The organism is Micromonospora sp. NPDC005806, assembly GCF_042871425.1.
Lineage (GTDB): Bacteria > Actinomycetota > Actinomycetes > Mycobacteriales > Micromonosporaceae > Micromonospora.
The window spans coordinates 1-43,762 of sequence record NZ_JBIAIL010000048.1; the positions used below are offsets into that span (position 1 = coordinate 1).

General features: G+C 69.3%; 35 protein-coding genes and 3 pseudogenes. 19 read left to right on the top strand and 19 right to left on the bottom strand.

The window, feature by feature from the left end:
* The first annotated feature begins 175 nt into the window (after positions 1-175).
* The gene (locus ACFYOS_RS31665; protein WP_387149474.1) at positions 176-901 is read left to right on the top strand and encodes a hypothetical protein; all 726 of its coding nucleotides are present in this window, start codon (positions 176-178) and stop codon (positions 899-901) included.
* Positions 902-1,119: 218 nt separating this feature from the next.
* On the opposite strand, the gene ACFYOS_RS31670 is transcribed toward ACFYOS_RS31665, so the two are convergent.
* On the bottom strand, positions 1,120-1,599 hold the full coding sequence (locus ACFYOS_RS31670; RefSeq protein ID WP_387149477.1) for a hypothetical protein: 480 nt from the start codon (positions 1,597-1,599) through the stop codon (positions 1,120-1,122).
* A gap of 334 nt (positions 1,600-1,933) precedes the next feature.
* Between ACFYOS_RS31670 and ACFYOS_RS31675 the strand changes: the two genes are divergently transcribed.
* Both ACFYOS_RS31675 and ACFYOS_RS31680 read left to right on the top strand, forming a co-directional pair.
* Positions 1,934-5,641 carry a S8 family serine peptidase gene (locus ACFYOS_RS31675; protein ID WP_387149480.1) on the top strand — a complete coding sequence of 1,236 codons (3,708 nt, stop codon included), beginning with the start codon at positions 1,934-1,936 and terminating at the stop codon, positions 5,639-5,641.
* Between the two features lie 137 nt (positions 5,642-5,778).
* Entirely contained in the window at positions 5,779-6,765 is a 987-nt protein-coding gene (locus ACFYOS_RS31680) for a winged helix-turn-helix transcriptional regulator (RefSeq protein ID WP_387149483.1), read from the top strand.
* 557 nt (positions 6,766-7,322) lie between these two features.
* Here the strand turns inward: ACFYOS_RS31680 and ACFYOS_RS31685 are convergent.
* Positions 7,323-9,740, bottom strand: coding sequence for a beta-galactosidase (locus tag ACFYOS_RS31685; protein ID WP_387149486.1), 2,418 nt, complete (start codon positions 9,738-9,740; stop codon positions 7,323-7,325).
* A gap of 115 nt (positions 9,741-9,855) precedes the next feature.
* Here ACFYOS_RS31685 and ACFYOS_RS31690 point away from each other — a divergent pair, with 115 nt between their 5' ends.
* From ACFYOS_RS31690 to ACFYOS_RS31710, 5 genes are all read left to right on the top strand, one after another.
* Complete coding sequence (locus ACFYOS_RS31690) at positions 9,856-10,887, top strand: LacI family DNA-binding transcriptional regulator (protein WP_091345658.1); 1,032 nt, start codon at positions 9,856-9,858, stop codon at positions 10,885-10,887.
* A gap of 187 nt (positions 10,888-11,074) precedes the next feature.
* Positions 11,075-12,193, top strand: coding sequence for a sugar ABC transporter substrate-binding protein (locus ACFYOS_RS31695; RefSeq protein ID WP_387149489.1), 1,119 nt, complete (start codon positions 11,075-11,077; stop codon positions 12,191-12,193).
* Position 12,194: 1 nt separating this feature from the next.
* Positions 12,195-13,157 carry a carbohydrate ABC transporter permease gene (locus ACFYOS_RS31700; protein ID WP_387149493.1) on the top strand — a complete coding sequence of 321 codons (963 nt, stop codon included), beginning with the start codon at positions 12,195-12,197 and terminating at the stop codon, positions 13,155-13,157.
* 2 nt (positions 13,158-13,159) lie between these two features.
* Positions 13,160-14,008, top strand: coding sequence for a carbohydrate ABC transporter permease (locus tag ACFYOS_RS31705; RefSeq protein ID WP_387149496.1), 849 nt, complete (start codon positions 13,160-13,162; stop codon positions 14,006-14,008).
* A 29-nt stretch (positions 14,009-14,037) separates the two neighbouring features.
* On the top strand, positions 14,038-15,579 hold the full coding sequence (locus ACFYOS_RS31710; protein ID WP_387149499.1) for a glucoamylase family protein: 1,542 nt from the start codon (positions 14,038-14,040) through the stop codon (positions 15,577-15,579).
* A 102-nt stretch (positions 15,580-15,681) separates the two neighbouring features.
* On the opposite strand, the gene ACFYOS_RS31715 is transcribed toward ACFYOS_RS31710, so the two are convergent.
* Positions 15,682-17,535 (bottom strand): xylan 1,4-beta-xylosidase, encoded by a 1,854-nt coding sequence (locus ACFYOS_RS31715; protein ID WP_387149502.1) that lies wholly within the window; start codon positions 17,533-17,535, stop codon positions 15,682-15,684.
* A gap of 435 nt (positions 17,536-17,970) precedes the next feature.
* On the opposite strand from ACFYOS_RS31715, the gene ACFYOS_RS31720 reads away from it, so the two are divergent.
* A complete protein-coding gene (locus tag ACFYOS_RS31720) occupies positions 17,971-20,148 on the top strand; it encodes a discoidin domain-containing protein (protein WP_387149505.1) in 2,178 nt (725 codons plus the stop codon).
* A gap of 122 nt (positions 20,149-20,270) precedes the next feature.
* Here the strand turns inward: ACFYOS_RS31720 and ACFYOS_RS31725 are convergent, their stop codons facing one another.
* Together ACFYOS_RS31725 and ACFYOS_RS31730 are read right to left on the bottom strand one after the other, a co-directional pair.
* Entirely contained in the window at positions 20,271-20,849 is a 579-nt protein-coding gene (locus ACFYOS_RS31725) for an alpha/beta fold hydrolase (protein WP_387149508.1), read from the bottom strand.
* A 203-nt stretch (positions 20,850-21,052) separates the two neighbouring features.
* Positions 21,053-21,367: pseudogene (locus ACFYOS_RS31730) on the bottom strand (IS256 family transposase); the annotation flags it as partial.
* Positions 21,368-21,789: 422 nt separating this feature from the next.
* On the opposite strand from ACFYOS_RS31730, the gene ACFYOS_RS31735 reads away from it, so the two are divergent.
* From ACFYOS_RS31735 to ACFYOS_RS31745, 3 genes and pseudogenes are all read left to right on the top strand, one after another.
* Positions 21,790-22,632, top strand: a complete 843-nt coding sequence (locus tag ACFYOS_RS31735; RefSeq protein ID WP_387149510.1) for an SGNH/GDSL hydrolase family protein — start codon at positions 21,790-21,792, stop codon at positions 22,630-22,632.
* Between the two features lie 418 nt (positions 22,633-23,050).
* Positions 23,051-23,448: pseudogene (locus tag ACFYOS_RS31740) on the top strand (DUF4262 domain-containing protein); the annotation flags it as partial.
* 6 nt (positions 23,449-23,454) lie between these two features.
* Complete coding sequence (locus ACFYOS_RS31745) at positions 23,455-23,874, top strand: hypothetical protein (RefSeq protein WP_387149565.1); 420 nt, start codon at positions 23,455-23,457, stop codon at positions 23,872-23,874.
* Positions 23,875-24,192: 318 nt separating this feature from the next.
* On the opposite strand, the gene ACFYOS_RS31750 is transcribed toward ACFYOS_RS31745, so the two are convergent.
* Both ACFYOS_RS31750 and ACFYOS_RS31755 read right to left on the bottom strand, forming a co-directional pair.
* Positions 24,193-24,621 carry a nitroreductase family deazaflavin-dependent oxidoreductase gene (locus tag ACFYOS_RS31750; RefSeq protein WP_387149513.1) on the bottom strand — a complete coding sequence of 143 codons (429 nt, stop codon included), beginning with the start codon at positions 24,619-24,621 and terminating at the stop codon, positions 24,193-24,195.
* 741 nt (positions 24,622-25,362) lie between these two features.
* Positions 25,363-26,319 carry a zinc-binding alcohol dehydrogenase family protein gene (locus tag ACFYOS_RS31755; RefSeq protein WP_387149516.1) on the bottom strand — a complete coding sequence of 319 codons (957 nt, stop codon included), beginning with the start codon at positions 26,317-26,319 and terminating at the stop codon, positions 25,363-25,365.
* 578 nt (positions 26,320-26,897) lie between these two features.
* Here ACFYOS_RS31755 and ACFYOS_RS31760 point away from each other — a divergent pair.
* Positions 26,898-27,533, top strand: a complete 636-nt coding sequence (locus ACFYOS_RS31760; protein WP_387149518.1) for an NAD(P)-dependent oxidoreductase — start codon at positions 26,898-26,900, stop codon at positions 27,531-27,533.
* A gap of 145 nt (positions 27,534-27,678) precedes the next feature.
* Here ACFYOS_RS31760 and ACFYOS_RS31765 read toward each other — a convergent pair whose 3' ends face one another.
* The 5 genes from ACFYOS_RS31765 to ACFYOS_RS31785 form a co-directional block, all read right to left on the bottom strand.
* The gene (locus ACFYOS_RS31765; RefSeq protein WP_387149520.1) at positions 27,679-27,840 is read right to left on the bottom strand and encodes a hypothetical protein; all 162 of its coding nucleotides are present in this window, start codon (positions 27,838-27,840) and stop codon (positions 27,679-27,681) included.
* Between the two features lie 12 nt (positions 27,841-27,852).
* Positions 27,853-28,032 carry a winged helix-turn-helix transcriptional regulator gene (locus ACFYOS_RS31770; protein ID WP_387149523.1) on the bottom strand — a complete coding sequence of 60 codons (180 nt, stop codon included), beginning with the start codon at positions 28,030-28,032 and terminating at the stop codon, positions 27,853-27,855.
* 184 nt (positions 28,033-28,216) lie between these two features.
* Complete coding sequence (locus ACFYOS_RS31775) at positions 28,217-29,290, bottom strand: aldo/keto reductase (RefSeq protein WP_387149526.1); 1,074 nt, start codon at positions 29,288-29,290, stop codon at positions 28,217-28,219.
* Positions 29,291-29,378: 88 nt separating this feature from the next.
* Positions 29,379-30,314 carry a zinc-dependent alcohol dehydrogenase family protein gene (locus tag ACFYOS_RS31780; RefSeq protein ID WP_387149528.1) on the bottom strand — a complete coding sequence of 312 codons (936 nt, stop codon included), beginning with the start codon at positions 30,312-30,314 and terminating at the stop codon, positions 29,379-29,381.
* A gap of 317 nt (positions 30,315-30,631) precedes the next feature.
* Entirely contained in the window at positions 30,632-31,891 is a 1,260-nt protein-coding gene (locus ACFYOS_RS31785; RefSeq protein WP_387149530.1) for a multidrug effflux MFS transporter, read from the bottom strand.
* 233 nt (positions 31,892-32,124) lie between these two features.
* On the opposite strand from ACFYOS_RS31785, the gene ACFYOS_RS31790 reads away from it, so the two are divergent.
* A complete protein-coding gene (locus ACFYOS_RS31790) occupies positions 32,125-32,601 on the top strand; it encodes a MarR family winged helix-turn-helix transcriptional regulator (RefSeq protein ID WP_387149533.1) in 477 nt (158 codons plus the stop codon).
* 406 nt (positions 32,602-33,007) lie between these two features.
* Here ACFYOS_RS31790 and ACFYOS_RS31795 read toward each other — a convergent pair whose 3' ends face one another.
* From ACFYOS_RS31795 to ACFYOS_RS31805, 3 genes are all read right to left on the bottom strand, one after another.
* A complete protein-coding gene (locus tag ACFYOS_RS31795; RefSeq protein ID WP_387149535.1) occupies positions 33,008-33,364 on the bottom strand; it encodes a transcriptional regulator in 357 nt (118 codons plus the stop codon).
* A gap of 149 nt (positions 33,365-33,513) precedes the next feature.
* A complete protein-coding gene (locus ACFYOS_RS31800) occupies positions 33,514-33,732 on the bottom strand; it encodes a hypothetical protein (protein WP_387149537.1) in 219 nt (72 codons plus the stop codon).
* Positions 33,733-33,923: 191 nt separating this feature from the next.
* Positions 33,924-34,307, bottom strand: coding sequence for a hypothetical protein (locus ACFYOS_RS31805; protein ID WP_387149540.1), 384 nt, complete (start codon positions 34,305-34,307; stop codon positions 33,924-33,926).
* 368 nt (positions 34,308-34,675) lie between these two features.
* Between ACFYOS_RS31805 and solA the strand changes: the two genes are divergently transcribed.
* Positions 34,676-35,827 carry an N-methyl-L-tryptophan oxidase gene (gene solA, locus ACFYOS_RS31810; RefSeq protein WP_387149542.1) on the top strand — a complete coding sequence of 384 codons (1,152 nt, stop codon included), beginning with the start codon at positions 34,676-34,678 and terminating at the stop codon, positions 35,825-35,827.
* A gap of 427 nt (positions 35,828-36,254) precedes the next feature.
* Here the strand turns inward: solA and ACFYOS_RS31815 are convergent, their stop codons facing one another.
* From ACFYOS_RS31815 to ACFYOS_RS31825, 3 genes are all read right to left on the bottom strand, one after another.
* Positions 36,255-36,602, bottom strand: a complete 348-nt coding sequence (locus ACFYOS_RS31815; protein WP_387149545.1) for a hypothetical protein — start codon at positions 36,600-36,602, stop codon at positions 36,255-36,257.
* Positions 36,603-36,720: 118 nt separating this feature from the next.
* The gene (locus ACFYOS_RS31820; protein WP_387149548.1) at positions 36,721-37,506 is read right to left on the bottom strand and encodes a hypothetical protein; all 786 of its coding nucleotides are present in this window, start codon (positions 37,504-37,506) and stop codon (positions 36,721-36,723) included.
* Positions 37,507-37,599: 93 nt separating this feature from the next.
* Positions 37,600-38,016: a DUF4259 domain-containing protein gene (locus tag ACFYOS_RS31825; RefSeq protein WP_387149551.1), complete on the bottom strand. Its 417-nt coding sequence runs from the start codon at positions 38,014-38,016 to the stop codon at positions 37,600-37,602.
* A gap of 140 nt (positions 38,017-38,156) precedes the next feature.
* Here ACFYOS_RS31825 and ACFYOS_RS31830 point away from each other — a divergent pair.
* From ACFYOS_RS31830 to ACFYOS_RS31845, 4 genes and pseudogenes are all read left to right on the top strand, one after another.
* Positions 38,157-38,860, top strand: a pseudogene (locus ACFYOS_RS31830) (VOC family protein).
* Between the two features lie 406 nt (positions 38,861-39,266).
* On the top strand, positions 39,267-39,545 hold the full coding sequence (locus ACFYOS_RS31835) for a CbrC family protein (RefSeq protein WP_387149563.1): 279 nt from the start codon (positions 39,267-39,269) through the stop codon (positions 39,543-39,545).
* Complete coding sequence (locus ACFYOS_RS31840) at positions 39,493-40,086, top strand: hypothetical protein (RefSeq protein ID WP_387149554.1); 594 nt, start codon at positions 39,493-39,495, stop codon at positions 40,084-40,086. The genes ACFYOS_RS31835 and ACFYOS_RS31840 overlap by 53 nt, the downstream gene beginning before the upstream one ends.
* 315 nt (positions 40,087-40,401) lie before the next feature.
* Entirely contained in the window at positions 40,402-42,090 is a 1,689-nt protein-coding gene (locus ACFYOS_RS31845; RefSeq protein ID WP_387149557.1) for a HEAT repeat domain-containing protein, read from the top strand.
* Positions 42,091-42,176: 86 nt separating this feature from the next.
* On the opposite strand, the gene ACFYOS_RS31850 is transcribed toward ACFYOS_RS31845, so the two are convergent.
* Positions 42,177-43,208 (bottom strand): glycoside hydrolase family 3 N-terminal domain-containing protein, encoded by a 1,032-nt coding sequence (locus ACFYOS_RS31850; protein WP_387149560.1) that lies wholly within the window; start codon positions 43,206-43,208, stop codon positions 42,177-42,179.
* Between the last annotated feature and the right edge of the window lie 554 nt (positions 43,209-43,762).

Genomic DNA, 43,762 nt, shown 5'->3' on the forward strand with positions numbered 1-43,762 from the left:
CGGCGCCACCAAGCCCGAGCTCGACGAGCCCACTACACCCGACGGCTCAACCTCGAACTTCAACCATGATCCCGAACGGCGGCTGCCGTACTAGCCCGATTTTCACCCGCTCAGGGTCGCGCCACCAGGCGCACGAACTACTAACCCCGCCCACTTCGGCATTGCGATGGAACGGGTGCTCGCGCTCGACCTGTGCGAGAGGTCGCCGTACCTTCAACTGATCGCCAGCCTGCCCGAGGGTGGGCAACGGCGGCTGCTCGCCACCGCCGGAGACGCGCCCTCCACCGATGCCCAAGGCGGGCCGTGGCGCAAGACTGCAGATCAAATCCCCGGGGCTCGACTGTTCACGGTGGGCAGTTTGCTCACCGTGCTCGACGCCGCACTGCATGCGCTTCGTCCCGCGTCGCCCGAGGCCGCCCGAGCAGCGATCCTGGCCGCACTGCGCCACCAGGAGACCTTCGCCGCGGTCGCGACCTGGGTACGCGCTGCTCGCCCTGCCTTCGCCGCCTTCTGGGCCAGCTACACCAGCGGCTTCCAGGACGCGCTGCGCAGCTACGGACCCGTCACCGCTTCTCTGGAACTGCTCGGCGGACTGCGTGTCGCTGACTTCCTAGCCGGCACCACCATCATCGAACTCAAGACGGGCCACCTCGACGACACCAACCACCTCCACGCCCTCATCGACCAGACGCTGACCTACGCACTGCTCGCACCGGTATCCGGCCACCCGATCGCCGCGGTCGTCATGTACCTCGCCCGTCACCACGCGATGGCCCGCTATCCCCTCGACCTGTTTCTCACCGGCCTCGCCGGAAAACCCATCGACATCGCCGAAGCCAGCGGCCACCTGGACGCTCTCATTCGAGCAGAAGAACCAGCACGGCGACCACATGTCCACTGAGTCGGTACGGGATCGATGTCGTGGTCGTCCGCTATACCGAGTAGCGGAAGCACAAGAAGTGCTCCCGCTACTCGGTAGGCGACGAAACGGCAGTGAGTTGGCTCAGCGTCAGCAGCGGCGCCAGTTGCCCAGGAGTCCCGTATGCAGCCGCCGACCGAACTGAGGCCGCAGGTCATGCCGCATGGCACAGAGGGCCGTATTCGTCGGGATGTCGTCGGCTAAGGTGTTAGCGCCAGCTCATGCCGAATGACGACCATGGATGTCCGGTCGACGTCGCCCCTCGGACACGACTCATTTCCCAATGAAAGTCCGCGACAGGCTGTGCCTGGACGCGGACTTTCTGTTGTTGCGGGGTGGTAGGTCAGCCGTAGTCCGGGTTGCCGGTAGACCTCAGCGCGGTCGGCGGGGTTGGCCTCCCCTAAGGCGACGGCGATGTCGCCGAGTTGCTGGCCGAGTTGGGTGATCTGTTCATGGCTCATCCTGGTGACGGACCTTGGCTTGGGCTCGTTCAACAATGCGAGGGCGCGGCGGCGTTCGGCCTCGACCTCGGCGATCCATCCAGTGACGATCTTGGGGTCGGCGCCGGCTTCGAGCGCCGCCCGGTGACGGCCGAGCTTGGTATCGCAGTCGGCGAGTTGCGCCCGGGCCAGCACGCTGGCTCTGTCTTCTGGCTGGGACTCGTCTTGGCTGTCTGCCATCGCGGCAATGGTGTCGCGGATTCGGTGCGGGGCGAAGCCGGAGGCGAGAACCGCGTCCAGCGGTGGCACGAGATCGCGTACGTAGATGTTGCGTGGGTGGTCGATCTTGTTGGCTAGGGGACGTCTCGTGACCCCGCCGTCTGTCCGTTGAGGACGATCACCGACGATGGGTGGGTGCGGGTGATCTCCGCAGCCCGGGCCGAGTAGATCTTCCCGTTCACCGGGGTCGGCTGATCGCGGCGCGGTATCTCCTGGTGGCGGAGTTCCGCCCTTGCGCGACTCCGCCAGCGCCAGCTATTCACCCGGCGGTAACGGCGGCGATAGAACGTTTCGCATGTCATTACCCTTGCAGCCCTCTGCGCCTGGCCGGGCGCGGCGCCGGTTGATCGCCGCAGCGACAGCGGCGGGACTGGTCGCTGGCGGACTCGCCGCGATCCAGCCGCCCGCGATCGCGGCGAGCCCCGGTACGGCCCCCACGGCCGCGACCAGGTCCACGCACACCATCACCCTGATCACCGGCGACGTCGTCACGGTGACCATCGCCGCCGACGGCGCGGAAACGGTCGATGTCGACCGGCCCGACAACGCCACCGGCGGCGTCCACTTGCAGGAGAGCGGCGATGACCTGTTCGTCCTGCCCGACGAGGCATTGCCCCTGCTGAGCAGCAACAAGCTGGACCGGCGGCTGTTCAACGTCACCGACCTCATCGAGATGGGGTACGACGACGCGAAGACCGCGAGCGTGCCGGTGATCAGCAGCTACGCGCCGGCGCAGACCCGCGGGGTGAAGGCGGTCGCGCCGCGGGGCGCGAAGCTGGTTCGCGACCTGCGGCGGGTCGGCGCCGCGGCGCTGGCGGTGGACAAGAAGCAGAGCCGCTCCTTCTGGACCTCTGTCGCGCCGGTCGCCGCCGGGTCCGCCCCGGCACTCGGCGATGGGATCGCGAAGCTCTGGCTGGACGGCCGGGCCACCGCCAGCCTGAAGGAGAGCGTGCCGCAGATCGGCGCTCCCGAGGCGTGGGCCGCGGGGTACGACGGCCACGGGGTGAAGGTCGCGGTGCTGGACACCGGCGTCGACGCCACCCACCCCGACCTCGTCAACCAGATCGACAACAAGGTCAGCTTCGTACCGGGCGAGGACACCGCCGACGTCAACGGGCACGGCACCCACGTCGCCTCGACGATCGTGGGCACCGGCGCGGCCTCCGGCGGCGCGTACAAGGGTGTCGCGCCCGGCGCGGATCTCATCGTCGGCAAGGTGCTCAACAACGGCGGTTCTGGCCTGGACTCCTGGGTGCTCGCCGGCATGCAGTGGGCGGCCGAGTCCGGGGCGGATGTCGTCAGCATGAGCCTGAGCGACCCGACGCTCTCCGACGGGACCGACCCGATGGCGGTCGCGGTCGACACGCTGTCCGCGCAGTACGGCACGCTGTTCGTCATCGCTTCCGGCAACGCCGGGCCGCAGAGCATCGGCACGCCCAGCGCCGCCGCCAGCGCCCTGACGGTCGGAGCGGTTGACAAGCAGGACCGCTTGGCGTCCTTCTCCAGCACCGGTCCGCTGGTGCGCAGCGGCGCGCTCAAGCCGGACATCACCGCCCCCGGGGTCAACATCACCGCCGCCCGCTCGCAGCACATGACCACCGGTACCGGCCTGTACCGGACCATCAGCGGCACCTCGATGGCCACTCCGCACGTGTCGGGCGCCGCGGCGATCCTGGCCCAGCGCCACCCGGACTGGTCCGGCGCGCAGCTCAAGGAAGCGCTGATGAGCAGCGCGAAGGGCCTGGCCGCGGGGTATTCGGCGTACCAGGTCGGCACCGGCCGGGTCGATGTCGCCGCCGCGGTACGCGCGAGCGTCCGGGCGACCGGCTCGGTCTACTTCGGCAACTTCGACTGGCCGCACGAGCCGACCGACGCTCCGGTGACCAAGCAGGTGACGTTCACCAACTCGGGCAGCACCGGCGTGACACTGAACCTCGCCATCGCCGGTTCGGGCCCGTTCTCGCTGGGCGCCTCCTCGGTGACGGTGCCGGCCGGCGGCAGCGTGGCCGTCCCGGTCACCGGCGACCCGACCAAGCCCGGCACCGGCCAGTTCACCGGCTACCTCGTCGGCACCGACGCCGCCACGGGCACCGCGGTCACGCGTACCTCGCTCGGTCTGCTCAAGGAGGACGAGCGCTACAACCTGAAGATCAAGCTCGTCGGCCGGGACGGCAAGCCCGCCACCTCGACCGTGGTGATCAAGAAGGCCGGCGACTTTGGCGACCCGTGGTTCTTCACCGTCACCGGTGAGGAGACGCTGCGGATGCCGCCGGGCACCTACACGGTGGAGTCGTCGCTGCCCGTTCCGGGGGAGCGGGCCGACTCGCTCGGTCTCGCCCTGTTGGCGGACCCGGAGACCGTGCTCAACGGGTCCGGAGCCGAGGTGGTGCTGGACGCTAGCAAGGCGCGCCTGCTGGACACCGTCACGCCGCTGCGGAGCCAGGACCGGCAGCGCAAGCTCGACTACACCGTCAAGTACGCCAACGGCGACAGATTCCGCGACGGGTTCCTGGTGCCGATCAAGTACGACGACCTCTACGTCACGCCGACCGACCAGCTCACCCAGGGGTCGTTCACGATGGTCACCCGGTGGCGCAAGGGCGAGCCGCTGTTGAGCGTGGACGTCCCTGGCCTGCCGCCGGTGGACGTCACGGTCCAGCCGGGCAGCACGCTCACCGCCGGCCGAGAGACCCTGCCCGCGGTCTACGCGGGCAACGGTGCGGCCGCCGACTACGCCACGCTCGACGTGAAGGGCAAGGCCGTGGTGGTGACCCGCAGCGCCGCGGTCAGCGCCCCGGATCGTACGGCCGCCGCGGTGGCCGCCGGAGCGAAGCTGCTGCTGGTCGTCAACGACGGCGTCGGTGTGCTCAACGAGTCGGTCGGCCGGTCGCCGATCCCGGTCGCCACCGTGCACCGCGACGCCGGAGCGCGACTGATCGGTCTGGCCAAGCGCGGCACACTGCAGCTGATCACCAAGCAGGTGCCGTACGCGAGCTACGTCTACGACCTGACTCGCACCTACTCGGGACAGGTGCCGGACAAGGCGCTCACCTACCACCCGACCGAGGAGGACCTGGCCCGGATCGACGCGCGCTACTACAACATCACGGACGCGAGGGAGGGCTCCGGCTTCCGGTACGACCTGACCTTCACCCCGTCGCTCGGCTTCCCGGAGCGGGAGTGGCACCCCGGCACCCGTACCGAGTGGGTCACCCCGGACCAGGTCTGGGCCGAGTCGCACGGGCAGGGCACCTGGACGGACGTGGCCAACCGCCATGCGTACGCCAAGGGCAGCACCACCCGGCTGGACTGGTTCGCCCCGGCGATCCGTCCGGCGTTCAACCGGGCGTTCGCGGTGCAGAACAGCCGCTGGCGTGACTTCATGACCATCAACGTCCAGACCTGGAGCCCATCGGCCGACGTGCTGGAGCACGGCGGCTACCTGGACTGGGGTTCGGTGCCGGTCAACATGAAGCTCTACCAGGGCGACCGGCTGCTGTACGAGAACAAGCGCTCGTCCGACCTGCAGTGGAAGTCGGTGCCGGCCGGGACGCTGCCCTACCACCTGGTGCTGGACGCGTCACGCCCGGCCGACCAGTGGCGGCTGTCGACCCGCACGCACACCGAGTGGGACTTTGTCTCCAGCTCCAACGATGCGGTCTTCCTCGAGCCGTTCGCGCTGCTGCAGATGGAGTACCGCCTCGACACCGACCTGCACGGCGACGTGAAGGCCGGCACCACCGAGCAGATCCGCCTCAAGCCGATTCCCCAGGCGGGCGGCGGCCCCAGCACGGGCAACGTCACCTCCGTGACCCTGGAGGTGTCGTACGACGACGGCGCCACCTGGCAGCCGGTGACCCTGAGCGAGGACGCCGACTGGTGGAACGGTGAGCTCAAGCTGGCGAAGCAGCCGGGCGGGTTCGTGTCGCTGCGGGCCACCGGCACGACCGACGCCGGCTTCAGCATCAAGCAGGAGATCATCCGGGCGTACGGCCTTCGGTGAGACCGTTCGAAGGGCCCTGGGACGGCGACGTCCCGGGGCCCGTCCCGTCTTGTCTCCCGCCAGCTGGGGCTGGGCCAGATCCATCACCGTGGCGCATACTCTCCCCGCGTCAACGGGTGGAGGGGAGGCGGCCGCCGATGCTGGGCGCGTTGGGCTTGGGCCCCGAGCACGAAGCGGTCTACACCGTGCTCGCGGGACGCGTCCAAGCCGACTCGGCCGAGCTGGTCGACGCCCTGCACCTCTCCGCGCCCGCGGTTGAGGCGGCACTGTCGTACCTGATGGCATCCGGTCTGGTGAAGTCCACTCCCGACGGCGGATTCGCCGCAGCGCCGCCCGCGGTCGCGCTCGGGGCGCTGATCAGCGAACAGCGGGCTGCTCTGCGCAGCGCCGAACTGGCGCTCGTCACACTCGCCGAGGAGCATCGCAAGGTGATGGCCGGCCGCAGCATCAGCGAGCTGATCGAGGTGGTCACGGGCGTCGAGGCGGTCCGGCACCGGTTCGCGCAGGTGCAGCACGCCGCCCGCACCGAGGTCCGTGGCTTCGTCACCACACCTGCCGTCGCCGTACCGATCGGTGCCAATTCGGCAGAGCCGCAGGTGGTGGCCCAGGGCGTGCGCTACCGGGTCGTGGTTGACCGGGCGGTGCTCGCCGAACCTGGCGCGGTCGCCGCGACCATCGAGTCGCTGCGGACGGGCGTCGAGGTGCGGGTGGTCGAGTCGCTACCGATCAAGCTCGTGCTGGCGGACAACGAGCTCGGCCTCGTGCCGTTGACCGTTGAGCCCGATGGCGAGCCCGGCGTTGTGCTGCTGCACCGCACCGGGCTGCTGGCCGCCATGGATGCGATGTTCGAACTCGTGTGGCGTTACGCCCACCCGATTGGAGTCTCGGCACTGGGCGGGCTGACCGATGATGCCGCCACCGGAGCGGACGAGGATGCCCCGACGACGCTGGACCGGAAGATCCTGGCGTTGCTGCTCGCCGGGCTCACCGATCAGGTCGTCGCCAACCAGCTCGGCATCTCATTGCGGACCGTTCAGCGTCGGTTACGCCACCTGATGGACCTGGCCGGTGTCAAGACCCGGATGGAGCTGGGCTGGTACGCCGCACGCCACAACTGGGCGTGACGGCTGACGGCACGCCCGGCGTCGACCAGGTTCGCGGGCATGCCCGACCGGCCCTCCTGTTCACTGCGCACTCCAGGTCGGCGGGCCGGGCCAGAGCCGCATGTCCGGCGACGGCGTCGCGAGTCAAGAGGCCTTGCTGCATCGACGCATGACTCTGGGTGCCGCCATGCTGGCACCCGGGTGGATCCCGAGAATTGAGGCCCGAATCCCACGGGCAAACCTGTGACCAGAGCTTCCTGCTTGGTGACCTCTTCGGCGCATCCAATGTGGTCACATCAATGCAGTTGTTTGACGGGCGTGCTGCCCAGGTCCCGTTTCGCCGGTGCGAGGACAGCTTTGACGTGCCGATAGCCCTCACCACGGCGGTATTTCCCAGTTCGTCTGGGAGGGTGCGTGTTGATGTTCAGCGGTCAACATCGCGGGGCGATCTGGGGGACCGTTGGGCGAAGCGGAGTCCATCCAACTGGTCTTCGGAATCCCGGGCGTCGCCTTCCGCGCGCACCTCGGTGCGCCGGTCGCCTCCTGGTCTGTGATTGGGTGGTCATCCGGCGCGGCGGTCAGCCGACGCTGACCCGGACGGGTTCGCCATCTGGGGCCTGGACGGTCAGAGTGGTCCGACCGTCGGCCACGGTCACCTCACCCCGGTCGGCGCGTACCGGTCGGTCGGTGGTGAAGACCGCGACATCCTCGGTCTGGGTCGGCCGGAGCAGCACGTCCGAGCCGTTCCGGGCCACCAGTTCGCAACTGCTCTCCACCAGTGTGGCCGGCCCGACGCGGATTCCGGCGGGCAGCATCAGTCCGGTGCGGGCGCCGATGCGCAGCCGTCGGCCGGACAATACCGGCTTGTCCCGGTGCCACAGGCCGAACTCGATCGCCGACGGCGCGACGTTGACCAGGTGAAGCAGCCGTTGGCCGGACCGGTCCACGGTCGAGGTGAGCAGCAGCCCGGGGTCGCCTGCATCGTGCCGGAGCCGGGGCCGCACCCCGAGCCGGTCCAGCACCGCTCGCCAAAAGTCCAGGTGGCACGGGTAGTCGGTGGCGATCACCACGGCCTGGCCGGCGCCCACGGTCACCTCGGTGCCGCACGGACGGCCGGAGCCGACCTCGGTGAGCAGCCGTTCACCGGGCCCGGCGAGCAGTTGGGCGTAGCCGACCCGGACCTCGGCGGGGCCGGCCGCCCAGTCGTGGCCCACCACCGACGGAAAGTAGTGTGGCCCGCCCTCCAGCCAGCCGTCCGGCCGCAGCCCGAGCGCGTCGGCCAGCAGGGTGCACGGCGTGCCGTCGTGGTCCTGGGTGGGCAGCGGTCCGTGCAGCAGCAGCCGGCCGCCGGCCCGCAGATGGTCGATCAGCCGCTGCTGGACGCCCGAACCGAGGGTGGGGGCGGTGGCCAGCACCAGCACCGGCGGTGTACCGCCCGGCAGGTGTGCCGCGCCGCCCGGGGCCTGCAGGTCCGCTGCGGGGAACGAGTAGCCGGCGAGCAGCAGTGCCCGCGCCAGCACGTCCCGCGCGCCCATGCCGCGGAACCGTTCCAGTTCGGCGACCTGCGCCGCCCGCTTGGTGGACGCCGGGTGGTGGTACTCGGTCAGGTAATGGTCGCGGATGAATCCGAGGGCGAACCCGTCGTGTTCCTCGTCGCCGTCGGCGAGCAGGTCGCCTACCCCACGTACGGCGTGCAGTGTCCGCCTTGCCGCGGCGTACGTCGCGTTGAGCCGCCCTTCGGGGCCGACCGGGGCGGCGAAGCCGTGCCGCTCGCCGGTGAACGCGATCCGGTTGTTGCCGTCGCCGACCGGCTCGGCCATCGGCGGGTTGTGGCCGCCGGCGAACAGGTAGAGGTTGAGCAGCCGGTTGCCCTGCGCCACGCAGAGCCGGGTCTTCAGGTCGATCGCCTCTGGTGGGTAGAGCGTGGACAGATCCTCGCCGTAGTCGCCGCTGCCGGCCTCGAACTCCAGGCAGGTCAGCGGCTGGGCGCGGTCGTGCGTGGCGGCCAGGAAGGCGTTGGACACGTACAGGTCGGCGACGTTGCCGACGGTCAGGTCGCCGAGGTAGTAGTCCGAGCCGGAGGTGAGCTGCGGCTGCCCCCGGTACGCCTCGACCAGCTGGCTGATTCCGATCGGGAAGGTGCGGCCCCGCCGGTCGGCGGTGCCGTGGACGTTGACCAGGAACGGCACCCCGGTCACCCCGTGCCGCTCGGCGCTTTGCCGCAGCGCCGCCACGTACCGGCGGTAGCGGTCCCGCATGTAGCGGCCCAGGTCGTCGTGCAGCGCCAGCGACCGCTCCTCGGCCGGGGTACGCAGGGCGGTGGACCACGCCGCCGGATCGGCCGGATCGGCGCCGATCCGTGCCGCGGCGGTGTCCTTGCCGTACCGCTCGACCGCCCAGCGGGCCAGGTCGGCGCAGAGGCCGTCGGTGAGGTCGGGGGAGTTGGTGACCCAGGACAGCATCCCGATCTCGTTGTCGAGTTGGACCGCCACCACCGGTCCGCCGCGCGGCGCGAGCCGCTCCGCGATCAGTGGCATCACCTGGGCGTACCAGCCGTCGGCCGCGGCGAGGAACTCGGGCGCAAGGTAGTCGATGGTGCGGGTGCCGATCGGCGCGCCGTCCCAGGTGGTGGGCAGCAGGTGCGGGTGCTCGTCGTACACCCGGTAGGGGATGCCCTCGTTCTTCAGCTCGGCCATGACGAACGGGCCGGGGCGGACCACGGCCCGCAGCCCGCGCTGGTGCGCGAGGTCGAGGAAGCCGGCCAGGTCGCGCTGCTCGTGGGTACGCCCGGTCAGGTCGACCGAGCCGTCCGGCAGTTCGTGCCACAACCACGGCACGTAGGTGGCGACAGTGTCGCCGCCGCAGTCGCGGAGCCGGTCGAGCCGGTCCGCCCAGTCGGCTCGGGTGAGCCGGAAGTAGTGCACCTCACCAGCGAGTAGCAGCTCGGCCCGCCCGTCGACGAGGATCCGGCGATCCCGGAGTAGTACTTCTGTCATATAGGGCAGAGCTCCTCACACCGGAGAATGTGGACCCGAGGGTTGTGAACTTCCTCTCGGCTGCCTATGGTCGCCTGAAACCGGTTACTGCCGCACGTTACGGATCGAGGGAGCGATGGGCAACAGCCGCATGACGGTTCGCGAGATCGCCAAGCTCGCCGGCGTCTCCGTGGCCACCGTCTCCCGGGTCTCCAACGGCACCGGCCAGGTCTCCGAGGAGATGCGCCGCCGGGTGCTGGAGGCGATCGAGAAGCACGGATACCGCCCCGACCACCTCGGCCGTGCCCTGGCCGCCGGCCGGCACGGCGCCCTCGGCCTGGTCTTCCCCGGCCTGTCCGGCCCCTACTTCACCGAGCTGATCCAGGGCTTCGAGTCCGAGGCGGTGCCGTCCCGGGCCAGCGTGCACATCCTCTGCACGCACCTGCGATCCGACGCCGACGACCAGGTGTTGGAGATGGGCCGCCGGGTGGACGGCGTCGCCGTCATCGGCGGCACCGTCTCCGACGAGGCGCTGCTGCGGCTCGCCACGATGGTCCCCGTGGTGGTGATCGCCGGCGAGGGACCCGGCGACATCCCGTCGGTACGCGCCGACAACGCCGGCAGCATGCTGGCACTCACCCGACACCTGCTCGTCGACCATGACCTGCGCGATCTGGTCTTCGTCGGCAACCCGGCGGGCTCGCCCGACGTCAGCGAACGCTGGGCCGCCTTCCGGGGGGCGCACCACGACCTCGGCATCGATCCGCCGGCCGAGCCGGTCGCGGTCAGCATGCAGCAGGCCGACGGGGTGCTCGCCGCCGACCAGTTGCTGTGCGGCGACACCCCCAGGCCCGCCGGGGTGGTCTGCGCCAACGACGAGATCGCCCTCGGCGTGCTGGTCGGCGCGCTCGGCCGGGGCCTGCGCGTGCCGCAGGACCTGGTCATCACCGGCTTCGACGACATGCCGGCCGCCGCCCTCGTCACTCCCGCCCTGACCACCGTCCGGCAACCCGTACGCGAACTCACCGCCGAGGCGGCCCGGCTGATCCTGCGTGCCGCCGACCAGCCCGGCAACACTGCCGCGGGCAGTCTCGTGCTGCCCACCGAACTCGTCCTGCGCCGCAGCTGCGGCTGCCCGGCGCCCCCGACCGGAGGGACCGGCCGGTGACTAACTCACACCCATGGAAACCACCAACCCCCGGAGGTACGACATGAGAAGTAGGCGGTTAGCCGTCGCGGTCGTCTTGGCCGCGTCGGTCGCGCTGACCGGTTGTGGCCGTGACTCGGGCGGCGGCCAGGACGAGGCGAAGTCCGTCGGCGCAGGCAAAGCGAGCGGGGACATCACCGTCTGGGCGATGGGCACCGAAGGCGAGAAGCTCGCCGAGTTCGCGAAGGAGTTCTCCACCGAGAACCCCGACGCCAAGGTCTCCGTGACGGCGGTCCCCTGGGACGCGGCGCACCAGAAGATCGCGAGCGCCATCGCCGCGAAGCAGACGCCGGACGTGTCGATGATCGGTACCACCTGGCAGGGCGAGTTCGCCAAGTCCGGCGCGTTCGACCCGACCCCGCCGGACCTGATCAAGAAAGACGACTTCTTCCCCGGCGCCTGGGACACCACGATCGTCGACAACACCTCGTACGGCGTTCCGTGGTACGTCGAGACCCGGCTGATCTACTACCGCAAGGACATGGCCGTCAAGGCCGGGTTCCCGGACGGCCCGAAGACGTGGGACGACCTCAAGGCCATGGCCAAGGGCATGAAGGAAAAGGCGGGCGCCAAGTGGGGCCTCAACCTCCAGCCCGGCAAGACCGGCAGCTGGCAGTCGGTTCTGCCGTTCGCCTGGTCCAACGGCGCCGACGTGGCCAGCGCAACCAAGTTGAGCTTCGACACTCCGGAGATGACCGAGGCGCTCGGCTACTACCAGTCCTTCTTCAAGGAGGGCCTGTCCCCGACCGCGCTGCCGGATGGCTCGCTCGAGCCCGGCTTCGTCAAGGGTGAGATCGGCGCGTTCATCTCCGGCCCCTGGCACATGGGCATCGTCGAGGAGCAGGGCGGCGCCGGCTTCAAGGACAAGTACGCGGTCGCGCAGATGCCGATGAAGAAGTCGTCGACCTCGTTCATCGGCGGCAGCAATCTCGCGGTCTTCAAGGACGCCAAGAACCGTGACGGCGCCTGGAAGTTCGTGCAGTGGCTGAGCAAGCCCGAGGTGCAGGTCAAGTGGTACCAGGCGGTCAAGGACCTGCCCGCTGTCCAGTCGGCCTGGAACGACTCGACGCTCTCCGGCGACACATTCCTTGCCGCGTTCGGCCAGCAGCTCAAGAGCGCCAAGGCACCGCCGGCGATCACGACCTGGGAGCAGATCGCGGCCGCGTTCGACCTCGAGGTCGAGAAGCTGTGCAAGCAGAACGCGGCACCGGCCGCGACGGCGAAGGCGATCCAGGAGAAGGTGAGCGCCATCGGGACCGGGAGCTGACATGGCCGACGCCTCCGCGGCGACGGCACCGGCGCGACCGGCCGGGGCGACCAGCCCCGACCGGCCCGCCGGGTCGGTCCGGCGGCGTCAACGCCTGCGGCGGGCGCTGACCGGCTGGGCCTTCTCCGCGCCGTTCACCGTGTTGTTCCTCGTGTTCATGGCGCTGCCGGTGGTGGTCTCGCTGGTCATGAGCTTCACCGACCTGCGCTCCACCGACCTGCGCAACCCGCTGGCCGTCAACGTCGTCGGTATCGACAACTACACCCGCCTGTTCTCCGATCAGCTGTTTCTGCGGTCGTCGGTCAACACGCTCGTGTTCGTCGTCATCGGGGTGCCGCTGACGATGGTGCTGGCCCTGGCCGCCGCGACGGCGCTCAACTCCGGTCTCGTGCGCTTCCGCGCGCTGTTCCGGGTCGGTTTCTATCTGCCGGTCGTGACCAGCATCGTGGCGATCGCGGTGGTCTGGCGCTTCCTGCTCGACCCCGAGATCGGGCTGGTCAACAACCTGCTGCGACTGGTCGGGATCGACGGGCCGAACTGGCTGTTCGACACCAGTCTCGCGCTGCCGTCGCTGATCGTCATGGCGGCGTGGCGCAACTTCGGGTTCCTGATGGTGATTTTCCTGGCCGGACTCCAGGCGGTGCCGGCCGACCTCTACGAGGCGGCGACGCTCGACGGCGCGACGCGGTGGCAGCAGTTCCGTAACGTCACCCTGCCGATGCTCCGGCCGACGCTGCTCTTCGGCGGGGTGGTCACCGGCATCGGCTATCTCCAGTTCTTCGAGGAGCCGTTCGTCATGACCCAGGGTGGCCCGCTCTCCTCGACGCTGTCGGTGTCGTTCCACATCTACAACCAGTTCGGCTTCGGTAACTACGGCTACGCGGCCGCCGGCAGCTATGTGCTCTTCCTGGCCATCGTGGCGCTGTCGGTCGTGCAGTTCCGCCTGCTGGGGGAGAGGAACTGACGATGGCGACGAAGGACACCACCCTGCGTACCCGCGATCGGGTCGCCAAGACCGTCCTCTACGTCGTCCTGCTCCTCGGGCTGCTCGCGGTGGCCGGACCGTTCGTCTGGATGGCCCTCTCGTCGGTCAAGCCGGAGGGGGAGATCCGCGAGGCGCCGCCGACCTGGTGGCCCGAGACGTTCACGCTCGACAACTTCCGCGAGCTGTTCTCCCGGCTCGACTTCCCGCTCTACTTCTTCAACTCATTCCTGGTCGCGACCCTGGTTACGGTCGGCAACCTGCTGTTCTGCTCGCTCGTCGGGTACGCGCTGGCCAAGCTGCGGTACCCCGGCAAACGAGTGCTCTTCCTAGCCGTGCTCGGCATGCTCATGGTGCCCGGCATGGTGACCTTCGTCCCACAGTTCGTGCTGGTCAGCAACATGGGCCTGACCAACACGTACGCCGGCCTGATCCTGCCGTTCCTCGTCGGACCGTTCGGCGTGTTCCTCATGCGGCAGTTTCTCCAGTCGATCCCCGACGACCTCATCGAGGCGGCCCGGGTCGACGGTGCCGGCGAGTTCCGGATCTTCTGGCGGGTGGTGCTTCCGCTGTGCCGGCCGGCACTGGCCACCCTCGGGATCCTCACGTTCCTCGCGTCCTGGAACAACTTCCTGTGGCCCCTCGTGGTCGCCACCACGGAGGACAAGTACACGTTGCCGGTCGCCCTCGCGCTCTACAGCGTCGGCCAGAACCGCACCGACTACGGATTGCTCCTCTCGGGAGCGGTCGTCGTCGTGCTCCCGGTGCTCATCGTGTTCCTGCTCCTCCAGCGGCACTTCCTGCGCGGCATCGCGACCACTGGAATCAAATGATCCATCCCCGCAACCAGACAAGGAGACCCATGCGACGCCTTCTCGCACCGCTCCTCGCGCTGGCGCTCGTGCTGGCCGGCGGCTCGGCCGCCGTCGCGGCACCCGACGAGCGTGGCCCAGACCGGGCCCTGCTCCGCTACGCCACGGACACGTGGCGGTCGATGGCCGCCATGACCGACCCCGGCACCGGCCTGGTCGCCGACAACATCACCGGCGACCTCGCCGCCGGCGGCCGCGCCACCTACACGTCCCCCACCAACATCGGCGGCTCCATGTGGTCCGCGGTGGTCGCCCGCGAGCTCGGCATCATCTCGCCTGCGGAAGCCCACGAACGGATCGCCAAGACCCTCAACACGCTCGCACGGCTCAAGCACCACACCGCGTCGGGCATGTACTACAACTGGTACGACCCGCGGGACGGCTCGGTCGTCACCGTCTGGCCCGACAACGGCAACACTGTCTACCCGTTCCTGTCCAGTGTGGACAACGGCTGGCTCGCGGCCGCGCTCAACGTGGTCAAGGGCGCCGTGCCGGAGCTGCGCGGCAAGGCCGACGCGATCCTGCGGAGGATGAACTTCGGCTTCTACTACAACCCCGCGGCGTCGACCCCGTTCGGGGCCAGCGGCCTGATCGCCGGCGGCTTCTGGGACGCGCCACCCCCGGGGTGTTCACGGCAGCGCGACGGCGTCTGGTTCACCTGCAACCACTACGACATCACGGTCACCGAACCGCGCATCGCGACCTACCTCGGCATCGCGATGGGTCAGATCCCGCCGAAGGCCTACTACAACACGATGCGCACCCTGCCGGCCACCTGCGACTGGAGCTGGCACGAGATGCAGCCGGTCGGATTCGACGCCACCTACGAGGGCGTTTCGGTGTACGAGGGCGCGTACCGGTACCGCGGCATCCAGTTCGTACCCAGCTGGGGTGGCGACATGTTCGAGGCGCTGATGCCCGACCTGTTCGTGCCCGAGGCGCGATGGGCGCCCAACAGCTGGGGCCGCAACCATCCCGCGACGGTCGCCGGCCAGATCGAGCACGGGATGAATGACGCCGGGTACGGTTACTGGGGCTTCTCCCCGGCGAGCGACCCGGCCGGCGGATACATGGCCTGGGGCGTCGACGCGATGGGCATGGACACCGACGGCTACCCGTCCGACATGGAGCGCTCGAAGTACGACGCGGGGTTCGGCGACTGCCGCCCAGCAGGTCCGAACCCCGACTACGGCAACGGCGTGGTGACCCCGCACGCGGCGTTCCTCGCTCTCCCGTACGCCAAGGCGGCGGTCGTCGACAACCTCGCCCGACTCAAGGCCAACTTCGACTCGTACGGCCCCGGCGGCTTCTACGACGCGATTGCGGTCGGCAGCGGCACCGTGGCCAAACGCCACCTCTCGCTCGACCAGGCCATGATCATGGGTGCGCTCGGCAACGAGCTCGCCAACGACCTCGTCCGCCGCGCGTTCGTCTCGCCGCAGTTCGAACGCCGGATCCGTCCACTGATCGCACAGGAGACGTTCAACGTGCCGGCCAACCAGAACCTTCCACAGCTGCGTGGGGCCGCCTGACGGCGCCGGAAAAGGTAACGGTCGACCTGCCCAACCCGTCGATCGCACCGGTGCAGCGAAGTAGGGCCCTCGGCCACGCGCCGTAGGGCCCTACTTCCGCAATCAGGCCCCGGGGACCTCGACCAGCACCGCGCTGGGCTGCGGCAGGTCCAGCTCGATCACCGCGGCTCCGGCGTCGCTGGAGGGCTGCACCTTCTCCGCCGGGAGCTGGTCGGCGGCGCGCAGCGCGGCCCACTGCTCGTCGGTCGGCCACTCGGCGACCCCCAGCCGGTCGGCGAGGGTGGTGATGTCACCGTGCTCCCGGTCGAGCCGGGAAACCAGGGCCGGCCGGCCGGCCGCGCCGTCGACGACCAGCCGGATCCGCCGGGCCAGCGCCGGGTCTCCGTCCCGCTTGTCCTGGTCGAGAGTGGACACCCAGACCAGGATCGCCAGGCTGCCGTCACCGCGCCGGCTGGCCCAGGTCTGCACCAGGCCGTCGGCGCCGTCGCCGGAGGCCCGTACCGGCAGTTCGGTCTCGCCGAGCTGGGCGAGCATCCGCAGCGCGTGGTAGCGCGGCTTGGCGATGCCGCCGACGGTGAGCAGGCCGAACCCGCCGTGCAGGAGCCTCGGCGGCCGGCCGAGTTCCTCGAAGTGGTCGCTGGCCACCCAGTACGACAGCGCGTCAACCCTGCCGGCGGCCGACCGCATGCCGGTGAGCAGGAAGGTGGCGGCCGAGGTGCCGTCGTTGACCGGGTGGAAGTGGGTGGGGGTGACGCCCCACTCGGTCCACAGGATCCGCGCGTCGGGGAAGCCGAGGCGGGCCAGGGTGGGCCGCAGGTCCAGCGGCGGGCTGCCGTACGTGTGGGTGGAGACGAAGTCCACCGGTGCCCCGGACCGCACGGCATGCTCCAGCAGCGCGTCCACCCAGCCAGCGGCCGCCGACGAGGGCCCACCCACCGGAATTCGCGGGTCGACGTCCTTGACCGCGCGGGCGGTCACGTCGTACAGCCGCATCCATTCCTCGCGGCTGCCGCTCCAGAAGACCTCCAGGTTGGCCTCGTTCCACACCTCGAAGTCCCAACCGAGTACCTGCTCGCCGTACCGGTCCAGCAGGTGGGCTACCAGCGCCCGAACCAGCCCGGACCACCGGTCCCAGTCGCGCGGCGGGGAAATGATGCCGCGATAGGTGAAGACGGTGAGGTCCGGGTCGCTGGCCAGGTCGCGGGGCATGAACCCGATCTCCACCACCGGCGTCATTCCGATGCCGAGGAGCAGATCGTAGATCTGGTCCACGCGGCTGAAGTCGTACACCGGCTCGCCGTCGACCTCGCGGTAGACACCGAGGTCGTCGTGCAGGATCGAGTGCGCCCGCACGGTGGTCACGCCGATCTCCTCGCGTATCCGGCGGAGCGCGGCCAGCAGTTCGATGCCGATCTCCCGGCCGCCTGAGCGGTCCCGGCAGAGCAGTTGGGACAGCCGCTCGCTGCCGATCATCGGCTGCCAGGGACGGTGCAGGGTGGTGCCCGCGGCGTCCACGTCGAGGCGCAGCGTGACGGTGGTTGGTTCCCCGGCGCCCGGCAGGGCGGCCGCCGTGACCGGGTCGCTCAGCGCGCCGGTCACGGTCACCTCGGGTACGGCAGCTACCGCGTACGCGTACTGCTCGCCCGGGGTACCGGTGGTGTCGACGTACCAGGTGTCCGGAACGGAGAGCACGTCGCCGCCGAGGTGGTCCAGCGGGGTGAACGGCCCGGACACCCGATCGCCATCCAGCATTGCACGATGCACCAGGTAGCCGACCGCGCCGTCGACGGGCTGCCAGGAGAGGCGGACGTGTCCGCGGCCGGGGGTGGCGGTGAGGCGGGCCGGCGGTGGCAGGTCGGGTAGCGCGGCCGTGCGGCCTTCGTCGCTGCGGCGGGCGATGCGGGCTTCCCAATCGGTCCGGGCGTCGGACGGCTCGGGTCCGCTGGCGTTCGTCAACGGGTACCTCCTGGCGGTCTTGATGAACCGGTTCGACGAATGTAACCGGTTACCGCCGGTCGTGCGATCCGACTACCGACTGCGGGTGAGTCGCGCTGCGCACCCCGTAGCTGACAGTGGAGCGCCCTCGACGCGTCACTGTTGAAGCTGGGTCGTGAGACGGCAAACCTCCGCGGCCTCGGGATGTCTTCACGGGCGTGTGCGATGCGAGGAGGTTCTCGTCCCGGCATGTTCTGGCCCGACGCTCGGTCAAAGGCCCTTGACGGTGCCATAAGTTAAATGTGTAAATAATTCGACACTTGAATGAAGTCCTGAATCCTCGCGCTGCGCGCGGAACGTTCCGTTCGGGGCGCCGCGGAGGCCGTGCAACGAAGGGATCACGAAGTGTTACGAAGAGGGCTACGCGTCGGGCTGACCACTGCACTGTCCCTACTCGTGCTCTGGCCGGCCGAGGCGCCCGCCGCAGCAAGCGCGCCGGCAGGGGTTTCGGTGTTTCTCACCGACCTCGGCACCAAGACCTACCTGTCGCGCCAGTCCACCATGTCGTGGCACGGCGGGCAGGCCCCGCAGGGACCGACAATCACCATCGACAGCCAGCGGCGATATCAGGAGATGACCGGCTTCGGGGCGTCGTTCACCGACTCCTCCGCCTGGCTCGTCGGCACCCGCCTCGACAGCGCACAGCGCGACGCGGTGATGCGCGACCTGTTCAGCCGCCAGGGCATCGGCTTGAGCTTCCTGCGTCAGCCGATGGGCTCCAGTGACTTCGCGGTGAACGGAAACTACTCGTACGACGACATGCCAGCGGGCCAGACCGATCCGACGCTCGCCCACTTCTCCATCGACCACGACCGGGCATACATCATCCCGGTGCTCAAGCAAGCCCGTCAGCTCAACCCGGCGCTGACCGTGATGGCGTCGCCGTGGAGCCCGCCAGGCTGGATGAAAACCAGCGACTCGATGATCGGCGGGACGCTCAAGCCGGACGCCTACCAGCCGCTGGCCGACTACTTCACGAAGTTCCTCGAAGGCTACGCGGAAGCGGGCGTTCCGGTCCGCTACATCACCCCGCAGAACGAGCCGCTCTACGTGCCCTCCGGATACCCGGGCATGTCGCTCAGCGCCGAGCAGCAGAACAACCTGATCAAGAACTACCTCGGTCCGGCACTACGCGACCGCAAGCTGCATACCGGAATCCTTGGTTACGACCACAACTGGGATGTCGTCAGCTACCCGGAGACCATGTACGCCGACCCAGCCGCGACTGGGTTCGTGGCCGGCACGGCGTGGCACTGCTACGGCGGTGACGTGCGGGCCCAGGCCTTGTCGCACAACGACTACCCCAACAAGCCGGCGTGGCACACGGAGTGTTCAGGCGGCACGTGGGAAGGCGACGAGCAGGCCGGCTTCGCCGCGGCGCTGGGCCTGGTCATCAACAGCACCCGTGACTGGGCAAAGGGTGTCATCCGCTGGAACATGGCGCTGGATCAGAACAACGGACCGACCAACGGTGGCTGCCTGACCTGCCGCGGCGTGGTGACGGTCGCCCAGGACGCAGCCGGCCACTGGTCGTACACCAAGACCGTCGACTACTGGGCGCTCGGTCACGCCAGCAAGTTCGTACGCCCGGGCGCCCGCCGGGTGGCGTCCAACTCGCTTGGAGCCGGTGACGTACAAGACGTCGCCTTCGTCAACCCCGATGGCTCCACGGCGCTCATCGCGTTCAACTCCGCGAACAGCCCAAAGACGTTCCACGTGCAGTGGGGCAACAAGTGGTTCGCCTACCGCCTCGCCGCCGGGGCGGCAGCCACGTTCACCTGGACTGGCGCCCAGCATGGTCCGGTGGACCCAGCCGCAATCGGCTCGGTTGACGTTCCGCTCGAGAACCCGGACGGGACGCGAGCGCTGATCAGCTACGACGCTGGAATGCTGGCGCACCAGGCTCAGGTGCGGGTCGGCAACCAGTGGCTCGGCTACACGCTCCCCGCCGGCGCGTCGCTCACCCCTCCGACGACCGCAGTGCCGTTGCCGCGCGGCGCGTGGACGGTGTCGGCATCGGCGAGCAACGCCACCGAACCACCTAACAGTGCGATCGACGGCGACCCAGCCACGAGGTGGAGCACCGGCCGCGGCATGCAGCCCGGTGACTGGTTCCAGGTCGACCTCGGCTCGCAGCAGACGTTCAACCAGGTCGTCCTGGACACGACCGGAAGCAGCGGCGACTCCCCGCGGGGGTACGAGCTCTTTGTGTCCAACGACGGCACGAACTGGGGCCAGCCGATCGCGACCGGACCGGGCAGCCCGGTGGCCAAGATCCTCATTCCGCAGGTCACGGGCCGCTACATCCGGGTGGTGAACCAGGGCGATTCCGGCAACTGGTGGTCGATCCACGAGCTGAACGTGCTCGGGCCCGCCGGTCTGACGAGCCTGGCGGCAGGCTCGGACAGCGGCGTTCAGCGCAAGACGGCCGTGTTGCCCGACGGCACACAGCTTCTCATCGCGTACAACTCGGGCCGCTCGGTCGCCACGTTCGACGTGCCGTGGGGAGACACGACCTACGCCTACCGAATGCCGGCCGGCGCCGCCGCGATATTTACGACGCGCCAAGGCTGATCGGTGGCGCTGTGCCGGCCGGAGCATCCCTGGCCGGCACAGCGTCGCGGCCGTCTCCCGCCGGTGAAGGAACCCGAGCGCCGAAGCCGTGGCTGCCGATCAGAAGGGCTCTGGGCTCTTCGCTACCTCTGGGTGACGGGTCCGAGGTGGTCCGGACTAATCGTCATCGCCACCTCGCTCAGGTCATTGTCCAGCTGGTGATCGCGCCCGGGCAGCCGGTGCAGCTGTGCCTGCGGGATGGCGCGGGCGTACAGGTCAGCATGCGACGGTGGGGCGATCTCGTCCTCGAGTCCATGGAACACATGCACCGGCACGCCTAGCGGCAGCCTCGCGCCGAGGCCATGCGGCAGCTCGAACTCGCCGCCGGGCCAGCCGCCCGCACCGACGAACGGAGCGGCGATCAGCACGATCGCCCTGAGCTGCGGCTCCGGTGGCCGCTCGGCGAGCGCGTTGACGAGGATCGTCCCGCCCACCGAATGGCCGGCGACGACCGCGCCGTCGTCCAAGGCCTTGATCTCACGCCCGATGGCCGCGCTCCACCTGGCGTAGCTCGGGTCGTCCTCGTCGGGCATGCGCGGGTAGCGGACCTCGTACCCGTCTCCGAGTTCCCGCCTCAGACTGTCGAACAGCTTGTCGTCCCATTCGTCGTGCGCGCCCGCGCCGCCGCCCTGGATGAACAGGATCTGCTGAGTCTCTGCCATGACGATCCTCCTTCGCGGCCTCGTGACGATCCGGTTCGATACCCGCCTCCTACCCGTGCCCAGCCCGGGTGGCCTACCGGGCCTGTTTCAGCCGCGCCCGACCTATGCACACACGGTCACACTGCTGCAGCACTCAGGCGCCGTTGATGCCCTCATCTTTGCCTGACTCTTCCGACAGCTTGCAACTTCCCTCGAGGGCCTTTGCGCAGGGCGCGTAGGTGCATATGGCCGTTGACTCGACGGAACTGCCTGCCGACCTCGAGCAAGCCGGCGGCCGCCTACCGCGGAGCCATCCGACCGTCCTTCCAGTCGATCGGTTTCGTGGACCGCAACGTTCTGCACAGGGTGGGTGGGACGCCCAGTCGGAGCCCGGTGAGGATCTCTTCCATGCCCTCGCGCAGGCTGGCCGTCCTGGCGCACCTTCTGCTCGACGAAGGTGCGCAGCTTGTCCGGAAGCAGTTCCGCAGGTTGCGGATCTTGTGGACCAGGCAGCGGGCGATCACCGGGTGGTCGAACACGTATTGGTGAAGTGGACCCTATGGCACGCGGCCCCCGCTGAATTGGTCTCGTCTGCACAGGTGCCGGCCGCACCTGCATCGCGACCGGGTGCTGTCCGAGCCAGGTGGCGAAGTTGGCCGCTTCCCGGTCGGGCAGTACCTAGGCGGGCGTCGACGCCGAACCGGGCGGACGAAGGATGCCACGGCGAAACGGCGGACCGCAGCGAGATCTCCACCGGCTGGCCCGCCACGGCATCGCCGAGCTTACGTTCGTAACGGCTGGGCACCGACCGCTTGCCAATAGCGGCCTGCCTACTTGTTCGATTGAAGGAAACTTCCGTTCGACCTCTTGCGCGTGCCAATGCTCGCCGCCGACAGTCTGGACCACCACCAGCCTTCGACAACTGTCGATGCGCTTGTCCGTAGGCAGCTGAGGAGGAAGCATGGCACCCGTCGTCCCTCGCCGCAGAAGCCGTCTCGTCACACTCCTGATCGCCGTCCTTGCAGGCTTGGCGCCGGCCACGCTGTGGGCGCTACCCGCGCACGCAGCCGCAGCCCGCTACACCGCCCTCGGCGACTCGTACTCCTCAGGCGTCGGCACCCGCACGTACTACTCCGACGGCACCAGCTGCGACCGCTCCCCGTACGCGTACCCCGCCCTCAACGCGAACCAGATCGGCGCCAGCCTCACGTTCGCCGCCTGCTCCGGCGCGAAGGTCGCCGACGTGTCCAACAACCAGCTCGGCAGCCTCAGCTCCTCGACCAACTACGTCACGCTCACCGTCGGCGGCAACGACGCCGGCTTCTCCAGTGTCATCACGCAATGCGCCAAGCCCTGGCCGTACACCTGCTGGGGTGACATCGACAACGCCAACAGCTACATCCGCAACACCCTGCCCGGCACCCTGGACAACCTCTACAACAAGATCCGCTCACGCGCGCCATACGCCCGAGTGGTGATCGTCGGATATCCGCGCCTGTTCAACGAGAGCGACTGCCAGTCGCTGGCCCGGATCAGCCCAGGGGAGCAGGCGGCACTGAACGACACCGCCGATCTGCTGAACGAAACCATCAAGGCCCGCGCGGTCGCACACTCGTTCCCATTCGTGGACCCGCGCACAGCATTCACGGGGCACGCCGTCTGCGACTCCATCGAATGGATCAACGGCCTCTCGGACCCGATCATGGAGTCTTACCACCCGAACCGCACCGGCCAGTCCAGCGGATACGCCCCGCTGGTTAAGAACGCCATGCTCAGCACGACGGCGGCCGCCGACAAGGCATAGACACCGCCATCGGGTACCGGCCGGCGGACGCGCCGAGCCGGTACCCGGCTCTGTCGCATCACGGCAGGTCGATGCTGCATCTGGAAACGGTCATCCTGCCTCGGGCAACCCACGCCGTGACCCCTGCCTTCTACGACAGGTGCAACCGAAGGTCCCGGGCTGCGCATCAGAAGTCCGCAGCCGGTTGTGCGAACGGTTTGCCTGGGTCACGGCAATGCGTGGCGTGGCTGTTCCGAACCCGCTCCGGTTCCTGGTCCGGCGGCGTCAAGCCGGCCCGGCGCAAACGCGGTCGGCCGCGTCTGCCTGCCTCTGCTTCCATTGGGTAGATCAAAGACGGACGGCGCCAGAGACTTGCGGGCCAGGCCGGCGGTCCGGAACAGGGGGACTGCCCGATGTCTAGGCGCGGTAGCCTCGCCCGGTGAACGACCAGCCATGCCATTGCCTGCTGTGCCAGCACCCGTCCGACGAGGCGACATGGGACCAACGCGATCGCCGCATCGCGGACCATATCCGCCGATACGGATGGAGCGTTACGGGCCTGGCCGCTGACGAACGGACGCCGGGCTGGGCGTACTCGACGGGACTCTGGCACACGCTGCGCAGCCCGGAGGTGTGCATCTTCGGGTTACCGGCGAACACCGCGATGACAATCGTCAACGTCGTGGGCGGGCAAATCGGCCAAGGTGAAGTCCTGAAGCCCGACGAACGGCGCGCGGACGTGCTCACCAACCAGGACGTGGCGATCCGCCCGGTCCACCCGGCCTGGTACCGCAGCTTCTTGGGGCCGCCGTCGATTTCTATCAAGCCCCGCCGCTACCGATCGTGCAGGTGTTCTGGCCCGACAAGCACGGCCGGTTCCCGTGGGAACACGACGCCGAGGCCAGTTGCCAGGCCAGCCAACCGCTGCTGTGGTTGTCGCCCGCGGAGCACCCCCGGGGCGTGTGGACCGAATTCGATCCGTACGAGGGCTGGCCGTTCGGCACCAGCCTGCCGTACTTCTCCGCGCACACCACCCTGGCAGTCGTTGACGGCACAGCGGAGATCACCGCCGTTGTGCGAGGCCATGACGGCAGCTGGCTGTTCCTCGACGACAGCGGCGAGGGGGAAGCGACCGAAGTGACGAACTTGCGTCACATCGCCAACACCCATCCCGAAGTGGTGACTGTTGCCGACCTCGCCGAAGGTCAGCGCGCCGACCGGGCCTCAAACGGCGGTTGGGTCCGCTCAGCGGTGCCAGGCTGAGGCTGTTGCGCGATTGCTGAAGTAGCTGGAGTGGTTGATGGCCGTGCTCGGCGGGGTTCATCGGTCGGGCAGATCGTGGTGCCTTGCCGCTCGATCGCACCCATAGCCACGCCGACGCCTTCATGGTTAAGCGACGACGCGCCGCGCCGTGGTGAGCTGCGGAGCCCAGACGGACAGGCGGCTGACCGTGACTACGTCGCCGCTGTGCGGGCCTGCACGACCAGCCTTTGGCCCAGGTACAGGCCGACATGGCCCGGCCGGGCGGCAGCCCTTGCGCTGCTGAGACTCGATCCACCCGTCCCGCTTCAGGATCCCGAGCTACTCCAGGACGAACACCGGAATCTGCCGCTCGGTATTTGCCTGTAAGTCGGCGTACTCCGGAAACGCAGCCACGCACCGCTCCCACCAGAGCTCCTTCTCGGCACCGTGCACCTCGCGCGCGGTGAACTCCCGCCGGACCGCGCCGTCCTGCAACTCGACCCGCGGGTTGGCGACGAGGTTGTGGTACCACGCCGGATTGCGCGGCGCGCCGCCCAGCGACGCGACGGCGACATAGACCCCGTCGTGCTCGACCCGCATCACCGGCACCTTGCGCAGCTTGCCGGACTTCGCCCCGCGCATCGTGATGACGACCACCGGCATCCCTTTCATCGTCGTACCGGCCGTGCCGCCCGACGACTCGATCTGCTCGACCTGGTTGCGTACCCCCTGCTCCGCGCTCGGCGCGTACTCACCCTCCAACGGCATGGCTTCAGTAGACACCGAGCATCCGGCCGTTCGTGCGACTTCCTGGAGACCGTCACGGTGACCGGGACCCGGATGTACGTCTTCGCCGTGATCGAACACGCCAGCCACCGGATCCAGATCCTGGGCGCCACCGCCCGTCGGACCGCCTCCTGGGTGGCACAGGTCGCCCGGAACCTCGCCATGGACCTCGAGGACGCTGGCTCCAAAACCAGAGTTGGTTGCCTCGCCGGGCCACGGGGCGCGGTCGACCAGGCTCGGACCGCCCGCCGAAATCGGCCAGCGATCCGCGCCATCAGGTCATCCAGACCGGCCACCCAACCCGAAAGATCGTCCACCGCTGCAGGCGCGGCAGTCTGCAATGGACGAGCGGTATTCGGCGCCTGATCCGCACATCCGGTTTTAGCTGCGCAAACACTGCCAACGGAGGTGTGGCTGGAGACTAGGCGGCAGTGGTCGCAGGCACTCCGGTGATCTGCGGCCGACCGCCAGGTGCAGGGCCAGGTGCTCGGCGTCGGCTCCTGTTGTCGTCATGCTGTCGTCATGGGCGCTTGGGGCTTCGCTGGCTTGTCGCTGCAACCCGGATCGGTTGTTGGCCACTGCGGTCAGACGCCTCGACTCGGCGCGGCCCATGCCCTGGCCGGGCTACGCTCTCGGCCCGCAGCCCACGATTCAGGACAGCCCGAGGCGTGGCCCGGACGTCCTCTGGGCGGGTGCAGCCCGCCAGGGGCCCGGAAACAGGCCTCACGTCACCGCCAGCAGCAACCTGCCCGGGTACGAAGTCTGCAGACGTCGATGCGCCTCCGCCGCCCGCCCCAGCGGGAACGTCTCGGCAACATGCACCTCGAACGGTCCAGCCTCGATAAGCTCGTTGAGGCGCTGCAACCGCTCGGGACCCGTCTCGCCGTTGTAGGCCCGGACCGTCACGCCGGGTCGCTCGCGCGGGACCGGTTGAACGCCGTTGGGGTACGCGAGCACGCCACCGTCGCGTAGCGCTTCGGTGAGCCTGTCCAGCGTCTCCCCACCGGCCATGGCCATGATGCCGCCGACGCCGTCCGGCGCTACATCCCGGATCCGGGCGAGCACCTCCACGACGTCGCCGTGACCGTCGACGGACAGGTCGGCACCGAGCCGGGTCACCAGCGCCACGCCCTCCGCCCCGGAGGCAACAGCGATCACACTGAGCCCCTGCCGCTTGGCCAATTGCACGGCCAGATGCCCCTGACCGCCGCTCGCGCCGAAGATCAGGACCCACTCCCCGGCCGGCAGGCCGAGGACGTCCAGGCCCGACAACGCGGTCAGCGCGTCGGCTGGCATGGCTCCCGCATGCTTCACCGGCACACCCGCCGGCAGCTTCGCGACGTACTGGGCCTTCGTCACCGCGTACTCGGCGTAGAAGCCGCCTTTCGGCCGTCTGCGGCCATACACGTAGACCACGTCGCCCACCGCGACGCCGGTCACCTGCCCGCCGACCGCGGCGACGGTGCCGGCCCCTTCGGCGCCGGGCACGATGGGAAATGCGGCGCCCTCGGGCACCAGCGCGCCCTCCCGCTCAAGGGCGTCCCACACCCCCACGCCGGCGCTCCACACCTTGAGCAGCACCTCGTCGTCGGCGATCTCCGGCACAGGCAGGATACGCGGTGTGATCACCTCCGGACCGCCGAACTCGTCGAAGGCCGCGGCCTGCATCCGCTCGGGCACATCCCCGTCGACCATAAGGAATTCCTCTCCGCCCTGCTGCTCCCGGACGCCCGGCCCGCCGCGCGATGGCCGCCAGTACGTCGCCCTCCCGGCTTGGCGCTCCCGCCGACATCAACCTCGGGAGGTTCCTGCGGAGGCCCCGACGGATGCATCGCCCGCAGCCGGTGGTCCACACACGTCCCAGCCCGCTCCGCACGCGCCAGCGTCACCGATCGCAGCATGCCCTGCCCCAGCGCAGTCGGCCCGCGCCTGAGCGCGGTTCACCCAGTCGGGCTACCGGCGGGAGCGGTCCGGAGCATCGCGCCCCGACGGCCGCTGAACATGGGCAGTCCGACCGTGACCCATACGGCAGTTCGCCGAAGAGGTCGTGCCCGCACTACGCGCCGCCGTCGAGGGAAACGCGGCTGCCGCACCTCCGACGGGGACGACGAGACAGACCCGTAGCGCCCGTAGCGCAAACCGCAGCAACGGCCACGGTGGGAACCGCCACCGAGCACGAACCGCAGGAAATATAACAACAGGAACCGCAACATCCGGAACTGTAATCCCAGGAATCGTAACAAACAGGAGCAACCACCATGAAGATCGTCGTCTTCGGTACCGGTTACGTCGGCGGCGCCCTGGTGAGCGAACTCGCCGGCCGCGGGCACGAGGTCACCGCCGTCTCCCGATCCGGGAAAACCGACCTGCCGGCGCAGGTCGCCGCCGTCACCGGGAGCGTCCACGACCCCGCGTTCCTCAGCTCGGTAACCGCCGCGGCGGATGCCATCGTGGCCGCCCTGCCCGCCCTCAGTCCCGAAGGCAGCCTCGGCGCGGCCGTCACCGCCCTGCTCCAGGCCGCGCAGGAAAGCGGGGCACGACTCGGGGTCGTCGGCGGCGCCGCGATCATCCCCACCGTGCCGGGCGGTCCCCGCCAGGCGGACACCCCCGACTTCCCCGCCCGATTCGCCCCGGTCGTCGACGCCCACCAGCAGGCGCTGGACATCCTGAACTCGGCACCTGAGAACGTCGACTGGTTCTACCTCGTCCCGGCGGGGGAGTTCGGCGCCTACAACCCCGGCACCCGCACCGGGTCGTACCGCACCAGCAGCACCGCCCAGGTCACCAACGAGGATGGCCGCTCGCTGCTCGGAGTGGCCGACTATGCGATCGCGTTCGCCGACGAACTCGAGAACCCGCGTACCCACCGCACCTGGCTCGCGATCGGCTACTAGTGCGGTGTCCACTAGCGTTCACCGGGTTTCCGGTGGTTGTTGTGGATCCTCGCCGTGTGGGCGAGCGACTCCCCACCACCACTGGTGGTGGGCGGGCCGGCGCGGGCCAACTGATCCTCGCGCCGCTTGTTGGGGGGCGGCGGGGTCACGGCGGGACTGGCTGGCGCTGGGGAGGTGTCGGCCAGCGCTGCGTGACGGCGGCCGCGTCGGCCAGGCGGGCGCGGAACGGTTCGGACGCGGCAGGCCCGGGAATGAGGCCGACGTCCAGTTCCGACAGCGGCCGTCCGGTGCGGGCGTCGACCAGCACCGGCTCGACCTCCTAACCGGTGGCCCGGTCGACGAGCACGAGGCTGCGCTCATCCGGGGCCAGGTCCTTGTTGCCCCAGGCGTGGAGGGCGACGATGACCGGGCGCAGACTGCGCCCGGTCATCGTGAGGACGTACTCGCAGCGCGGCGGCCGGTTTTGGTAGCACCAGCGCTCCAGCGGGCCGGCGTCCACCAGGGACGTCAGGCGGCGGTCAGCATGTTCGGGGCGATGCCGAGGCCGCGCTCGAACTCGTCGAAGCGGGTGAAACCGTCGAAGGCGTCAGGCATGATCAGCATGCTCCACCACTCGCCGACGTACTCCAGGCTGCGCGCGATCGGGCCACGCCATGTCCTCGAAACTGGTCCGCCGCCTGAGATCACGCTACCGGGATCGCGGGCTCGTCGATCACGCTTGCGTCACCGCCGCGGATGGGGCCCACGCTCCACGCGTTCAGCTCGTGCGGGGTGCCGAGCCTGATCGCGCTCACCTCGTCGAGCCGGGCGAACTGCGCCGGGGTCATCGTCACGTCCAGCGCGCCCAGGTAGTCGTCGAGCTGCGCGACGCTGCGCGGGCCGATGATCGGCACGTATGCCGTGGCCGCCCGCGCGCCCTGCTGCCGCATCCAGGCGATGGCGACATGGGAGGCCGGCACGCCGAGCTCGGCCGCGACGTCGAGGACGGCGTCGACGATCGCGGTCTTCTGCGCGGTGTCCTCGAAGAACCCGACGGCCTTGAGGTTGCTGATCCGGCCGGTGGCGCCCTGGCGGTACTTGCCGGTCAGCAGACCGCCGCCGAGCGGGCTCCACAGCGCCGCGCCCAGGCCGAGCGCCTGCGCCATTGGCAGCAGCTCCCGCTCGGCGGTGCGGTCGACCAGGCTGTACTCGACCTGGATACCGGCGACCGGGGACCAGCCGCGCAGCTCGGCGATGGCGGCGGCGCGCGACACCCGCCAGGCCGGGAAGTTCGACAGCCCGAAATAGCGGATCTTTCCGGCGCTGACCAGGTCGTCCAGGCCGCGCAGGATCTCCTCCATCGGGGTCAGGCCGTCAGGGGCGTGCACCCAGTACATGTCCAGGTGATCGGTGTTCAGGCGGCGCAGGCTGGCCTCGAGGGCCTGGACCATGTACCGGCGGCTGTTGCCGGTGTTGGAGACGGTCTGCGGTCCGACGCCGTTCATGCTGTACTTGCCCGTCAGCACGAAGTGGTCCCGGTCGGCGCCCAGGAACTCGCCGAGCAGCTGCTCGGATTCGCCGGCCTGGTAGTTCTCGGCGGTGTCGATGAGCGTGCCGCCGGCTTCGGCGAACCGGTCGAAGATCTTGCGGGCCTCGGCGGGCTCGGCACCGGGGCCCCAGCCGCCACCGGCGCGCCAGCCGGTGCCGAAATTGGCGGTGCCGAGGCCGTACTCGGACACGCGCAGGCCGTTGTTGCGCCCGAAGGTGGTGTATCGCATGGGTGGACATCTCCTAAGACGAGTAAGACGAGTAACTTGCGTTGTGTAAGCGTGGAGGCGGTTCTTGGCGCCCGTAAGGTGTGTCGGGTCAGCGGGGGACGGTCACGACGATCTTGCCGACCTGGGATCCGGACTCGAGACGACGGTGGGCCTCGACGATGTCCTCCAGGGGGAAGGTGGTGTCGATGACCGGCCACAGGACCTTGCGGGCGACACCGTCGACAATCCAGTCAACGGCGACCTTGCGACGTTCGACGTCGGTGGTGAGCTCGAAGACTTTGTACCCGCGGATGGTCAGGCTCTTGCTGATCAACCCCAGCGCGGGCACGGTCGCGGCCTCGGTGCTCAGCGCACCGTAGACGATCACGGTCCCGCCGGGCGCGGCGGCGCCGATCAGGTGTGCCAGAGCCGGTCCTCCCACCGGGTCGAAGATCACACGCGCGCCCTGCCCGTCGGTGAGTTCGTTCACCCGGGTGACAACGTCTTCCTCGGTCGTGGCGATGACCGCCTCGGCGCCGGCGTCCAGGAGCTGCTGACGCTTGGCGCTGGTGCGGGTCAGTGCCACGGGCCGGGCCCCCACGCTGCGGGCGATCTGGATCGCGGCCAGCCCGACGCTGCTGGAGGCAGCCGGGACGAGCAGCGTGTCACCGGCCTTCAGGCCCGCGGTCTCGATCAGGGCGCCGTAGGCGGTCAGGTACTGCCCCCACAGGGCCGCGGCCTCTTCCCAGGACAGCGTGTCGGGGTGCTTGACCACCGCGGTCGCGGGCGCGATGGCCAGCTCGCCGTGGATGGGGTAGTCGGTGGCCCTGAAGCAGGGGATCAGGCTGACGGCATCCCCGACGGTGAAACCTTCGACGCCTGGGCCGATGGCGTCGACCTCACCGGAGGCCTCCCATCCGATACCGGAGGGGAGCTCCATGAGGTGGCCGCTGCGGAGCATCGCATCCGCTCGGTTCACCCCGAGAGCGCGGGTGCGGATGCGGATCTCGCCCTGGCCAGGTTCGCGGACCTCGACGTCGTCCAAGGTCAGGACCTCGGGGCCACCGGTGGCGTGAAATCGGACAATCTTGCTCATGGGAGTTGTCTTGCCTTTCAAGTAGTGGACCTGATCCGGTCGTTCGTGAGGTCGGAGGGCCCTGGGGCTGCTCCGTGCGGATCGAGGGGTTGCTGTGCGCCAGAGGGCCGCGGTTCGTGCAGCGCGGCCCGGAATCGGCGATCACCCCGTCGATCGCGGCGGTGACGGAGGCTTCGTCCTACCTGGTCGGGACCACGTCGACCAGGCGGGGCGCCGGCACGCCGCGACGGCGGGCCGGCCGTGCTCGGTCAGTGCGGGGCGAGCCCCTACGCACCCGGGTCGGCCCCGGCGAGGCCCACGCGCGGCGCGACGAACAGCATCACGGCGGTCGCCGCGGTCATCCCGCCGGCGATCACCAGCGCCATGGCGACGCTGCTGCCGCCGAGCACGCCGACCAGGGGGGCGCCCAGCGCACCCCCGCCGAACTGGACAGCGCCGAGCAGCGCCGCGGCGGTCCCGGCCGCCTCGCCATGCCGGGTCATTGCCAGGGTCGGGGCGTTGGGGAAGGCGAGCCCGATCGCGGCGAGCACAAGGAACAGTGACACCAGCAGTGTGGCCAGGCCACCGAGGCCGGTCACGGCGAAGAACAGCACGATGAACCCGGCGGCGGTGCCGGCGATCAGGGCGGCGCGCAGGATCTGCAGCGGCGTGTACCGGCGCAGCAGTAGCACGTTGAACTGGATGGCGCCGATGAGTCCGGCCACACTGGCCGCAAAAACAAGGCCGAACTCCTGCTCGTCGAGACCGTACTGCTGTTGCAGGACGAAGGACGAGCCCGCCACGTAGGCGAACTGGGCGGCGGAGTACAGCCCGACGACGAGTACCAGAGCGACGAAGGCACGGTCGCGGAACAGCCGGCCGTACCAGTGCACAGTCGCCGCCGCACCGCCTCGGTGACGGCGGCGCGGCGGGAGGGTCTCCGGAAGGCCGAACAGCGCAACTGCGATCAGCAGTACGCCCAGCACCGTCAGCGTCACGAACACGCCCTGCCAGTTGGTCCAGCGCAGCACCGCGCTGCCCAGGGTCGGTGCGAGAATCGGTGCCGCGCCAGTGACGAGCATCAGTCGCGAGAAGATGCGGGCGAAGGCGGATCCGCTGAACAGGTCACGCACGACTGCAGTGGCGATCACGGTGGCGGCCGCCACGCCGAGCCCCTGCAGCACGCGCAGCACGTCGAGCACGGCGATGGTGGGCGCGAACACGCACAGTATCGACGCGGCCACGTGCAGGACCAGCCCAGCCAGCAGCGGGCGGCGGCGGCCTGCCGCATCGGACAGCGGCCCGACGAACAGCTGCCCGACGGCCAATCCGAGCAGCGTCCCAGTGAGCGTGAGCTGCACCGCCGTCGGGGTGGTCGCGAGTGCGGCCGTCACGGCGGGCAGCGCGGGCAGGTACATGTCGACGGTCAACGGACCGATCGCGATGAAGGCACCGAGCATGAGCACCAGCCACACCCGCTGGCGGCCGGTCATCAGGTCGCCCGGCAGCACCGGTTCGGCGCCGTCGGTGGTCACGGCGTCGCTCATGAGACCTCCCTCCAGACGAGTTCGAACTCCGTACCCGTGCGCCGCACGGCGTTGCCGTGTACCCAGCGCGCCGCCGCGCAGCCGTTCCAACCCGCGCGAGTACTGCCGATGATGGTCCTGATCTTTTGTCATTGCGTTTCCTCTGTTGCTTGACGGCACCCGATCGATATCCTTGCTTGGTCAAGCAACTATCGACCGGAATGCTTCCTTCGTCAAGCAACTATCCTAGGAGGATGTCCATCATCACACCCGGCCGGACACCGGCCCCAGAAGGGCTACAACCCCTCAATCGGGACGAAGAAGCACTCGTCCGGAGCCTCACCCGCGCCATGTGCGCGCTTCCCCGTGCCATCGACGCAGACATGGTCCGAGAGCAGCGGCTCCCCCTCACCGAATACACGGCGCTGATGCACCTGTCCGAGGCCCCCGACCGGCAGATGCGCATGAACGAACTCGCCGCCGCCTGCGAGATGTCCTTCAGCGGCATGACCCGCGTGGCACAACGCCTGGAGAGCGAAGGGCTGATCCGGCGAGTCAGATCCACGCAGGACGCGCGGGGCTGCAACGCCGTCCTTACCGATGCCGGTTTCGCCCGTCTTGAGGCTGCGTGGCCGACCAACCTCGCCGCCGTTCGCCGGCACCTCCTCGACCACCTGACAGGGATCGACCTCGCCCAACTCGCCAGGGCCATGCAGAACGTGGCCTCGTGAAATGAACGCGCGCTCGACGGCGGCGCGCCATGGGTGTACTTCATCGAGATCGCGGCCGGAGCGTCGGGAACGGCGAGTCACGCCGTCCGGCTGTATCGCGCCTGACCGTAGCCGTCGCGCGGGTGGCCGTCGTGTCCGCGGAACTCGGTCCCTGCCTCGGGTACGCCGTGGCCTCGCCGCGATGTCGCTGGTCCAGACGCTGCGCCGGCGCACCAGCGACACCAGCTGGTATTGGGTGATTGTCGGGTCGCGATCAGCGGTGAGCTAGACAGCGCGTAGCTGGGGATCATCTGGGTGGGCCGCGGTCAGTGACGACGCCCTCGACATGGGCCAATCGCTGGGTAGCTGAGTTAGCTGGTCGTCTTTTGCCAGGGTTTGTAGGACTCGCGCCGGTCGGTTGGTGTCGCTACTGGCCGCTGGCCGTCTCGACCCGGGTGATCAGTAGCTTCAGCCGTGCGATCTCGTCGGCGAGGGCGGCGTTGCCCGCCGCGGTGAGGGTGATCCAGGTCCGGCCGCGCCGGCCGGCGTAGCCCTTCTCGAGCTCGACCAGACCGGCCGTCTCCAGCACGCCCAGGTGCTGAGAGAGGTTGCCGGCGGTCAGCTCCAGCTGGGTACGCAGGTAGCCGAACTCCACCCGGCGTGCCTCCTGCGTGATGGTGAGGATGCCGAGCCGGACCCGCTGATGCACCACGTCGTCGAGCCCGTTGACCGGGTGGGCCGCTGCGGTCGGCTCCGGCGCCGGGCCGTCGGTGGGGTCGCTCACCGGGGCCGCCGCAGCCGTTGCGCCAGGGCGAAGCCGGCGCTGCCCAGCAGCAGCACGCCGCCGTTGATGACCAACTGGGGCGTCACCCGCCATGTGGAGGCGGCTGACCTGGTGGGCGACGGACGAGTCGACCGGTACGCCGGATTCCGTTAGAGCGACGGATCGTGGAAGTAGACGGTGGCCGACCACCAATCACCGTCGGCAGTGGCCTCGCTGTGCTGGATGACGTCCTGGACCTCGATGCCGGGCCGTTGTTCGATGCTGTCTGCGATGCGGCGCAGCAGCGCCGGGACGCTGTCCTGGTCGGGGCCGACTGGGTTGGCTTGCGAGAAGTGCTTGATGGTCCACGATTTCGGTTCAGACGGCATGACGGCAGTCTGCCAGGGGTCTGGAGCTTCGCCGTCTCTGGCGGCGTGGGGCACACAGGGGCACAAGACACTGTGAAGCGTCGTCAACCAGCGACCAACCATGACAGCCCAAGACGCGGTGTGAGCAGGTGTGGACCACCGTTCCCGCTGGTGGTACCGCAGCCGCCCTGAGTTCCGCTTCAACGTCTGAGTCAGGAGTTCCTGACTCGGATGAAGTCTGCGTAGTCCTCCCCGGCAACGCCGTGGTTGACCCAACGATGCGGCGACGCCCCGGTCGTACGCTCTGCCAGTTCCAGCGCTTCGGCCGGATCCTGAACGTGCCCGATCACGTGGCCAGGCCCCGGGTCGTCCTCGCCTTCTGGATCAAGCGGCGGGAACACCGACAGGTCCTGGCAGTTCCCGGCGTCCAGGTCCTGCACGTCATGGACTGACAGGTTGTAGCCGTCTTGCCATGGCCAGATCGAGACCCAGCGGATGCCCTCGATGCCCTTCAGCCTGATGGGTCCGAGGAACTGCTCGACCTCCTTCCTGCGGTGGAGGGTGCCAAGGAGGAACGACCGGCTGAGGTATCGCACGCTCGGAGGCTACCGGCCGCAGAAGCGGATGCCCTGCTGCTGTCGACAGCAACGGCGACAGCAACCGGGTCAGACGAGGAGGGGCTCAGCCGGACAACGGCGGATCGCCGCCCGAGGTCAGAGACACGCGCGGACCGGCGCGGACGGTGCGCCCAGAACCTACAAGCGAGGGGTCGCAAGTTCGACCCTGCCGCGCCCACTCAGCATTACCAACACCAACGATGCGCGGAAGATCAAATCCTCGCAGCTTCACCCAACTCAGAGGTCGTTTCCCGACGCGGGAGGCGGCCTTTTGGATCTTGTACGGCAGCAGCGTGCCACGCGTGTAGCGTCCTGGTCGATGATGCGCGGAAGCTGGAGGCGTAGAAATGGCGGTCTATGACGTCATCGTCGTGGGGCTTGGTGGGATGGGTAGCAGCGCCGCCTACCACTTGGCCGCGCGGGGGCAGCGCGTGCTCGGTCTGGAGCAATTCGGGCCGGCGCACGATCGCGGGTCCAGCCACGGCGGCTCGCGCATCACCCGGCAGTCGTACTTCGAGGATCCGGCCTACGTGCCGCTCCTGCTTCGAGCGTACGAGCTGTGGGAGAAGCTGGAACGCGATGCCGAACGGGAGATCATTTCGCTCACCGGCGGAGTGTTTGTCGGCCGGCCGGAGAGCCACACCTTCGCCGGCAGTCTGCGTGCTTCGCGCGAGTGGGACCTGCCGCACGAGATCCTTGACGCAAGCGAGCTGCGTCGCCGCTTCCCAACCTTCAGTCCCCGGGATGAGGAGGTGGCGCTCTTCGAGGCCAAGGCGGGCTTCGTTCGTCCCGAGGCGACCGTGGCCGCCCACCTCGAGCTGGCCGGGCGGCACGGCGCCGACCTCCGCTACAACGAGCCGGTACTGCGATGGCAGGCGCTGCCCGACGGCGGAGTGCGAGTGACGACGGAGGAGGGTTTCCATACCGCTGGGCGGCTCGTCGTCTGCCCCGGGGCCTGGGCTCCGGAACTCCTCGCCGACCTCGGTGTGCCGTTTACCGTCGAGCGGCAGGTCATGTACTGGTTCCAGCCGGAGGCCGGGGTGGGCCCCTTCCAACCCGAGCGGCATCCCATCTACATCCACGAGGACGGCGCCGGCACGCAGATCTACGGCTTCCCGGCCATTGACGGGCCCGACGGCGGTGCCAAGGTGGCGTTCTTCCGGCGCGGTCAGGTCTGCACCCCGGAGACCATCGATCGGCAGGTGCACCCGGAGGAGATCCAGGACATGCGGGGGCACCTGGCCGGAGTCCTGCCCGCCCTTCCGGGTCGGTTGCTGAGGGCGGCGACCTGCATGTACACCAACACTCCGGACCAGCACTTCGTGATCGCGACGCACCCGGAGCACCCGCAAGTCACCGTGTCATGCGGGTTCTCCGGCCACGGCTTCAAGTTCGTCCCGGTCGTCGGCGAGATCCTCGCCGACCTTGCGATGAGCGGCTCGACGGTACACCCCATCGGCCTGTTCGACCCGCGACGCGACTTCCAAGGTCGCGTCTGAGCCGGCCGAGGCTGACCACTGTCCGGCGCCGATACAGGCGGCCGACAGAGGTCGGCAGTGCCAGATCCGCGGAGGAGGATTGGGGACCAGGCGGGGACCACACGCCATCCGCGTGGGCGCACCAACTGCAAGTCATTCAACGGTCCAAGACAACCCGAAGCCCGCTTAACGTGTGGGAATGCCTGACCCCACGGCCTGGGGGTGAAGGGGTCGTCGGTTCAAATCCGGCCGTCCCGACAGCGAATGGGTTTCCGCAGGTCAGCGACTTGCGGAAACCCTCAAGTTATTGTTCTGGCTCGATGTGGGGGCATGAGAGGCGCTGCTGGAACCCTTAACTCGGGTGGTCAGCGAGCCGATCTTGGTTGCCCCGCTGCGAATTGCCTGGTAGGCGTACTGCATCGGCATCGTTGTGGTGGCCTCTGCGCTGCTATCGGCCCTTCTGTTGACAGGGAGCTGTTCCGGCAGCTGATGCCCGGCTAGGAAACGGCGACTCGGGCGCTTGGGCCGGGAGCGAGCCGCATGGCGGTGCGGGACGAAATCGCCGATGCCACCGAAGGATCGTGTCCGGACGGACCAGCAGCCGCAGCCGCCGCACCACGTTGCGCGGTACCTGGTGCAGCAGCGCGGGCAGCAACGCCGGTCGCTGGCGCTGCAGCACCATGATCTGGTGTCTCAGGGCGAGGATCTCGATGTCCTTGGCCCGGTCGCTCGTCGTCATCAGGCGGAGTGCCGCGAAGATGTTCGCCACCCCGAGATGTATCAATCGCAGCAGCACGACCGGCCATCATCGCTCAGCGGCGGCCGGCGATCCATGCATGAGGGCAGCCAGGTTGCCGAGTTCGCGGCGATCGTCGAGGTCATCCCGCCGCGCGAACGCCGATGGCGTCACGGGGTTAGCCGATCGCCAAGTCCAGTGGCGCCGTGATCGTGAAGTTGTTGTCGATTGCCTCCACCAGGTCGATTCCTCGCTGCCCCAGACCGGCCCGCTCGGCCCACGCGTTTAGGGCGGTGAGGAAGCCGACCAGGTCCCGCTGCGCACGCAGCAGCAGGTCAGGCAGCGCACTTCGGGGCATGTCGACATGGAGCCCGGCCCAGCGGCCACAATGCCGGTTCGGGCCGCCGTCCTGCCACACCCGAAGATCGTCGCCGACCACCTCGGCCTCCGGGCCCGGGTCATGGCCCAGCCACGGCGAACCACCGGAGATGGCCTGCGTCCAGTCCCGCCATTCCTCCAGGCCGGCGCAGCAGCCCGGCGTAACCGCCGTTCCGGTGGCGGTGTCACATACCCGCAGGCCACCAGCGACGATGAGTAGCTCCTGGGCCAGCAGCGCGTCCACGGCCTCATCCCGGCCGCCGGGAGAAGCAACATCGATCCGATCAGCGAGGACGGCCACGAACAGCCCGACCTGCTCATCGGCGCACCTTTCGTCGAGCGCCAACCACGAGCCGGGCGCCATCGGGGCCACCGGCCATGGTGACGACGATCCGGCGTCGAACGCTGGAACCTCGATGACGGCCTGCATTGAGATCACCATGTCATTCAACCCGGCACTCGTAGCACCGCTCGGAACGCCCAGAGGTGCTGTCAGGTGGCCGCCCGCAAGACGTCGGTCACGGTTGCCGGCACCTGGCCGTGCTTGCGCAGGCTCCGCGTGGACTCGTCCGCGCTGCGCCGCCATGGCACACCCATGCCTGCCACTAGATTCTTGACGTGGGATGCGAGCACGCAAGCGAGAATGGCATGCGTTCGGACGTCGCACCATGCCCGCCCACTACGCCGCCAAGATTTTGCGTAAATCGCCGACGGCGTCGAAGGCCGGGTTGACGCCCCCGGTGACGTCCTGCCACAGGTCGCGCCATTCGGAGTCCGCGGCCATGATCCGGTCGAGGGCCCTCACCGCGAGTACCGCCAGGTCGTCGGGCAGATCGAGCCGGCCGCCGTCGCGTAGGAAGTCCGGCGCGTACGGGGAGGTGATCGGCCGCCCGCCGGGCTGCTGCGCGGCCACGATCGCGGCTGCGGCGATTGCCTCGCAGGCGACGTCGGCGTCGAGGTAGCCGTCCTCGCCGGCGGCCCGGCTCAGCGCCTCGCGGACCAGCACCAGGCGCTTGGCCACGTCGGCATCGTCGAGGTCACCACACCAGTCAGCGGCGGTGTCGTTGTCGAACGGTCCGCTGTCCCAGGTCCCCACGAAGCCTCCCAAGATCCGTTGCGCGGCATTCTCGCACCGGCGACCGACAGGACTCCACCGAACACGAAGGCGGGCGCCACCGCCGACTCGACACAGGCCCTAGCATCGTCGGCATGGCAACGCGGCTTGTTCAAATCAACATGAAGGCTCGGGACGACGCCGCGCTGGGCGGTTTCTGGGCGGAGGCGCTCGGCTGGGGAGTCTCCAGCGAGGGACCCGGCGTGACCAACCTCGAACCTGAGGGCTTCGTCTACCCCGACCCGGTCGCTGTCTGCATCGACCTTGTCGCCTCCCGGGAACCCAAGACGGTGAAGAACCGCGTGCACGTCGACCTCGCCACCACCTCGGCGGCCCATCAGGCGGAGGTGGTCACGCGCCTGAAGGATCTCGGCGCAACACCCGCCGACGTAGGCCAGGGCGACGTGCCATGGACGGTCATGGCTGACCCGGAGGGCAACGAGTTCTGCGTGCTGGACCCCCGACGGCTCTACCGAGACACCGGACCGATCGCCGCGGTAGTGGTCGACTGCGCGGATCCGCGAGCCATGGCCCGCTTCTGGGGCGAGGCCATGGACTGGACCGTGCACGAGGTGACCGACGACAACGCGGCTCCGCCAAGGGCGTCGGCCCATATCTGCAGTTCATCCGCACATCCGACGTGAAGACCGGGTGGAACCGCGTCCATCTCGACGTCCGCCCATACCCGGGTGACGGCCTGGAGGCCGAGGCGGCCAGACTGCGGACTCTCGGCGCCACCGCCATCGACCTAGGCCAGAGCGATGTCCCGTGGACGGTCCTCGCCGACCCGGAAGGCAACGAGTTCTGCCTCCTCACCCCAGGCTGACCCAGACCCTCGCCATCCGCGCACTACGGCCACCAACCCGGACTTTGCGACGCGCCCTAGCGGTCACCTCATGGCGCGGGTCTGACAGGGGTGATCGGGTGACACAGCCGGGATGCCGTTACCACCCCGATCCGGTCGCGACCGGGTCGGCCGTCCCCACGGTCGAGGCGTGCGTGCTGTGCGGGGTTGCGCACGGTTGGCGGTAGGTTGGGCCGATCTACGGCCGGCAGGTCGACGTTCTGTGCCTGCACTGCATCGCCTCGGGTGAGGCGGCGCGCGTTGACGGGCGCCGCCGACTTCCCGTGCATCTTCACCGACGTGACCGACGTGCCACCAAACATTCCGTTCGCCGTAGTCGAGGAGGTCACGCAACGTACGCCGGGGTTCGACTCCTGGCAGCAGCCGGCTGTATCACTGCGGCGACGGTGCCGCGTTTCTCGGCGCTGCCGGATACGAGGAGCTGCGCGCCCACCCTGACGCGCTGACGATGATCCGGGACGAACTGGACCACCTCGGATGGCCGACAGACCAGGCCGACCAGATGCTGCGGCGGATGGACCGCAGTGGTGAGCCGACGGCGTACCTGTTCCGGTGCCTGCACTGCGGCGTGCACCGGGCCTCCTGGGAATCGGATGATCGACGGCGGCAGCGACAGTGCAGAAGGCGCCAGGGCGCCGGCCGATGATGGACGGATCTGGTGGGCCGTGAACGTGGCATACATCCGGAGCTGGCGCGAGGACGTCACCGCGTGCCTCGACCGGCTGCTGCCGGGATTCGAAGTCCGGTGTGGTTACCCGCCGGGCCGTCATGTGGTCGGCGGCCCGGCGGGGGAGGAGGAGCTCGCCTCGCTGGCGGGCATGCGCCTGTCCGATGATCTGCTTGCGTGGTACCGGCAGGTGCGCGAGGTCAGCCTGCCGGACATCGGCAACGGCTACCTCATCCACGAACCCGGCCTGGTCGCGTGCCGGGAGGTCACGTCTATCCGGGGCCGCTTCGCCGCTGATGTGGTCGTGTTCGCCAGTGATGGCGGCGGCACCCTGTTCGCGGTGGAGACGGTGACCGGCGCGCCGGTGTACCGGCTTCCCCCCGACGAGGTCGTCGCTGGTGTCTACCACGGCGGGGACCCACGATTCGACGTGGTGGCAGAGAACCTGACCAGCTTTCTCGACCGGCTACGTGGCGAAATCGAGGTGTTCGCCGCCACGGGCGCGGCCGGCGACCTGTAGAACGGCTGGCACGGCCCGGCTCGAGAGGTGAGACTTCGTGGTTGTGGTGAGCAACCAGTCGACCGGGTACTGCCCGAGTCGTCCTCGTGGCCGGTCGTGGCCGCCGCGTGCGATAAGGCGGGCCTGTCGCATCCCGGCAGGTTCACCACCGCGTTCGAGTTCCGCCGCTGCCCGGCCTGCGACCAGCTCGCCATCGTCAAGGACGACGACCTCACCTGCGCCGAGTGTGGCGGACCGCATGGATGCTTCACGTTGACGCGGCACTGTGCCTGACCTACACGACCCATTCCGGAAGCGCTCCACGTACCGCGCCGAGTGGCCGGAGCCTTTCCAGCCCGGGCTGCGCTGGGCCGCGGGGTCGGCCACAGCCCCGAAATCGAGTTCGATCGGGTTTGTTGGCTCGGGCAGGATGGCGGGGTGATCTGGGGCAGACGGGGCAGCGGGGTTCAGCGGTCGGCGGTGGGGGAGGGCGGCTCTCTCGGGGTGGTGCGGGTCGCGGTCGACGGTGCCGCCGCGGGCCGGTGGGACGCGTTGAACCATCTGGTCGAGACGCTGCTCGAGGTCGATGCTGCCGGTGACGAGGTGGTGGCGCGGTCGGCGTTGACGCTGGTGACCGGCGTCGGGGGGTTGGTGGCCCGGCTGGACCGGCACGCGCGGCGGGCGCCGTGGTACGGCCCGTACCAGGAACCCGCACTGCAGCGGGTCGGGGCGCGCTTCTCGGCCGCGACGTCCGGGCCCGTCGCGATGGCGCTGGCGAGCATGCATGGCGACGGGCGAATCCGGGAACGCGCGGTCGCGGCGATGGTCGGCCGGCCGTGCCCGGAGGTGATGCCGTTCCTTGTGCTGCGTACCGCTGAATGGGCCAAACCGGTGCGGGATCGGGCGCGGGCCGGGCTGGCGTTGTTGCTCGCCGACGATCCGGACGGCTGTCTGTCGGCGGTGCTGCCGATGGCGTTGCGCCTCGACGCGCGGCGGCGCGGTGGCTTCGCCGTCACCCAGATACGGGCGGCGTTGCTGTCTGCACCGGCGGAGGTGTGGCGCGAGCTGCTGGGATCGGGTGGCCGCCGGCAGCGGCGGTTCGTGTTCGACATTGTCGTGGCTCAGGGGTGGCTGCGTCTGCCCGACTTGGTGACCTGCGCCGAGACTGACTCGGATGTGGGGATTCGGGTCCGGGCGGCTGAGGCGGCCTGCCGTGAGGCGGTCTGGACCCGCCGGCCCGATGTCCTGCGCCGCCTGGCCCGGTCAGTTCGTGCTGAGGTGCGGGTGGTGGCGTTGACCGGGCTGGTGCGGGTCGGTCTGGACGGCGACGTTGCCGCGTACCTGGACGATGACGCGCCGCTGGTCCGGGCGGTGGCCCGCGACGCGGCCCGCCGGCTCGGCATCGGCGCCCGGGAGCATTATCGGACTGCGGTCAGCGCCGGGGAGCCAGCGCTCGGTGCGATCGTTGGGCTTGCCGAGACCGGCTCGGCAGCGGACGCCCCGCTGCTGGGGCCGCTGCTGAGCCACCCGCAATCCAAGGTCCGTGCTCAGGCGGTACGAGCCCTGCGCCTGCTCGATGCGGTGGTCGCGGAGGAACTGCTTTCGCTGCTGCGGGATCCATCGCCGGCGGTCGTTCGGGAGGTGACCGCCGCGCTGCGACCCCTGGCCGGTGTCCTGCCGCCGGGCCTTCCGTGGGAGCTGCTCGGAGAAGGCCGGGTGGAGTTGCGTCGCGCCGGCTACCGCCTCCTGTCTGGCAACGGCGTTGACGTCCAGTTGCGTGCTGCCCTGATGCTCACCATCGACCCGGACCGTCGGCTGGCCGAACGTGGCAAGGCCGACGTAACCCGCCTCGCCCGCGACGGCGCACGAACCACCTGGCGCCGCACTCCGCCACCCGAGCTGCCGATCACCGTCGCGCAGCACGGCGAGCTCGCCGCATTGGCGGCACAAGCGGCGGCGGCACTCGGCGAGGGCACCAGCCGGATGCTCACCACCTGGCTGGCGCGTACCTGCCCCGGCGGATGATTTCTCCTCGCACCGCAGGGCGGGTGAGCCGGTCACCCAAGGTTCGGGCGGGTGGAACCGTGTCGGACGGCCGCCTCACGAGACGGTCAGTCGAGGCGGGCCCGCAGGTCGGCGATCCGATCCGCCGCGTCGATGAAGCCGGCGGCGTCGAGCTGCCCCCCGGTCTGGGCGTTGACCAGGGCGGCGGTGGCGGCTTCGCCTTGGCTGACGTCACGGGCGGTGCACAGGATGAGGTCCATGCCGGCGGCTGCGGCGGCGACCGCGCGCTGGCCGGTGCTGCCGTAGTGAGCCAGTGCACCGGCTTCCAGGGCGTCGGTGACGGTCACCCCGGTGAACCCGATGCGGCCGCGCAGTTCCTGCCTGACCACTGTCGGCGACAGGCCGGCTGGGCGGTTCGGGTCCAGCGCCGGGTAGACGGCCCAGGACACCATGACGAGGTCGACGCCGATGGCGACGGCGGCTGAGTACGGGAACTCGTCGGTGCCGCGCAACGTGGCCAGCGGCTGGGACAGGGTGATCGGCCGGGTGTCTGTGTTCTGGGCCGTTGCCGCCCATCCCAGTCCAGGGAAGTGCTTGGCGGTGGCGGCCACGCCGGTGCGCTGCTGGGCGGTGATGAACGCCCGCCCCAAAGACGCGACGGTGCCGGGGTTCGCGCTGTAGGAGCGCTGGTACTGGTCGATGAAGTTGCCCGCAGTGGAGTAGACGTCGAGAACCGGGGCGAGGTTGACGTTCAGGCCCACTGCGGCGAGGGTGCGTCCGGCTCCGGTGCCCGCCGCGGCCGCCGCGGCCACCGGATCGGCGGACTGGCCGATCCGCTTCTCTGACAGCGCGGGCGCCCCCGGCAGCCGCCGGATCAGGCCACCCTCCTGGTCGACCATCAGCAGCAGCGGCACATGGACCGGGCTTTGCGCCTGGGCTCGTCGCAACTGGGCGATCACCGAGCTGATCTGGGTGGTGCTGGCGATGTTCTCCCCGAAGAAGATCACCCCGGCGGCCTCACCGGCGCGAATGATCCTCAACAGGCTCGCCGGCGGTGTCAACCCGGGGTAGGAGTAGATGATCCGCTGCCCGGCCAGTTGCCACCTGGTCAGGCTGGCCGACCTGGTCGGCGCCGGCACGGACGGTACCGGCGCGGGTGACGTGCCCGGGGCCTTCGTGGGCGGCGACGCGGTCGATGTGGACGGCGATGCCACCCGTCCGCCACCCACCGGGCGCGGACCAGATTGAGCGTGCCGCATCAGGGGCGGACGGCCCGGGCGTCGGGGCGTGCGAGGACTGGCAGGCGACCATGGCAAGGCCGAGAGCCCCGATCGCCAGAACGGTGCGAACCTGCGCCGCTGAGTACATGATCACCTCCGCGTAGCCCGCACCGATCCCGGTGCGCCTGACGGGACCCGACGATCAGTCGACGGTGACCGGTCTGCGGTGTTCCGATCTCATCCGCCGGCGACGATGAACGGTGCATCCGCTCTGGCGGCGATCGCCGGCGCGGCGCCTGCCGGTATGGGTGCCTCCCTGTGTCACCGGACCCCGTGCGGCGGCTCTATCAGCAGTATGTGCGGGAAATTCGTCGGTGACTAGCCTCGCGCCTTCATGAAGGCTCGTTGTGGTGGCGGGTCGAGAACGTGAAAGTGCCCTCTGGGCTGGAAGGATGGGACTTGCTGAGGGTCTC

Bases quoted from the DNA above. Each gene is read 5' to 3' on its own strand.
- ACFYOS_RS31670 (WP_387149477.1), bottom strand. From the start codon at position 1,599: ATGGCAGACAGCCAAGACGAGTCCCAGCCAGAAGACAGAGCCAGCGTG.
- ACFYOS_RS31705 (WP_387149496.1), top strand. From the start codon at position 13,160: ATGGCGACGAAGGACACCACCCTGCGTACCCGCGATCGGGTCGCCAAG.
- ACFYOS_RS31710 (WP_387149499.1), top strand. From the start codon at position 14,038: ATGCGACGCCTTCTCGCACCGCTCCTCGCGCTGGCGCTCGTGCTGGCC.
- ACFYOS_RS31800 (WP_387149537.1), bottom strand. From the start codon at position 33,732: ATGCCGTCTGAACCGAAATCGTGGACCATCAAGCACTTCTCGCAAGCC.
- ACFYOS_RS31680 (WP_387149483.1), top strand. From the start codon at position 5,779: ATGCTGGGCGCGTTGGGCTTGGGCCCCGAGCACGAAGCGGTCTACACC.
- ACFYOS_RS31840 (WP_387149554.1), top strand. From the start codon at position 39,493: ATGATCGACGGCGGCAGCGACAGTGCAGAAGGCGCCAGGGCGCCGGCC.
- ACFYOS_RS31725 (WP_387149508.1), bottom strand. From the start codon at position 20,849: ATGGCAGAGACTCAGCAGATCCTGTTCATCCAGGGCGGCGGCGCGGGC.
- ACFYOS_RS31695 (WP_387149489.1), top strand. From the start codon at position 11,075: ATGGGCACCGAAGGCGAGAAGCTCGCCGAGTTCGCGAAGGAGTTCTCC.
- ACFYOS_RS31735 (WP_387149510.1), top strand. From the start codon at position 21,790: ATGGCACCCGTCGTCCCTCGCCGCAGAAGCCGTCTCGTCACACTCCTG.
- ACFYOS_RS31675 (WP_387149480.1), top strand. From the start codon at position 1,934: ATGTCATTACCCTTGCAGCCCTCTGCGCCTGGCCGGGCGCGGCGCCGG.
- ACFYOS_RS31820 (WP_387149548.1), bottom strand. From the start codon at position 37,506: ATGGCGGCGCAGCGCGGACGAGTCCACGCGGAGCCTGCGCAAGCACGG.
- ACFYOS_RS31690 (WP_091345658.1), top strand. From the start codon at position 9,856: ATGGGCAACAGCCGCATGACGGTTCGCGAGATCGCCAAGCTCGCCGGC.
- ACFYOS_RS31785 (WP_387149530.1), bottom strand. From the start codon at position 31,891: ATGAGCGACGCCGTGACCACCGACGGCGCCGAACCGGTGCTGCCGGGC.
- ACFYOS_RS31790 (WP_387149533.1), top strand. From the start codon at position 32,125: ATGTCCATCATCACACCCGGCCGGACACCGGCCCCAGAAGGGCTACAA.
- solA (WP_387149542.1), top strand. From the start codon at position 34,676: ATGGCGGTCTATGACGTCATCGTCGTGGGGCTTGGTGGGATGGGTAGC.
- ACFYOS_RS31775 (WP_387149526.1), bottom strand. From the start codon at position 29,290: ATGCGATACACCACCTTCGGGCGCAACAACGGCCTGCGCGTGTCCGAG.
- ACFYOS_RS31685 (WP_387149486.1), bottom strand. From the start codon at position 9,740: ATGACAGAAGTACTACTCCGGGATCGCCGGATCCTCGTCGACGGGCGG.
- ACFYOS_RS31750 (WP_387149513.1), bottom strand. From the start codon at position 24,621: ATGCCGTTGGAGGGTGAGTACGCGCCGAGCGCGGAGCAGGGGGTACGC.
- ACFYOS_RS31760 (WP_387149518.1), top strand. From the start codon at position 26,898: ATGAAGATCGTCGTCTTCGGTACCGGTTACGTCGGCGGCGCCCTGGTG.
- ACFYOS_RS31700 (WP_387149493.1), top strand. From the start codon at position 12,195: ATGGCCGACGCCTCCGCGGCGACGGCACCGGCGCGACCGGCCGGGGCG.